Source organism: Zestomonas ipomoeae (assembly GCF_057128665.1).
Map to the genome: position 1 here is coordinate 1 of NZ_JBSKHQ010000007.1, position 55,149 is coordinate 55,149.

The window sequence follows — 55,149 nt, forward strand, 5'->3', positions numbered from 1 at the left end:
CCAGCCTCCAGTCGAGTACGAGAAGGCAACCGCCTGAAATCCCCTATTCGGGTGTCCACTAAAACTTGACCACGACAAAGAGCCGTGATGGGCCAGGGATGGCCCTTCACGGCGTGCCCCTGGAGCGGCGATGGAGTGAGGGAAGTCTCGCGCAGCGAGACCCGGATGTGGGGTGCGCTTTCTTCTTGGTTACTTCTTCTTTGCGCATTTCAAAGAAGAAGTGACTCGGCCGGGGGGCCGAAACCAGAAGCATCATCGAAACACGGTAATCAGCCAGCGCACGGATCATCAAGCCCAACAAACAAGAGACAAACTCGCCAGCCTGGTGTCAGGCTGTCTCCCGCGAAAACCAAAGAAAAGCCCCTGGGCCGGGCGGCCGAGGGGCTTCGATGACGCGGCAAGACTCAGCGCGCGTCGATCTGCTGCTGCAGGTTCACCACCTGACTCTGCAGGGTGTTGATGTTGCGCGTCATCTGCGCGCGGAAGGCGTCGAACTCGGCGGTGTTGCTGCCTTGGGCGGCACGGTTGTCCAGTTCGCTGCGCAGGACCAGCAGGTCCTGCTCCAGGCGCGCGATGGTCTGGTTCGGGTTGCCTTGCTTCTTCAGCGTCTCGATCTCGCCGCTCAGGCTCTTCACCCGACCGTCCAGCTTGTCCAGGCCAGCCTGCAGGGCTTTGTTGTCGCCGAGCCCGGCCTTCAGCTTGTCCTGCTCGCCAGCCAGGGCTTTCAGGCGGCTGTCCAGCTGGCTGTCGGCAGTCTCGCTGGCCTTGAGCTTGTCGGCCAATTGTTCGAGGCGCTTGTCCACGCCGCTTTGCTGGCCAGCGTTCGCCTGTTGTTGGCGGGCCAGCTCGGCCAGCTTGTTCTCCAATTGCTTGACCTGCAGCTTCAGCGCTTCGCTACCGGTGGTCACGGTCGATTCGGTGGCGACCACCTTGCCGCTGATGTCCTGGATGCGCCCGGCGGCTTCCTCGCTGATGCGCGCGAAGCTTTCCTGGGTCGCCACCAGTTGCTGCTCCATCAGCGAGATCTGCTGGAAGCTCCACCAGCCCAGGCCACCCAGGGCGATGGTGAGGGCGCCGATCAGCGCCCATAGCGGCCCGGTACTGGCGCTTTTTACTTCGACCGGCTTGGCACTGCGACCGTAGACCGGGCGACGCGGCGAGGGCTCGTCGGGCTCGAAAGCTTCGCGGTCGCTGAGGTCGGGCGTGAGGCTGGGCACGTGGTCCAGCTCGTCGTGGGCATCGTTACGCATGGCGGAACCTTTGGGGAAAGCACACTAGGGGCAAAGTGCCGCGCAGTATACCGATTCGCGTGCGGCGCTTCAGCGTCGCGCCAGGGCGGTGCGGGTCGCACCGACGAAGGGCAGGCAGCACCCCATCGGACCGGCTCTGGCCCGGGGAATTCGGCACTCCGTGAACTGGTACGCACTTTGCAAAATCCCTGCTGGGTGTCATGGGCGGCACCTGTGCCAGGGAGGCAGAGAACGCCGAGGCGTTCACGAGTACGGGCCGGCGCCCGGCCTCGCCGCTCCGGGGGCATACGGGACGTATGCCCCCGGAGCCCTCTTCGCCAATGGGGGAACCACCGCATGGAATTGAACAAAGCCGTATTGGACTGCATGCAAACGCTGCGTCGCCGTCTACGCGACGAGTTGGCCGTGGATATCCGCCTCAGCCAGCCGGACGCCATCGTCGCCATGCTCGGTGCCTGCCTGCGTTCGAGCGATCCGGAAACCCGCCTTCTCGGCCAGCGCCTGGCCGAATACAGCGATCGCCAGGACAGCACCGTCGCCAAGCCGCTCTACCGCGGCCACGCCCAGGCGGACATCAGCACGCCGGCGCTGGCCCATGCCAGCGGCTCGGTGCGCATGTACCGCGGCCAGCGCGTCTACGTCTGACTCACAGCCCCTGGGCCTTCCACCAGTTGCAGAATTCGTCCAGCGCAGTCCAGATGCTCACCTGCGGCTCGTAGTCCAGGTACTGCCGGGCGCGACTGATATCCAGGGAGAAGTCCTTGGCCATCACCGCCACCCCGAGGCGGAACAGCGTCGGCTCCGGACGCCCCGGCCGCACTCGGCAGAACGCCTCGTTCAACGCCGCCGCGGTGTAGGCCAGCGTATAGGGCATGTGGCGGGTCACGGGTGGCAAATCGAGCTGGCGCAGCACGTAGTTGACCACGTCCCATAACGGCACCGGCGCGCCGTTGCTGATGTTGTAGACCTTGCCCAGCGCCGGCCCGGCCGCCAGCAGACCGCTGAACAGCGCGTCGTTGAGGTTCTGCATGCTGGTGAAGTCGACCTTGTTCAGGCCGTTGCCGATGATAGACAGGCGCCCCTTGCGCTGCATGTTGATCAGCCGCGGGAAGATGCTGGTATCGCCGGCGCCGGTGACGAAGCGCGGGCGATAGGCGATCACTTCCAGGCCGAACTCCTCGGCGCCGAAGACCTTCTGTTCGGCGAGGAACTTGGTCGCCGCATAGGGGTTGCCGAAGCGCTTGGGAACCTGCTCCTCCGTCAGGCCGACATGGGCATGGCCATCGAAATAGATCGACGGCGAGGACAGGTACAGCAGGCGTCGCACCTTCTGCTTGAGGCAACCCTCGATCAGGTTCTCGGTGACCGCGACATTGGCCTGGTAGAAGTCCTCGTAGGGACCCCAGACACCCACCGCGCCCGCGCAATGCACCACGGCCTCGACGTCCCGGCACAGCCGCAGAGCCAGATCGGCATCGCCGAGATCGCCCTGAACGAACTCGGCGCCGCGTTTGACCAGGTGCTCCATCGCCTCCGCCCGGCGCCCGCTGACCCGCACCTCCAGCCCCTGCTCCAGAGCGAACCGGGCGAAGCGCCCGCCAATGAATCCGCTGGCACCGGTAACCAGAATCCTCATGCCTTGCCCCCTGTCGTGATCGTGCGCTCAGCCTAGCAGCGCCGGCGCCCCGCCGCCGTGGCGCAGCGGGCCAAACCCAGCGACCGTGCGAGCCGCTGTGCCAGCCAGGCAACTCTGCCCGCACAGTTCGACCGTCGGACCGGACATTTCTTGCAAAACACCAGCCCACCGTCCCCACCCTTGGATAGGCGACCGCCCCTGACGAGACCGCTAGAACGACTACCCTGTTAACGCCCCCTCAGAGGAAACGCGCATGGCCAAGCAGCACTGGATGATCTATGGCGCCAACGGCTACGCCGGCCACCTGCTGGCCGAAGAGGCCCGTCGACAGGGCCTCTCGCCGTTGCTCGGCGGCCGCAACCCTGGCGCGGTGCACGCCATCGGCAGCCGGCTCGGCCTGGAATGCCGCATCTTCGACCTCGACCATCGCGAGCGGACGCTCGAAGCCTTGGCCGATGTCGCGGTGGTGATCCACTGCGCCGGGCCGTTCTCCGCCACCAGTGCGCCGATGATCGAGGCCTGCCTGGCGAGCGGCACGCATTACGCCGACATCACCGGCGAGATCGGTGTGTTCGAGGCCGCCCATGCCTACCACGAACAGGCGCGTGTGGCCGGCCTGGCGATCTGCCCCGGTGTCGGCTTCGATGTCATTCCCAGCGACTGCGTGGCTGCCTGCCTGCATCAGGCCATGCCCGACGCCAGCCACCTGGCCCTTGGCTTCGACACCGCCAGCGGCCTGTCGCCGGGCACCGCCAAGACTGCCATCGAGGGCCTGCCGGCGGGTGGCCGGGTTCGCCGTAGCGGCGTGCTCACCGAAGTGCCGCTCGGCTATCGACGCCGCTCCATCGATTTCGGCCGCGGCGAGAAGAGCGCGGTGACGATTCCCTGGGGCGACGTGGCGACCGCTTACTACAGCACCGGCATCCCGAATATCGAAATCTACCTGCCGACGCCGCCAGCGGTCGCGATTCTCATGCGCCTGCTCGACCCACTGCGCGGTCTGTTCGGCGTGCCAGCGGTGCAGCGCTGGCTGAAGCGCCAGGTAGAGGCTCGGGTCAAGGGCCCCGACGAAGCCAACCGCCAGCGCCTGCGCACCTGGCTATGGGGCGAGGCCCGCAACGCCGCCGGCGAGGTCAAGGTTGCCCGCCTGGAGACGCCCAATGGCTACGACGTGACCACCCATGGCGCACTGCTGGCGGCGCAACGCCTGCTCGCCTACCAGGGCCCCGGCGGCTACTTCACGCCTTCGCAGCTGTTCGGCTCCCGCTGCGTGGAAGAGCTGCCCGGTGCCGGCCGCATTCTGATCGACTGAGCCGCGACGGGTCAGCGGGCGATCAGCATCGCGCGCGCGGCACGGGCCAGGTGACGGGTCAGCTCGCCGAGCAGCTCACCACTGTTGCGCCAATGGTGCCAGTACAGCGGCACGTCGATCGGCCGTTGCGGCAGCAGCTCCTGCAGGGCCCCACGCGCCAGCTCGTCCTGCACCTGCAGTTCCGGCACCAGGCCCCAGCCCAGGCCACCCTCGGTCAGGCGCACGAAGCCCTCCGAGGACGGGCACAGGTGATGGGGAAAGCCGCCGCCTGCGCCCAGGGCGGATAGATAACGGTGTTGCAGCGAGTCGTCGGGGCCGAACACGATCGCCGGCGCCTGCGCCAGATCCGCCGCACTCACCCCTTGGGGAAAGTGCCGGGCAATGAACGCAGGGCTGGCCACCGCGCGATAGCGCATCGCCCCCAGCGCCAGGCTGCGGGCACCGGCCAGCGGGCGCTCGGCGGCACACACGCAGGCCGCCACTTCGCCGGCGCGCATGCGCTTCAGACCGACTTCCTGGTCCTCCACCACCAGATCCAGCAGCACGCGATGGCTGGCACAGAACTCGGCCACCGCCTGCGCCCACCAGGTGGCCAGGCTGTCGGCATTCAGAGCGATGCGCAGGCGCTCGGGCAGCCCGCCCTCGTCCAGCGCCGGCACCTGGCCCTGTAGGTCGCGCTCCAGCAAGCGCACCTGCTGCACATGATTGAGCAGGCGCCGGCCGATGTCGGTCGGCGCCGGTGGCGTTACACGCATCAGCACCGGCTGGCCGACCCGTGCTTCAAGCAGCTTGATGCGCTGCGACACCGCCGACTGCGACAGCCCCAGCACCTGGGCCGCACGCTCGAACCCGGCCTGCTCCACCACGGCGGCCAGAGCCGCCAGCAACTTGTAGTCGAACAATCAGTTTTCCTTATGAGCGATCAGCATAATTCGTTTTTCTTATACAGGCATTCACCGCAGACTCGCCACATCGAACTGCCTGAAGAGACACCTCCCATGACTGGCGAAACCAACCTGCGCACCCTGCTGCGCAACCTGACTCCCGAGCTACACCCGGGCAGCTATGTGTTCTGCTGCCTCGCCGACGTGCATGATCTTAAGGGCACCGCTCCCCTGGGCAGCTTTCGCGAGCGCGAAGGACTGACGGTGATCCTCGAGCGCGAACAGGCCGAACGCCTCGGCCTGCCGTTCGATTTCGAGGCCGCCTGGATCACCCTGACCGTACATTCGGCACTGGCGGCCGTCGGCCTCACTGCCGCCTTCGCCACCGCCCTGGCGCAGGCCGGCATCAGTTGCAACGTGATCGCCGGCTACTACCACGACCACCTGTTCGTCGCCCGCGCCGATGGCCAGCGGGCCCTGGCCGTCCTGCAAGCCCTGGCGGCGGAGTGAGCACCATGTGGCAGAGCTATATCAATGGCTTGCTGGTGGCCGCCGGCCTGATCGTCGCCATCGGAGCCCAAAACGCCTTCGTCCTCGCCCAGAGCCTGCGGCGCGAACATCATCTGCCGGTCGCCGCGCTCTGCGTGCTGTGCGATGCGCTGCTGATCAGCGCAGGGGTCTTTGGCCTCGCCGCGCTGCTGGCGCAGAGTCCGCTGCTGCTCGGCATCGCCCGCTGGGGCGGCGCGGCCTTCCTGCTCTGGCTGGGCACCCAGGCGCTGCTGCGCGCCTTGCGCCCGCAAGCGCTGGAGCAGGCCGCCGGCAACGCGCCGCGCTCGCGCCGTGCGGTACTGCTGACTGCCCTGGCGGTCACCCTGCTCAACCCGCATGTGTACCTGGATACGGTCCTGCTGATCGGCTCCCTCGGCGCCCAGCAGCCGGTGCCGGGGGCCTATGCCCTGGGTGCGGCCAGCGCCTCGCTGACCTGGTTCTTCTGCCTGGCCCTCGGCGCCGCCTGGCTGGCCCCCTGGCTGGCGCGACCGGCGACCTGGCGCCTGCTCGACCTCGGCGTGGCGGCGATGATGTTCCTGGTCGCGATACAGCTGCTGCGCGGGCTGTAGGCAACCGCGCAGCGGCCCGGAACCCAGTCGCCGGGGCACTGTCCACCCTTGGCCAGAGGCCCTGGCACCGGCTTTCCCACACAGTTGCTGCGTGGTTATGCCGCAGTGCCGGTGCTATGATCCCGCCTTCGCGGCGCAGAGAGTCGAAACTCCAGCCGCATGTCCGGCCGCCCGTGAACGGCCTCGCACCAGGAGCCCTTCGGGCACGGGTACCCACCCGGCCCCGCAGCTTCTGGCACCCGTCCTGACCTGAAAGGAGATAGACCATGGCTTTCGAATTGCCGCCGCTGCCGTACGAGAAAAACGCCCTCGAGCCGCACATTTCCGCCGAGACCCTGGAATACCATCACGACAAGCACCACAACACCTACGTCGTGAACCTGAACAACCTGATCCCGGGCACCGAGTTCGAAGGCAAGAGCCTGGAAGACATCATCAAGACCTCTTCCGGTGGCATCTTCAACAACGCCGCCCAGGTCTGGAACCACACCTTCTACTGGAACTGCCTGTCGCCGAACGGCGGCGGCCAGCCGACCGGTGCCCTGGCCGACGCGATCAACGCCGCCTTCGGCTCGTTCGACAAGTTCAAGGAAGAATTCAGCAAGACCTCCATCGGCACCTTCGGCTCCGGCTGGGGCTGGCTGGTGAAGAAGGCCGACGGCTCCCTGGCCCTGGCCAGCACCATCGGCGCCGGCAACCCGATGACCAGCGGCGACACCCCGCTGCTGACCTGTGACGTCTGGGAACACGCCTACTACATCGACTACCGCAACCTGCGTCCGAAGTACGTTGAGGCGTTCTGGAACCTGGTCAACTGGGACTTCGTGGCCAAGAACTTCGCCGCCTGACGTCCAGCGCCCGCTCCACGAGAACCCGGCTTCGGCCGGGTTTTCGCATTCTATGGGTCTACCGTCCGTCTGCCCGCCCTCCCAATTGGCCGAACGAGGCTTAAGTACCCGATATAGGGACCGACACAATGCCAGTAACCTGACCAGGCAACCGGCGGCGTTTCAGAGCCGGAGCGGCACGGCCGCAGCGCGCCGCGACAGAGCGCCTGGGCAGTCCTGGGATTAGAGGATCGGCATCGCCCGGCGGCCTGGTGCAAGCCGTCCGGCATGGCCGTGCGTACTGGCCCTTTGACTGCTTCGGCGAGTTTGCCAATACTCAGTACGGTAATCTGTCGCCAGCACCGAACAAGGAACCACCACTTGAAGCTGGAACTGAAGAACAGCTTGTCGCTTAAGTTGCTCCGCGTTGTGCTGCTGTCGGCACTGGTGGTGGGGGTGGTGCTCAGCTGCGCGCAGATCGTTTTCGACGTCTACAAGACGCGCCAGGCGGTGGCCAACGATGCCCAGCGCATCCTCGGCATGTTCCGTGACCCCTCCACCCAGGCGGTCTACAGCCTGGACCGGGAAATGGGCATGCAGGTGATCGAAGGCCTGTTCCAGCACGAGTCCGTGCGCTTCGCCGCCATCGGTCATCCCAACGAACCCATGCTCGCGGAAAAATCCCGTGACCTGATGCAGATACCGACCCGCTTGCTCACCGACCTGATCCTCGGCAAGGAACAGAGCTTCACCACCCAGCTGGTCGGCCGCGGTCCCTACAGCGAATACTACGGCGACCTGACCATCACCCTGGACACTGCCCCCTACGGCGAGGACTTCATCACCAGCTCGGTGATCATCTTCGTCTCCGGGGTACTGCGCGCCCTGGCCATGGGCCTGGTGCTGTACAGCGTCTACCACATGCTGCTGACCAAGCCGCTGTCGAAGATCATCGAGCACCTGACCAACATCAATCCGGACCGCCCCAGCGAGCACAAGCTGCCGATGCTCAAGGGCAACGAGAAGAACGAACTGGGACTGTGGATCAACACCGCCAACCAGTTGCTCGCCTCCATCGAACGCAATACCCACCTGCGCCGCGAGGCGGAGAACAGCCTGCTGCGCATGGCCCAGTACGATTTCCTCACCGGCCTGCCGAACCGACAGCAACTGCAACAGCAGCTCGACCAGATCCTCGAAGACGCCGGCCGCCTGCAACGAAGGGTGGCCGTGCTCTGTGTCGGCCTGGACGATTTCAAGGGCATCAACGAACAGTTCAGCTACCAGGCCGGCGACCAGTTGCTGCTGGCCCTGGCCGATCGCCTGCGTGGCCACAGCGGCCGGCTCGGCGCCCTGGCCCGGCTCGGCGGCGACCAGTTCGCCCTGGTCCAGGCCGATATCGAGCAACCCTACGAAGCCGCCGAACTGGCGCAGAGCGTGCTGGACGACCTGGAAGAATGCTTCGAACTGGACCAGCAACAAGTCCACCTGCGCGCCACCATCGGCATCACCCTGTTCCCGGAAGACGGCGACAGCACCGAAAAGCTGCTGCAAAAAGCCGAGCAGACCATGACCCTGGCCAAGAGCCGTTCGCGCAACCGCTACCAGTTCTACATCGCCAGCGTCGACAGCGAGATGCGCCGCCGGCGCGAGCTGGAAAAGGACCTGCGCGACGCCCTCGCCCGCGGCGAGTTGCACATGGTCTACCAGCCGCAGGTGGACTACCTCGACCATCATGTCAGCGGCGTCGAGGCGCTGCTGCGCTGGCAGCATCCGCAACACGGCTTCGTGCCGCCGGACCTGTTCATCCCGCTGGCCGAGCAGAACGGCTGCATCATCGCCATCGGCGAATGGGTACTGGACCAGGCCTGCCGCCAACTGCGCGAATGGCACGACCTGGGCTTCACCGAGCTGCGCATGGCCATCAACCTGTCCACCGTACAGCTGCACCATGCCGAGTTGCCGCGGGTGGTGAACAACCTGCTGCAGGTCTATCGCCTGCCGCCGCGCAGCCTGGAGATGGAGGTCACCGAAACCGGCCTGATGGAAGACATCACCACCGCCGCCCAGCACCTGCTCAGCCTGCGTCGTTCCGGCGCGCTGATTGCCATCGACGATTTCGGCACCGGCTATTCCTCGCTCAGCTACCTCAAGAGCCTGCCGCTGGACAAGATCAAGATCGACAAGAGCTTCGTGCAGGACGTGCTGGAGGACGAGGACGACGCCACCATCGTTCGCGCCATCATCCAGCTCGGCAAGAGCCTGGGCATGCAGGTAATTGCCGAGGGGGTGGAAACCGCCGAGCAGGAGGCCTACATCATTTCCCAGGGCTGCAACGAGGGACAGGGATATCTCTACAGCAAGCCGCTGCCGGCCCGCGAACTGACCGTCTACCTGAAGCAGGCCCGCCGGCTGAACGCCGCTGCCAATCCCGCCACCCTCTAGGGCCTACAGGAAAAGCCGCCGAGCAACGGTCAGGCCAGGCAAGATTCCGCTAAGCCCGCGAGCCGGTTGACTGCTCCCACAGAACCGAGCGAGACAGCTTCGCAAACCCCGGCAAGCCTGTTTTCGACGGCACCCGGCAACACCGCAGCCCGCGCGCCCGGGCACTGCGCCTTGCAAAGCCATCATCCGACTAGCGCCGCTTGGCGTCGCGAGCCTCCGGCTGCCCGGTGCCGAGCAGCTTCACCGCGCCAAAGCCCATCAGCCCACCCAGGGCGGAAGCGGGAAAACGTGCCAGTTGCCCATTGATGCCGGCGGCCTGCAGGTCGTGTTGCTTGCGGCCGTCGAGAATCTGCTGCTGCAGCGCAACGACCTGCTCCTGCCGCTGTTGCAAATCCTGGTCCGCCTGCGCCAGCGGGTAGTTACCGGTGAGCGACAGAAGCCGGTCGAGGTCGACGGCCAGCCAGTCCTCGATTTCGCTCGCATCGTCGCGTCCGTGCTGGCCATCCAGGGCGCCGCAGACCACGCGCATGCGCTCCAACGCGGTGCGCTCGTGAGGCATGTGGCGCTGGCAGGCATCCACCAGTTCGGAAAGGGCAAGCCGGCGTCGTTCCAGCAGCTCATCCAGGCCGGTCCTGGTTGCATCCAGGCCTTGCCGCCACCTGCTCAAGCACCGATAGAGAAAGACTGCATAGCCCGCCGACAGGCACAGCAACAGACCGATGACAACGCTCGCCAGAACCATGAAGCCCCTCCCCGAAACAAGCCGTCAGTTTAACGGCTCAGGCCAGGCAATCGGCAGCTTCTGCCGCTTGCAAGGTGATAGCGGCGAGACATCAGGCCTTTACAGGTAATGCAAATCTTTCGCATTATATCCCGAATTTCCACGCCCGCCCTGCCAACCACAATCCAAAAAGGACGTCTCCATGCCCCGTATGCCTTTGGCCACTGCCAGCCTGCTGGCCCTTGCCATTTCTCTCGCCGGCTGCGGCGACGACAAAGAAAAGGCCGCCACCCAGGCCGCGCCCACCGCCAGCACCGAAGCCAGCACGCCGGCCGCCACCCCGGCGAAGATCGACGAGCAGGCTGCCAACGCGGTAGTCGAACACTACGCCGACGTCGCCCTCGCCGTGTTCAGCGACGCACTGACCACCGCCAAGGCGCTGCAGCAGGCCGTCGACGCCCTGCTCGCCAACCCCAGCGAAGAAACCCTGCAAGCCGCCCGCGCCGCCTGGCTGGCCGCCCGCGTGCCCTACATGCAGAGCGAAGTGTTCCGCTTCGGCAATCCGGTGGTCGACGACTGGGAAGGCCAGCTCAATGCCTGGCCGCTGGACGAGGGCCTGATCGACTACGTCGCCGACGGCTACCAGCACGCCCTGGGCGCCGCTGGCGCCACCGCCAACATCGTCGCCAATACCGAGATCCAGGTCGGCGAGGACAAGATCGACGTCAAGGACATCACCGGCGAGAAGCTGGCCAGCCTGAACGAACTGGGCGGCTCCGAAGCCAACGTCGCCACTGGCTACCACGCCATCGAGTTCCTGCTCTGGGGCCAGGACCTGAACGGCACCAACCCCGGCGCCGGCGAGCGCCCGGCTACTGACTTCGTGGTCGGCGAAGGCTGCACCGGTGGCCACTGCGAGCGCCGCCGCGACTACCTGAAGGCCGCCACCGCGCTGCTGGTCAGCGACCTGGAAGACATGGTTGCCCAGTGGCAACCGAACGTTGCCGACAACTACCGCGCCACGCTGCTGGCCGAACCGGCCGAGAACGGCCTGCGCAAGATGCTGTTCGGCATGGGCAGCCTGTCCCTCGGCGAACTGGCCGGCGAGCGCATGAAGGTCGCCCTGGAGGCCAACTCCACCGAGGACGAGCACGACTGCTTCAGCGACAACACCCACAACTCGCACTTCTACAACGGCAAGGGCATTCGCAACGTCTACCTGGGCGAATACAAAAAGGTCGACGGCACCATGTTGACCGGCCCGAGCCTGTCCGGCCTGGTGGCCAAGGTCGACCCCGCCGCCGACGACGCCCTGAAGGCCGATCTGGCCGCCACCGAAGCCAAGCTGCAGGCCCTGGTGGACAGCGCCGAGAAGAACGACCAGCACTTCGACCAACTGATCGCCGCCAACAATACCGAAGGCCAGAAAATCGTGCGTGACGCCATCGCCGCGCTGGTCAAGCAGACCGGTTCGATCGAGCAGGCCGCCAGCAAGCTGGGTATCAGCGAGCTGAATCCGGATACCGCCGACCACCAGTTCTGACCGATGCCGGACGGGTGCGGCGCAACGCCGCACCCGCCCCCTTCTCGCCTGCCGCTGCCCACCGCCACGGGCTTTGCGGCATCGCCTCAAATGCAAATTGCTCTTATTCAAATTCCATTAGCCTGCTAAGATTGCGCACCTGCTCGAGTTGTCCGGGTCCGCTTTCGATGTCCGCTTTGACGCGCTGCCTACTTGCCCTGCTGATGTTCAGCCTGGGTGCCTGCGACCAACCGCCGCCACCGCTCCAGGCGGAACCCGGCGAGGCGTTGTCCGGTGGCGATGCCACCGTGCGCAAGCAGGACCAGAACGCCTACTCGCTGCCCTCGGCCAACCTCTCGCCGCTGCGCCGACTGGACTTCAGCGTCGGCAACAGCTTCTTCCGCAACCCTTGGGTCATCGCGCCCGCCACCACCACCGCACGCGACGGCCTGGGCCCGCTGTTCAACGTCAACGCCTGCCAGAGCTGTCACATCAAGGACGGTCGCGGCCACCCGCCGGAGCCAGATGCCGAGAATGCCGTATCGCTGCTGGTACGCCTGTCGATTCCCGCCCGCCTGCCCGAGCAGGCGCGGCTGATCGAACGCCTCGGCGTGGTGCCCGAACCGGTCTATGGCGGCCAGCTGCAGGACATGGCGATTCCCGGCACAGCCCCCGAAGGCCGGGTGCGCATGGAATACACCCCCAAGCCGGTCACCTTCGCCGACGGCAGCGTCGTCGAGCTGCGCCAGCCAACCCTGCGCATCACCGACCTCGGCTACGGCGCCCTGCATCCCGAGACGCTGTTTTCCGCACGCATCGCCCCGCCGATGATCGGACTCGGCCTACTCGAAGCGATTCCCGAACAGGCGCTGCTGGCCAACGCCGACCCGGACGACAGCGACGGCGACGGGATCTCCGGCCGGCCGAACCGCGTCTGGGACGATGCCAGCCAGCGCAGCGTGCTCGGTCGTTTCGGCTGGAAGGCCGGCCAGCCCAGCCTCAACCAGCAGAACGCCCACGCCTTCGCCGGCGACATGGGCCTGACCTCCTCGTTGCTGGACCGCGACGATTGCAGCGATGTGCAGACCGACTGCCGCGCCGCACGCAGCGGCGGCGAGCCGGAAGTCAGCGACGAGATTCTCGCCGCGGTGCTGTTCTATAGCCGCAACCTCGGCGTACCCGCACGCCGCCAGGTGGACGACGCCCAGGTGCTGGCCGGCAAGGCGCTGTTCCAGCAGGCCGGCTGCCAGGGCTGCCACACCCCGATGTTCACCACCGCCGCAACGGCAGCCGAGCCGGAACTCAGCAACCAGGTCATCCGTCCCTATAGCGATCTGCTGCTGCATGACATGGGCGAGGGCCTGGCGGACAATCGCCCGGAATTCCTGGCCAGCGGCCGCGAGTGGCGCACGCCGCCGCTGTGGGGCATCGGCCTCACCGAGGCGGTCAACGGCCACACCCAGTTCCTCCACGACGGCCGTGCACGCAACCTGCTGGAAGCGGTCCTCTGGCACGGTGGCGAAGCCGAAGCGGCACGGCAACGGGTGCTGCATTTCGATGCCGGACAACGCGCCGCGTTGCTGGCCTTTCTGAACTCTCTCTAAGGAGCACCTTCCATGTTGCGCCCGCTGTCGACTCTTGCTGCCGCCCTCGCCCTTGCCGCCTGCACCGCCCAGGACCCGCCGGGCAAGATCAGCGCCGCGCTGGCCGACGGCGTGCTGCTGCCCGCCTACAGCGCCTGGGCCGAAGCCGACCGGCAACTGGCCAGCAGCGGCGAGGCCTTCTGCGCCGGCGACCAGGACCTGCCCGCCGCGCGGCAGGCCTTCCTCACCGCGCAGAGCGCCTGGGCCGCCCTGCAACCGATGCTCGTAGGCCCGCTGGCCGAGGGCAATCGCACCTGGCAGGTGCAGTTCTGGCCGGACAAGAAGAATCTGGTGGCTCGCCAGGTCGAGGGCCTGCTGAACAGCAAGCCGCGGTTGAAGCGGGAGGACGTGGAGCGCGCCAGCGTGGTGGTCCAGGGGCTGACCGCCTACGAATACCTGCTGTTCGACAGCGGCATCGACCTCAAGGATGCCGAGCGCAAGGCCCGCTACTGCCCGCTGCTGGTCGCCATCGGTCAGCATCAGCAAGCCCTCTCCAGCGATGTGCTCGGCCAGTGGCAGGGCGAGCACGGCATGGCCGCGCAACTGCGCAAGTTCCCCAACGAGCGCTACGCCGAGGCCGACGAGGCCGTGGCCGAATTGCTGCGCACCCAGGTCACCGGCCTGGATGGCTTGAAGAAGAAACTCGGCGCCCCACTCGGCCGGCAGAGCAAGGGCCACCCGCAGCCCTACCAGGCCGAAGGCTGGCGCAGCCAGTCGTCCCTGGCCAGCCTGGCCGCCAGCCTGGCCGGTGCCGAACGCCTGTGGCACGGCGCCGACCACGATGGCCTGCGCCAGTTGCTCGACGCCGAGCACCAGTCGCTGGCCGAGCGTATCGACGCTGCCTTCGCCGACACTCGCCAGCAACTGGCGGCACTGGACCGCCCGCTCGACGAACTGCTCGGCAACCCGGATGGCCAGCAACTGCTGAACGACCTCTACGACAGCCTCGACCGGCTGCATCGCCTGCAAGGCAGCGAGATGGCCAAGGTGCTGGGTATTTCCCTCGGTTTCAACGCCCACGACGGAGACTGAGCATGCGCCGCAGAGCCTTTCTCGGCCTCGGCGCCGCTGCCCTGGCCGCTTCCGCCCTCGGGGGCTGGAAACTCACCCAGCATGGCCCGCAGCCGCTGCTGCTGTCGGCCCGCGACGACAGTAACGGCAAGCACTATGCGGTCGGCTATCGCCTGGATGGCGAGCGGGCCTTCGCCACCCCTGTCGGCGAGCGCTGCCACGATGTGGTTCCGCATCCGAGCCTGCCGCTGGCGCTGTTCGTCGGCCGACGGCCGAGCCGCCAGAGCTACCTGATCGATACCCGTGACGGTCGCCTGCTCCAGGTGCTGGACACCCCGGCCAATCGCCACTTCTACGGCCATGCGGTGTTCCACAAGGGCGGCGACTGGCTGTACGCCACCGAGAACGATACCGACGAACCGGGACGCGGTGTGATTGGCGTCTATCGCCTGCAGGCCTCGCAGCTGGTGCGTACCGGCGAGCACTCCAGCCATGGCATCGGACCGCACCAGTTGCTGTGGATGCCCGACGGCGAAACCCTGGTGGTGGCCAATGGCGGCATTCGCACCGAGGCGGACAGCCGCGAGATGCTCAACCTGGACGCCATGGAGCCCAGCCTGGTGTTGATGAGCCGGAGCGGCGACCTGCTCAGCCAGGAGCGTCTGGCCGAGTCGATGAACAGCGTGCGCCACCTGGCGGTGGCCGCCGACGGCACCATCGTGTCCGGCCAGCAGTACCAGGGCGACCCCGCCGATGCGGTTCCGCTGCTGGCGATCAAGCGACCCGGCCAGCCCTTCCAGCCCTTCCCGCTCGGCGAGGCGCAGCGCGTGGCGATGAACCAGTACACCGCCAGCCTGGCCATCCACGACAAGTTGCGCCTGCTGGCCATGACCGCGCCGCGCGGCGGGCGCTTCTTCGTCTGGGACCTGGACAGCGGCGAGTTGCGCCTGGACACGCCGCTGGCCGATTGCGCCGGTGTCGGCGCAGTGACGGACGGCTTCGTGGTCAGCGCCGGGATCGGCCGCTGCCGGCTCTACGACTGCCGTACCCCGCATATCGTCAGCCAGGCGCTGGAACTGCCCGCGGGGCTATGGGACAACCATCTGCGCCTGGCCTGAACCGCACCGTTCATCCAAATACCTGGCCGCTCGCTCAACAGTAAAGCGCGGCGGCCGACCTATACTCGGAACGAAGCACTGCGCGGCTGGCTGCTGGCCAGCACCTCACGGGTATCTCGTGCCGCAGTGCGCACAGTGCACGACATCCTCCAACTCGAGGCAAAGACCCATGTTCCTGCAAAGCTCCTTGCGTGCTCAGATCCTTACGCTGTTGGGTGGCAGCCTGGCGCTGATCCTGCTGATTGCCCTGGCCTGCTTCAGCTTTCTCTCGGGCGGCATCCAGGCCTACCGGGGTCTGCTCGACGGCCCCGTTGCCGCCTCCCAACTGGTGGACGAAGCCAACGTCGAATTCAAGATCCAGGTCCAGGAATGGAAGAACGTGCTGCTACGCGGTTCCGATCCGGCCAGCCTGACCAAGTACTGGGGCCAGTTCGAGGAGCAGGAGCGCAAGGTCCAGGACGAACTGACGAGCCTGCTGGCATTGAAAGACCTCGCCCCGCCGCTCAGGAACCAGATCGAGCGCCTGCGCAGCGAGCACCAGACTCTGGGTGCCGCCTACCGCCGGGGCCGCGATGCGTTCGTCGCCGCCGGAGCCGACCCCAAGGCCGGCGATGCCGCGGTGAAGGGCATCGACCGCGCCGCCAGCGAGCAAATGAGCGAACTGGTCAAGACACTGCATGAGCAAAGCCAGGAGCAGGCCAAGGCCATCGGTCGCGAAGCCGACCGCACCATTCTGCTCGGCACGCTGATCATGCTGGCCTCGAGCGTGGTGGTGGGCCTGCTCAGCCTGTGGTTGATCAATCGCAATCTGATCGCGCCCATCACTCGTCTGATCGACCACATCGCCCAGCTGAGCCGCGGCAATTTCGGCGACCGGGTCGATGTCAGCCGGCGCGATGAACTGGGCCGCCTGGCGGTGGCGGCCAATACCCTGCGGGACTTCCTCGCCGATATCTTCAGCCGCCTGAAGAGCAGTACCGGCGAGCTGGACCATGCCAGCCACGAGCTGAACGCCATCGCCGCGCTGATGACCCAGGGCACCAACGAGCAATTCACCCGCACCGACCAGGTGGCCACGGCGATGCACGAGATGTCCGCCACCGCCCAGGAGGTGGCCCGCCATGCGGCCGAGGCCGCCCATGCGGCTGATGATGCCGAGGCCTCCTCGCAGCAGGGCGACTCGGTGATGCGCGCGACCATCCAGACCATCACCGGGATTCGCGGTGAGATCGCCAATACCGCCGAGGTGATCCGTCGCCTGGAAAGCGACAGCGGCCGCATCGGCAAGGTGCTGGAAGTGATCCGCGGCATCGCCGAGCAGACCAACCTGCTGGCACTCAACGCGGCCATCGAAGCGGCTCGCGCCGGCGATGCCGGGCGCGGCTTCGCGGTGGTCGCCGACGAGGTGCGCACCCTGGCCCAGCGCACCGCCGAGTCCACCGCCGAGATCCACCAGATCATCGACACCGTGCAGACCGGCGCGGTCAACGCGGTGCGCGCCATCGAGAGCGGCCAGACCCGCAGCGAGGAAGGCGTCGACCAGGTGACCCAGGCCGGCGAGATGCTGCAGCGCATCACCGGCGCGGTGGAAGCGATCCGCGACATGAATCGGCAGATCGCCACCGCCGCCGAAGAGCAGACCTCGGTGGCCGAGGACATCTCGCGCAACCTCACCGAGATCACCGCCATCGCCACCACCAACCAGGAGAACGTGCAGCGCACCCAGGCCGCCAGCCAGGACCTGCAGGTCCTCTCCAGCCAGCTCACCGACCTCACCCGCCGTCTCAGCGCCTGATCGCGCCCGCGCTCCTCTTCCGCCAACCGGCGAAGGGGAGCGCTCCCCTCCTACTCCCCCATACCCACCTGCGGCCGGTCCTTGCCGATTGCCGGCGGCAAATGCGCACGATCAGGAAACCCCGGTCGCAAAGCTCAGTCAGAACTACCAGACCCCGTATCTACGACGTCATGAACCCGGCTCTATTCGAGCCCCCGCACAGGAGTCGCGACGATGGAAGGTATTGGAAAGACCCGCTGGGCAATCGCCGAAGGCTACATCCCCCCTTCGAGCAGCAGCGACTCGCGCCAGCTCACCAGCCATGAAACCGCCTGCCTGCTGAATGCCGGTGACAAGCCGGCGAACGTGACGGTCACCCTGTTCTTCGTCGACCGCGAACCGGTTGGCCCCTACCACGTGACCGTCGCGCCGCGCCGCACGCTGCACCTGCGTTTCAACGAATTGAAGGACCCGCAGCCGGTCCCCACCGATACCGACTACGCCAGTCTGTTCGAATCCGACGTGCCCATCGTCGTGCAGCACACCCGGCTGGATTCGCGCCAGGCGGAACTGGCCCTGCTGACCACCATGGCCTACGGGCAATAGAACGCGTACCGCCATCGCTTTCCACCGGCACCGCGGCCGTTTCTCGCTTCATCCGTCGGACGATCCATGCACAAGCCACTGACAGCGCTGCTCTCGTTCACCTCCATCGCCGCCTGGTGGCCTCGGTGGGGGCTGGCGGGCGAGCAACCGCCGCTACAGTCCGCGCTGGCACCCCACGCGCCACCGGCCACGCTGATCGCCAACCTCACCTGGTGGATGATCGCGGTCTACGCGCTGGTGTTCGTCGCGGTCATGTTGCTGGGTGGCCTGGCCATTCTCCGCGGCCGTGGTGCGCAGCCGCACAGCCTCGCCGAACGGGGCAGTCGCAACTTGGTGCTGCTGGGGGGCGTGGGGCTACCGCTGCTTATCCTCACCGGTTTCGCGGTCGCCAGCATGCTGGTCGGCCAGGCTGCCTCGCGGCCCTATCCGGAGGCGGCGCTGACCGTCGAGGTGGTGGGCAAGCGCTGGTGGTGGGAGCTGCGCTACTTCGATGCCGACGAGCGCCTGCTGGCGGTCACCGCCAACGAACTGCAGGTGCCGGCCGGACAACCGGTGAAACTGCTGCTGCGCTCCAGCGATGTGATCCACAGCTTCTGGGCGCCGAATCTGGACGGCAAGACCGACATGATCCCCGGCATGACCAACGTTGCCTGGCTGAACATTCCGCAGCCTGGCGTTTATCGCGGGCAATGCGCCGAATTCTGCGGCGACCAGCACAGCCTGATGGCCTTCAAGGTGGTGGTGCAGGCGCCGGATGCGTTCCAGCGCTGGCTCGACCACCAAGCCCAGCCGGCCGTTCCGGCGGCCATGGCCAGCGCGGGCCGGCAGGTATTCCTCGACAAGGGCTGCGCCACCTGCCACAGCATCCGTGGCACCCGCGCCGACGGCAACGACGCTCCGGACCTGACCCACCTGGCCTCCCGCCAGACCCTCGCGGCAGGAACCCTGCCCAATACGCGCGGGCACCTGGCCGGCTGGATCAGCGATCCGCAGAGCAGCAAGCCCGGCGCCCTGATGCCGGCCACGGCCATGCAGCCGAAAGTATTGGAGGCGCTGCTGGATTACCTCCAGGCACTGGAATAGGAGAACGCAGCAGGATGGAGGCACTCGAACGCGACATGCTCGACCGCACCTGGCAATCGCCGACCGGGTTCATCGGTTGGTTTACCCAGGTCAACCAGCGCAAGATCGGCCTGCGCTTCATCGTCACGTCCTTCATCTTCTTCATGATCGCCGGCGTGCTGGCCCTGCTGATGCGCCTGCAGCTGATCTCCCCGGAAAACGGCCTGATCGGCCCAGAGCTGTACAACCAGCTGTTCACCATGCACGGCACCACCATGATGTTCTTCTTCGCCGTGCCGGCGATGGAGGGCTTCGGCATCTACCTGGTGCCACTGATGATCGGCACCCGCGACATGGCCTTCCCCCGCCTCAACGCCTTCGGCTACTACGTCTACCTGATCGCTGGCATCGCGCTGTATCTGACGCTGTTTCTGGGCATGGCACCGGACGATGGCTGGTTCAGCTACGTGCCGCTGGCCGGCCAGAAGTTTTCGCCGGGGCAAGGCGCCGATGTGTGGACCACCGTCATCACCTTCATCGAGGTGTCGGCCCTGGCGGCGGCGGTCGAGCTGATCGTCACCATTCTCAAGCAGCGCGCGCCGGGCATGTCGCTGAGCCGCATGCCGCTGTTCGTCTGGTCGATCCTGGTGATGTCGTTCATGATCGTCTTCGCCATGCCCTCGGTGATCGTAGCCAGCGTGCTACTGGCGCTGGATCGCACCTTCGACACGCTGTTCTTCGTCGCCGAGGCCGGTGGCCAGCCGCTGCTCTGGCAGCACCTGTTCTGGTTCTTCGGCCACCCCGAGGTGTACATCATCCTGGTGCCGGCGCTGGGCATGATTTCCTCGATCATCGTTACCTTCACCCGCCGCCCGGTGTTCGGCTACAGCGCGGTGGTGCTGTCGCTGGTGGGTATCGGCTTCATCTCCTTCGGCCTGTGGGTGCACCACATGTTCGCCACCGGCCTGCCGCAGCTGGGCCTGAGCTTCTTCACCGCGGCGAGCATGATGATCGCGGTGCCCAGCGGCATCCAGATCTTCTGCTGGATCGCCACCCTGTGGGGCGCACGGATCCGCTTCGCCACGCCGATGCTGTTCATCCTCGGCTTCTTCGCCATTTTCGTGCTCGGCGGCCTGACCGGGGTAATGGTCGCCTCGGTGCCCTTCGACCGCCAGGTGCACGACAGCTACTTCGTGGTCGCCCACTTCCATTACGTGCTGATCGGTGGCGCGGTGTTCCCGCTGTTCGGCGCGCTCTACTACTGGTATCCGAAGCTGTTCGGCCGGCTGATGTCGGAGCGCCTCGGCCGCTGGAGCTGCGCGCTGATGTTCATCGGTTTCAACCTGACCTTCTTCCCCATGCACCAGTTGGGCTTCGAGGGCATGCCCAGGCGGGTCTACACCTACCTGATGGAAATGGGCTGGGGGCCGCTGAACCTGCTGGCCACCGTGGGAGCCTTCGTTTTCGCCGCCGGCACGCTGCTGACCTTCATCAACGCCTTCCATGCACACCGACGCGGCGCCGTCGCCGGGCCCAATCCGTGGGGTGCGGACAGCCTGGAATGGGCCACCGACTCGCCGCCGGCCAACTACAACCTCCGCAACATCCCGATCGTCGACAGCCGCTGGCCGCTATGGCGCAAGGACAGTCCCGGCGAGGTGCAGACCCTCGACGACCTCGGCAAGGTGGTCGGCCTGCGCGCCGATCGCCGCGAGGTGGTTTCGACCAGCGTGCTCGATGCCCAGCCGCAAACAGTGGTGGTGCTGCCGAATCCATCGATCTGGCCGGCGCTGCTGGCAGTCGCCGTGGCCACGGGCTTCATCGGCTTCATGTTCAGTGGCTGGTTCTTCGTGTTCGGCTTCTTCTTCAGCTTCTTCATGATCGTCGGCTGGCTGTGGCCACACCGGCCCTGGCGGGAGGATTGAGATGGATAGGCAGATCATCGATGTCAGCCAGTTTTCCCGCTTCCAGGCCGGCCGCGAGGCGCCGTTGTGGTGGGGCATCCTCGGCCTGGTCCTGGTGGAGGCCACGGTGGTGGCGAGCTTCATCGCCAGCTATTTCTACCTGCGGCTGTACCAGCCGCACTGGCCGCCGCAGGGCGTCGAGCCGCCGGATTTGCTGTGGCCGACGCTGAACCTGGCCATGCTGCTGCTCAGTTGCGTGACCATGTGGTGGGCCGGGCGCAAGCTCAGCAACGACGAGCGCGGCAAGTTCGTCCTCGGCGCAGCTGCCAGCGTGGTGCTCGCCGGCCTGGTGCTGGTCTCGCGCTGGCAGCAGTTCCAAGCCCTCGAGGTGCGTTGGGACGAGAACCCCTACGGCTCGATCGTCTGGACCATTTCCGGCTTCCACTTCATCCATGTCGTCTCCGCGGTGATCGGCACCGCCGTGGTGGTGCTGCTCGGCCTGCTCGGCTTCTTCACCCAGAAGCGCCAGCTCGCGGTGGTGGTGGACACCCTCTACTGGTACTTCGTCGGGCTGGTGTGGATCCCGCTGTACCTGGTCCTGTACTGGTCGCCGCGCTTGCTGTGAGGAGCCTTGCATGACACAAGAATCCCTGCCGCAACACAAAGCGCCGTCGCTGATCTTGGCGCTCGCCTGGTTCGCGGGTCCGCTGGCCTGGGCCGGCCACCTGGGCCTGGTCTACGCGGTATCCGGCTGGGCCTGCGAACATGATGCCCGCTGGCTGTTGTACGCCATCAGCGTGGCGGCTCTGTCGTTGGCGCTAGGCGGCGTACTGGCCTGCCTGAAAAGCAACCGCCACACCATCGGCAGCGGCCCCTCGCAGCCCTTCCTCGGCCGCAGCGGGCTGGGGCTGAGCCTGCTGTTCTGCGCGGTGATTCTGATGCAGACGGTGCCCATCGTGATCGTGGGGAGCTGCCGATGAGACGCGCGATCTTACTTTGCCCGCCGTTGCTGGCCCTGGCGCCCGGAGCCTGGGCCCATGTGGTCGACGCCGATCCGCACGAGGGCCCGCAATGGTTCTCCCTCGACCCCTGGACCTGGGTGCTGTTGATCCTCAGCGCAGCGCTCTATCTGCGCGGTCGATGGGTGCTGAAACAGCGGGCCCGCGCGGCCGACGGCGCCGCTGCCCGGCGCAGCGCCTGGCTGTTCTGCGCCGGCTGGCTGTCGCTGGTGGTGGCGCTCGGCCCGCCGCTCGACCCGCTTGGCGGCTACCTGTTCTCCGCGCACATGCTGCAGCACGAACTGCTGATGCTGGTGGCGGCGCCGCTGCTGGTACTCAGCCGACCGGGAGGCATCCTGCTGTGGGGCCTGCCGGCCGGCGGTCGACAGCTGTTCGGCGGCATGCAGCGCATCGGCTGGCTGCGCAGCGGCTGGAGCTGGCTCAGCTCCGCCCACGGCGCCTGGCTGACGCACGCCCTGGTGCTGTGGGGCTGGCACCTGCCGGCATTGTTCGACGCCAGCGTGCTCAACGATGGGGTGCATGCCCTGCAGCACGCCAGTTTCTTCGTCTCGGCACTGCTGTTCTGGTGGGCGCTGCTGCAGGGCACCGGCACCCAGAATGCCGGCGGGGTCATCTACGTGTTCACCACTGCCGTGCACAGCAGCCTGCTTGGTGCCCTGCTGACCTTCTCGCCCTCGGTGTGGTATGCGCCATACCTGGAGACCACCATGCTTTTTGGCCTGAGCCCACTGGATGATCAGCGACTCGGCGGCCTGATCATGTGGATTCCCTCTGGGCTGGTGTTCCTCGCCGCCGGGCTGGTACTGACGGCGCGCGTGCTGCGGGACGAGGGCGACGCCCGCGTGCCGGCCGGCCGCAACGGAGGGCCGGGCGATGACTGACCGCTCGCGCGCCGGCTTCCTGGCGATCTGCCTGCTGCTGGGCGCCTGCCAGCCCACCCAGGCGGACAAGATGGGCCCCTATGCCGGCGACCCGGAGCGCGGGCGCCAACTGGCGGACCGCTACGGCTGCGGCAGTTGCCACCTTATCCCCCGCGTTCCCGGCGCCCGCGGCAAGGTCGGCCCGCCGCTGGAGCACATGGCGCGCCGCGGCTATATCGCCGGGCTGCTGCCCAATACCGAACAGGACATGGTGACCTGGCTGCAATCGCCGCAGGCCGTGGCGCCGGGCACCGTCATGCCGGACGTCGGCCTGTCGGCGGCGCAAGCGCGCGATATCGCCGCCTTCCTGCAGCAACTGGACTGATCGAAGAGGAGCCCTCGATGACGCGCCGCCACTGGATGATCGCCGTCGCCGTCTTGCTGGCGATCCCGCTGGGCGCGCTGGCCTTCATCTACCTGGGCCTCTACAACGTGGCCGCCACCGGCCAGCACACCGCACCGGTGTACTGGCTGACCGATACGGTGATGCGCTATTCCATCGCCCACCACGCCAGCGGCACCGTGGTGCCCGAACTGGACGACCAGGCCCGTGTCGAACGCGGTCTAGGCCTCTACGTCGCGCATTGCGAACGATGCCACGGCGGCCCTGGCGTCGCGCCCGAGCCGTTCGCCCTGGGCATGACGCCGATCCCGGCGAACCTGGTGGAAACCGCGCGTCGCTGGCCGACCCGCAACATCCACTGGGCCATCAAGCACGGCATCAAGATGACCGGCATGCCCGCCTGGAAATACCGCCTGGACGACGAGGGCATCTGGGATCTGGTGGCCTTCATCGAGCGCCTGTCCCGCCTGTCTCCGGTGCAATACCAGGCCATGCGCGCCAACGCTGCCGGATACCGCCCCCGGGCTATGGAGGCTCAACGATGAACCCGCCCATCCGCCAAGCCGCCCGCCTGCTGTCGAGCGCATTGCTCGCGGGCCTGCTGGGCGCCTGCGATGCCTCCTACCTGGAGGTTCCCGGCGTCGGCACCGGTTACGCCGATGCCGGGGAGCAGGCCTTCCACCAGCACGCCTGCACCGCCTGCCATGTCATCCCCGGCATCGTCGGCGCGGACATCCACGTCGGCCCGCCGCTGACCGGCCTGGCCGACCGCAAGTACCTGGCCGGCGTGCTGCCCAACACCCCGGAAAACCTGGTGCGCTGGCTGCGCCAGCCGCAGTCGATTGCCCCGGAATCGGCGATGCCCGACCTCGGCGTCGGCAAGCAGGCGGCGCTGGACATGGCGGCCTACCTGTCGACCCTGCACGAGGACTGACGCGGGGCGATCCGGCTCCATTGCACCGCTCGACGCAACGCACCGTTCCCGGCATGGTTAATCGCAATCTTTTGCAATTGGGCTCTTTTTGACTACTTCGTCAACTGGCACTATGGTGCCCTGCTCGCCTATTCCCGGCGCTGCCTAGCGCCTTGCCAAGGAACCGGAATATGTTGCTCCGTCGCATGCTGATCATGCTGGCAGCCGTGCTCCTCGTGATCGCCGCTCTCGCCGCCTACAAAATCAACTCCTTCATCCAGATGGGCAAAGCCTTCTCGGCACCGCCGCCGCCGATCAGCGTGGCCGCTGCGAAGGCCGAGCAGATGCCCTGGCAGAGCCGTCTGCCCGCCATCGGTACGCTGCGCGCGTTCCAGGGCGTGGACCTGACCGTCGAAGTCGGCGGCACGGTCAAGGAACTGCTGTTCCGCTCCGGCGAAAAGGTCGCGCTGAACCAGCCGCTGGTGCAGCTGGACAGCGCCGTGGAACAGGCCAGCCTGGCTACCGCCGAAGCCGAGCTGGGCCTGGCCAAGGTCGAGTTCGAACGCGGCCGCAGCCTGGTCAACCGCCAGGCGATTTCCAAGAGCGAGTTCGACCGCCTTTCGGCGCAGTTGCAAAAGGCCAACGCCAGCGTCGCGCAGCTCAAGGCGACCCTGGACAAGAAGCGCATCCTCGCGCCCTTCGCCGGTACCATCGGCATTCGCCAGGTGGACGTCGGCGACTACGTCGCCACCGGCACCACCCTCGCCACCCTGCAAGACCTGTCGCGCCTGCACGTGGACTTCTACCTGCCGGAGCAGAGCGCGCCCAAGCTGGCCATTGGCGAACGCGTGCGCATCAAGGTCGCGGCCTACCCGGACGAAGTGTTCGACGGCGAGATCGATGCCATCAACCCCAAGGTCGAAGACGCCACGCGCAACCTGCTGATCCGCGCCGCCCTGGACAATCCGGAAGGTCGGCTGCTGCCGGGCATGTTCGCCGACCTGGCAGTGCTGCTGCCGGGCGAGGCCCCCGTCGTGGTGGTGCCGGAAACCGCCATCACCTACACCCTCTACGGCAACTCGGTCTACGTGATCGAAACGAAGAAGGGCGAGGATGGCAAGGTCGAGCAGGACGACAAGGGCCAGCCGGTACTCACCGTGCAGCGTCGCTTCGTCGATACCGGCGAACGCCGCGATGGCATGGTGGTGGTGAACAAGGGCTTGAAGCCCGGCGAACAGGTGGTCACCGCCGGCCAGCTGAAGCTGGATAGCGGCGCCCGCGTGACGATCAGCGACGATCCGCTGCAGGAAGAGCACGCCCCGAACAGCCAGGCCAGCAGCCGCTGAGGCGGGCTGGCAAAGGAACGACATCATGGCTTTGACCGATCCCTTCATCCGCCGTCCGGTGCTCGCCACCGTGATCAGCCTGCTGATCGTGCTGCTCGGCCTGCAGGCCTTCAAGCAGCTGACCATCCGCCAGTATCCGCAGATGGAGAACGCGCAGATCACGGTGACCACCGCCTACCCCGGCGCCAACGCCGAGACCATCCAGGGCTATATCACCCAGCCGCTGCAGCAGAGCCTGGCCAGTGCCGAAGGCATTGACTACATGACCTCGGTGAGCCGGCAGAACGTCTCGGTGATTTCCGTCTACGCCCGCATCGGCACCGACACCAACCGCCTGTTCACCGAGCTGCTGGCCAAGGCCAACGAGGTGAAGAACCAGCTGCCGCAGGATGCCGAAGACCCGGTGCTGGCCAAGGAGGCCACCGGTACCGCGCTGATGTACCTCAGCTTCTACAGCGACGAGCTGTCCAATCCGCAGATCACCGACTACCTGTCGCGGGTCATCCAGCCCAAGCTGGCCACCCTGCCGGGCATGGCCGAGGCGGAGATTCTCGGCAACCAGGTCTTCGCCATGCGCCTGTGGCTCGACCCGGTGAAGCTGGCCGCCTACGGCCTCACCGCCGCCGACGTGACCGGCGCGGTGCGCCGCTACAACTTCCTCGCCGCCGCCGGCGAGGTGAAGGGCGAGTACGTGGTGACCAGCATCAACGCCACCACCGACCTGAAGTCCGCCGACGCCTTCGCCGCTATCCCGCTGAAGACCATCGGCGACACCCGTGTGCTGCTGCGCGATGTGGCGCGGGTGGAAATGGGCGCGGAAAACTACGACTCCATCAGCTCCTTCGATGGCATCCCGTCGGTCTACATCGGCATCCAGGGCACGCCCAGCGCCAACCCGCTGGATGTGATCAAGGAAGTCCGGGCGATCATGCCGGAGCTGGAGTCGCAGCTGCCGCCGAACCTCAAGGCTTCCATCGCCTACGACGCGACGCTGTTCATCCAGGCCTCCATCGACGAGGTACTGAAGACCCTCGGCGAGGCAGTGCTGATCGTCATCGTGGTGGTGTTCCTGTTCCTCGGCGCGTTCCGCTCGGTGCTGATCCCGGTGATCACCATTCCACTGTCGATGATCGGCGTGCTGTTCCTCATGCAGCTGATGGGCTATTCGATCAACCTGCTGACGCTGCTGGCCATGGTCCTGGCCATCGGCCTGGTGGTGGACGATGCCATCGTCGTGGTGGAAAACATCCATCGCCACATCGAAGAGGGCAAGACGCCGTTCGATGCGGCCATCGAAGGTGCCCGCGAGATCGCCGTGCCGGTGATCTCGATGACCATCACCCTGGCCGCGGTGTACGCGCCGATCGGCTTCCTCGGCGGTCTGACCGGCGCGCTGTTCAAGGAATTCGCGTTCACCCTGGCCGGCTCGGTGATCATCTCCGGCATCGTCGCCCTGACCCTGTCGCCGATGATGTGCTCCAAGCTGCTGCGCCACGAGGAGAACCCCACCGGCCTGGCCCATCGCCTGGACGTGATCTTCGACCGTCTCAAGCAGCGCTACCAGCGCGCTCTGCACGGCACCCTGAACACCCGTCCGGTGGTGATCGTCTTCGCCCTGATCGTGCTGCTGCTGATCCCGCCGCTGCTGATGTTCTCCAAGAGCGAACTGGCCCCCGACGAGGACCAGGGCATCATCTTCCTGATGGCCACTGCCCCGCAGCCGACCAACCTCAATTACCTGAACGCCTACACCGACCAGTTCGTGGAGATCTTCAAGGAGTTTCCCGAGTACTACTCCTCGTTCCAGATCAACGGCTTCAACGGCGTGCAATCGGGCATCGGCGGCTTCCTGCTGAAGCCCTGGGATCAGCGCGACCGCACCCAGATGGAAATCCTGCCCGAGGTGCAGCAACGCCTCGCCGCGATTCCCGGCCTGCAGATCTTCGGCTTCAACCTGCCATCGCTGCCCGGCGCGCCGGAGGGCCTGCCCTTCCAGTTCGTGATCAACACGCCGAACGACTACGAGTCGCTGCTGCAGGTGACCGAGCGCATCAAACAGCGCGCCCTGGACTCCGGCAAGTTCGCCTTCCTCGACATCGACCTGGCCTTCGACAAGCCGGAACTGGTGGTGGAGATCGACCGCGAGAAGGCGGCGCAGATGGACGTGTCCATGGAAGACCTTGGCGTGACCCTGGCTACCTTGCTCGGCGAAGGCGAGGTCAACCGCTTCACCATCGATGGCCGCAGCTACAAGGTGATCGCCCAGGTGGAGCGCGCCTACCGCGACAATCCGGACTGGCTCGGCAGCTACTACGTGAAGAGCGAGAGCGGCCAGATGCTGCCGCTGTCGACCCTGATCAAGGTGCACGAACGGGCGCGGCCGACCCAGCTGAACCAGTTCCAGCAGCTCAACGCGGCGGTCATCCAGGGTTTCCCGAAGGTCAGCATGGGCGAGGCCATCGATACCGTGCGGCAGATCGCCGAAGAGGAGGCGCCGCGCGGCTACGCCTTCGACTATTCGGGCGTGGCCCGCCAGTATGTGCAGGAAGGCACCGCGCTGTACGCCACCTTCGGTCTGGCGCTGGCGATCATCTTCCTGGTGCTGGCGGCGCAGTTCGAGAGCTTCCGCGATCCGCTGGTGATCCTGGTGACGGTGCCGTTGTCGATCTGTGGTGCGCTGGTGCCGCTGTTCATGGGTTTCTCCAGCATGAACATCTACACCCAGGTGGGCCTGGTGACGCTGATCGGCCTGATCAGCAAGCACGGCATCCTGGTGGTGGAATTCGCCAACCAGTTGCGCCGCGAGAAGGGCCTCAGCATTCGCGAGGCGGTGGAAGAAGCCGCGGCGATCCGCCTGCGACCGGTATTGATGACCACCGCCTCGATGGTCTTCGCGATGATCCCGCTGATCCTCGCCACCGGGGCCGGCGCGGTGAGCCGCTTCGACATCGGCCTGGTGATCGCCACCGGAATGACGGTCGGCACGCTTTTCACCCTGTTCGTGCTGCCCTGCGTCTATACGCTGCTGGCCAAGCCGGACCGCAAACCGGCGCCCGAGCCCGCGCCGGCGCACTGAGAAGCAACCTGAGCCCCGCCTTTGCGGGGCTTCTTTTTTCTACGCAGCGATCCGGGCGGTGGGGGTTTCCGTGGTGTTCCTGCGCCAGCGGGCGCAACAGGAATGTCGCTCGCCCGTTCAAATCGCCGGCAAAACAAAGCCCCGCACAGGCGGGGCCATCGATCGGTGCGTCCACGCGGTGGGTTTAGCCTCTCGGCCCCAACCCCTGGGACAAGCCGAACATCAACAACAGCAGGTCCTGGTCGGGTCGCAGCTGAGCATGCAGTTGCGCGCGCACCTTCGGCGGAGCGGGGCAATACCCCAGGGCATCGAACCCACTGACCACTCCGGACTCGGGTTCGCTCCAGGCGGCTGCGGCCAGGGAGGCCACGCCAAGGGCACCGACGAAGAAAAGACCTCGAGCGATTTCTAGTTTCATTGATGCAACCCCTTGATAGAGCTACCAAACACCGTTTGATAACCGTAGATCAGTTGTTGCCAATCCGCTTCATTCCATGACGAATGGCGTCTTAATTGCCGCAAATCATGACGAGCGGCTCTCATTTTGCTGAAACGGCGCCGGCTTTTCTCCAGGTCCAGCAGCGCCACTTCCACGTCGGCCTGCTCCCCTGCTCCGCGAACCCGCACGAAAATGTGCTTGGAGTAGATGCAGCCGTGTTGCCAGCCGCCCCGGTGCATGCGCGCCAGGGTAGCACCGATCTGTTGCAGCAGCCGTTGATGCGCCTGCTCGCCACACGCCTCGCGACCGCCTTCGGCGTACCAACGATCGATCTCCTCGAAACCGCCCAGGTCGGCGGTGATCAGCAGGGCGCGCCAGCCTTGCCGGGGATCGCGTTCGACACCACAATAAAGCACCTCCGGAACCGTGACCCCGAGCTTGCGCAGGCTCATCAGCGCATCGCGCTCACGCAGTACCGTCGGGCGTCCGAAGGGATGGAGCAGGCTGCGATAGATGTGGCCGACCTGGCGCTTGGCGTAAAGCAGGCGTCCGCCCTCTTCGCGCAAACGCTGAACCCCGCTTTGACCGCCACGTCGTACATTAGGTTCCTCAACCCAATCGCCTTGCCGTTGCCACCAATAGGCAAACCCTTCCACTGCCTGAGCTGAATACAGCATTGATTTCACGCTCCGTTCTTTCTGAGGACATACACCCGCCACATGGCATACAGCGGCAGGAAGTCGAGGCGTTCCTGGATCTCGAATCCGGCCTGTCGAAACTCGGATTCGACGGTTGCCGCCGGTAACACAAAGCGGTTCTGGTAACCATCCTGCCCAGTTTTCTGGCACCGGGCCCGCTCGGCGCGCTGACGCTTCCATGCTTTGAAGTTGCCGGTCACCCATAGCGAAACGATCAAACTGTCCCGCGTGACTCGCTGGCATTCGCGCAATAGCACCAGCCGGTGGGCGCTGCCGCCGATATGGTGGAGCAGTCGCATGCAGAAGATGCTGTCCACCGCGTTGTTCGGCAGATCGATTGCGAACGCTGACGTTTGCAAGGTTTGTACCCGCTTTACCACTTCAGCCGGCTGGGCGGCACAGGCAATGTCCAGCATGTCGGCCGAATTGTCCGCGCCGATGATCACCCGGTTGGCCTTTTCCGCCAGCAACGGCCAGAAGCGCCCGGCCCCGCAAGGCAGGTCGAGCACCAGGCCCGGCTCGCCGGCCAAGGCCAGCGCTCGCCGCGCCAGCTGCTCGTCGCGCCAATGGGATAGCTTGCGCCAGAGCCCCTCCTGGTGCTTGCGCAAATACTTGCGTGCATGGGCGGAGTCGTACTTTCGGGAAAACTCGAGATCGATGGGAGCAGGTGTCGGCATGAAAGGCATCCTCCTAGGCTGCCGAAACCTTAGCCCCGCTCCGGTGAACGTCCGGTCAAAGGACTGTGAAAAAAACGTCAATGCGACTCCGCCACGCCAACGCCGCGCAAGCGCACACTGAAACGGCAGCCGTTGGGCTGCGCCGGGCTCAACTCCACCGTCCACCCCTGCAGCTCGCAGATCCGCTGGACCAGCGATAACCCCAGCCCGAGGCCGTCACCGCGCTCGCCGGAGCCCCGCACGAAGGGCTGGAACACAGCCTCGCGCTCACCCGGCGGAATGCCGGCGCCGCTGTCCTCGACCTGAAAGCGGTCGCCCTCCAGCACCAGGCGAATATGCCCGTGCTCGGTGTAGTGCCAGGCATTGCGCAGCAGGTTGCCCAGCACCGTGCGCAGGAACGGGGCGTTGTAGCGCTGCTCGTGCGGCTGCCCCTGCCGGTAGTCCAGGTCCAGGCCCTTGCTCTCGATGGCCGGCCGCCACTGCGCCACCAGTTCGTCGGCAACTTCCGTCAGGGTCGCCTGTGGGGCCAGGGTATCCTGGCGTTGGGCCCGGGCCAGGAGCAGGAAGGTCTGCACCAGTTCGCTCATTTCTTCGCAGGCGCGCGCCATGCGCTGCACCTGGCTACGCCCGCGGGGGTCCAGATGGGGGTTTTCCAATAGCAGCTCGCAGGAGCTGGCCAGCACCATCAGCGGCGTACGCAGTTCGTGGCTGACGTCACTGGTAAACAGCCGCTCGCGCTCCAGCACCTGGCGCAGGTGCCCGAGCGTGTCGTCGAAGGCGGCGGCCAACTGGCCCACCTCGTCCTGGGCATAGTCGGGCGCCAAGGGCGGCGCCAGCGCCAGCAACTGGTCGCGATGGCGTACCTGCCCGGCCAGGCGGATCACCGGCGCCATCACTCGCCGGGCCAGCAAATAGCCGAGCACGCCGGACGACATGACGCAGAACAGAAAGCCGACCAGCACGACCGCGAACAGCGCCTGCTCGCGCTCTTCGAATTCGCTTTGGTCCTCCAGCAGCACATAGCGCCGCCCGTCCACCTCGCGCACGATGGCATAGAACGTCTGGTCGCCACGGAACACCTCATGAAAGCCCGGCTTCAGGCCGAGCAGGTCCGCAGGCAGGGCGAAATCGCCCCACCCGTCACTGAAGTAGAACAGTTGCTGCGGCTCGGGCCGATGTCGCCACTCGTCCACGCTTTCCATCTGCAGCAATCGGTCGAGGTCGCTGCCCATGCCGCTGGACATCAGCTTTTCCTCGACGGTATGGACGATCTCGACGATGCCCAGGCCGAACACGCCGGCGACCAGCGCGGTCATCAGCATGAAGGCGATGACGATGCGCCGCGACAGGCTCTGTCTATATTCCATCGCCACTCTCGGCCAACCGGTAGCCCACCCCGTGCACGGTATGCAGCAGTGCGGTGGCGAACGGCTTGTCGATCACCTGGCGCAACTGGTGGATGTGGCTGCGCAGGCTGTCGCTGTCCGGGCAATCGTCGCCCCACAGCGCCGCCTCGAGCGCTTCGCGACGCACCACGTGGGGGCTCTTCTGCATCAGTACGGCCAGCAACTTGAGGCCGATGGGGTTGAGCTTGAGCGGGCGGCCACCACGGCCGACCTCCAGGGTGTCCAGGTCATAGCTCAGGTCGCCGACCTGCAGGCTGCGTCGACCGCCGCCCAGAGCTCGGCGCAGCACCGCCTCGATGCGCGCGGCCAGCTCGGACAGGGCGAATGGCTTGATCAGGTAATCGTCGGCACCGGCGCGGAAACCCTGCAGGCGGTCGTCCAACTGGTCGCGCGCGGTGAGCATGATCACCGGCGTGTCGCGTCGGGCATCCTCGCGCAGGCGCTGGCACAGGGTATAGCCGTCCAGGCCCGGCAGCATGATGTCGAGCACGATCAGGTCGTAGTGTTCGGTGGCGGCCAGGTGCAGCCCGGACAGGCCGTCCTGGGCGCAATCGACGCTGTAGCCCTTGATGCTCAGGTAATCGAGCATGTTGGCCAGGATGTCGCGGTTGTCTTCGACCAGCAGAATGCGCATAGCAATTCCTCAGCAGCAGCCGGGAAATGATTGCACGCCACCGGCCATGGCGACTGCTTTTGACGTTTTTTTCACCTGCTGTTCACCTCGCCACGACACCCGCGTGCGCAGACTGCGGCAATCGCCGATCCGGTAAGCGCGCACTGCACCTGCCACGCTCCGTCGCTCCGCTGCCCACAGGCCACGGCTGCGCCTGACCGAACGACGCTTGCCCCGTGCCCCGCCCAGGCCTCGGGGCTTTTTTATTCGATATGCCCGCCTTGCCATTGGAGCTTAGCGATGCCCAGATCCACCACCGTTGCCGTCAGGCCCAACCTGCCCGGTCCTCTGCCGCTACCCCGCGTTCATCTGCCGCTGCGCCGCCCTCTCCTGCTGCTGCTCGTCGTTCTGCTGGCGGTAGCGATCCATGCCGGCTGGCAACACCTGTGGCCGGTGCAGGCCGGCTCCGGCTGGCAGTACCGTGTACGCAAAGACGACCTGCCCCGCATCAGCGCGCTGGCGCTGGACGCCGAGGGCCGGTTGTTCGCCAGCCAGGAATACGACCAGGGCCGGGGCAGTATCGTCGAACTGCTGCCCTCCGGGGCGGCCATTCCCCGCGTGACCGGGCTGTCCAAGCCCGACGGCATGCTCGCCTATCGCGGCGGCCTGGCGTACAGCCAGGAGCAGGGCCAGGAGGCGGTGATCTGGTGGCACGACGGCACGCGCGAAACGCTCTTCGAAGGCAACAGCGTGGAGGAGCTCGCGACGGACGGCTTCTATCTCTACGCCATCGAAGACGTGCACGGCAGCGGCAGGCTGCTGCGCTACGACCCGATCAGCCGCGACCTGTCGGTGCTGCGCAGCGGGCTGGACGAGGCCGAGGCGGTCGCCTCCTGCCCCGACGGCAGCCTGTTCTACAGCGAGAAGGCCAGCGGCACGCTCAAGCGCTACAACCCAGACGGCGCGGACACCATCCTGCTGCGCGGCCTCAATCAACCGGGCTTTCTACAGTGTGGCGAAGACGGCTTGTGGCTCAGCGAAGATGCCACCCATTTGGCGCGCCTGCTGCGCATCGACCCTCTGAGCGGCGCCAGTGAAACCGTGCTCAGCCACCTGCGTTCCGGCCAGACCCTGCTGCCGCTGGACGCCGACCACTTCCTGCTCGCCGAGCAAGGCCGCAACCGTCTGCTGGAAATCAGCCGCCGACAGGAGTCCCGTTGATGTCCCGCACTGCCGCTCCCCGTCTTCCGCACCAGCTGGCCTTTCTGCTGTTCAACGCCCTGGGTTTTCTCCTGCTGTTCGCCGGGCTGCGCGCCGCGTTGCTGGGCTACAACGCCGAGCTGATCGGCCAGACGTCCTGGCTCAGCTTCGCCGAAGCCTTCCTCAACGGCCTGCGCTTCGACAGCCGTCTGGTGGCATTCATCTGCACGCCGCTGATCCTCGCCCTGCTGAGCCCCGCGGCCAGCGCCGCACGCGGCTGGCAGCGCGCCTGGCTGACCACCGTAGCCAGCCTGACACTGCTGCTCGGCCTGGTCGAACTGACGTTCTATCGCGAATTCCACCAACGGCTGAACAGCCTGGTATTCCAGTACCTCGGCGAAGACCCGCGCACCGTGCTGAGCATGCTCTGGTACGGCTTTCCGGTAGGTCGCTACCTGCTGTTCTGGGCGCTGGCGACGGGGCTGCTCTACGCCGGCTTCGCCTGGCTCGACCGCCGATGCCGACCGACCGGCGCAGCTTCCGGCAAACCCGCACGACACCGCCCGGCGATGCATGGCCTGGCGTTCTTGCTGATGCTGCTGGTGGCCGTGCTGCTGGCTCGCGGCACCTTGCGCCAGGGCCCGCCGTTGCGCTGGGGCGATGCCTTCACCACCGACTCGGTATTTGCCAACCACCTGGGCCTGAACGGCACCCTGACCCTGATCGACGCCGCCCGTGATCGTTGGTCGCCGACCCGGCGCAATATCTGGAAAGCCACACTGCCCGCCGAACAGGCGCAGCGAACCCTGCGCGAGATGCTGCTCACCACCCACGACCAATTGGTCGACGCCGACACTGCGGCGGTCCGGCGGATCAGCACGCCGGACCCGGCCACCGCCTCGCCGATCCGCAACGTGGTGGTGATCCTGATGGAAAGCTTCGCCGGCCACTATGTCGGCGCGCTCGGCGGCCAGGGCGGGATCACCCCGGAGTTCGACAAGCTGACCCACGAGGGCCTGCTGTTCACCCGCTTCCTCTCCAACGGCACCCACACCCACCAGGGCATGTTCGCCACCATGGCCTGCTTCCCTAACCTACCGGGCTTCGAGTACCTGATGCAGCAGCCCGAGGGCAGCCACCATTTCTCCGGCCTGCCGCAACTGCTCAGCGAGCGCGGCTTCGACGACCTCTATGTGTACAACGGCGATTTCGCCTGGGACAACCAGTCCGGCTTCTTCAGCCAGCAGGGCATGCACCACTTCATCGGCCGCAACGACTACGTCGATCCGGTGTTTTCCGATCCGACCTGGGGCGTATCCGACCAGGACATGTTCGATCGCGCCGCCACCGAGCTGGCCGCCAAGGACCCGTCGAAACCCTTCTATGCCCTGCTGCAGACACTCTCCAACCACACCCCCTATGCCCTGCCGGACAACCTGCCGGTGGCCCCGGTGACCGGCTTCGGCGCCCTGGACGAACACCTGACCGCCATGCGCTATTCGGACTGGGCACTGGGCCGCTTCTTCGCCAAGGCGCGGCAGTCGCCGTATTTCAACGATACCCTGTTCGTCATCGTCGGCGACCACGGTTTCGCCAGCGACCAGCAGCTCAGCGACATGGACCTCTACCGCTTCCACGTGCCGATGCTGATGATCGCCCCCGGCCTGCGCGAACGGTTCGGCGAACGCCGCGACATCGCTGCCACCCAGGTCGACATCGTGCCGACCATCATGGGTCGCCTCGGTCTGCCGGTGGAGCACCAGTGCTGGGGCCGCGACCTGCTCGGGCTGGCAGCGGACGACCGCGGCTTCGGCGTGATCAAGCCTTCCGGCGGCGACCAGACCGTGGCCCTGGTAGCGAACGACGCCCTGCTGGTGCAACCACGGGACCAGGCGGCCAAGCTCTACCGCTACCAGCTCGGCGCCGATGCCAGGGTGACACCGGTCGACGACACCTCCCTTGCCAGGCAATTGAGCGAGCGCCTCCAGGCATTCCTGCAGGTCGCCACGCGCAGTCTGATGAACAATACCGCCGGCGCCATCGGCAACCTGCCGTGATTCCCTGAATCGCGCCCATGAAAAAGCCCCGCACCAGGCGGGGCTTTCTCGTTACAGCTCAGGGAGCCGGTCGGCTTACATCATGCCGCCCATGCCACCCATGCCGCCCATGTCCGGCATTGCCGGGGCCGGCTTGTCTTCCACGATCTCGGCGACCATGGCTTCGGTGGTGACCATCAGGCCGCCAATGGAAGCGGCTGCCTGCAGCGCGGAACGGGTCACCTTGGCCGGATCGAGAATACCCATCTCGATCATGTCGCCATACTCGTCGGTAGCAGCGTTGAAGCCGTAGTTGCCGGAGCCCTGCTTGACCTTGTCGACCACCACGCTCGGCTCGCCGCCAGCGTTGGCAACGATCTGGCGCAGCGGCGCTTCGACAGCGCGACGCAGCAGCGCGATACCGACATTCTGGTCTTCGTTGGCACCCTGCAGATCTGCAATAGCTTGCAGGGCACGCACCAGGGCGACACCGCCGCCAGGCACCACGCCTTCTTCAACGGCTGCACGGGTCGCGTGCAGGGCGTCTTCGACGCGGGCTTTCTTCTCTTTCATTTCCACTTCGGTGCCGGCACCGACTTTGATCACGGCAACACCGCCAGCCAACTTGGCCAGACGCTCTTGCAGCTTCTCTTTGTCGTAGTCGGAAGTGGTTTCTTCGACCTGCTTGCGGATCTGCGCCACGCGAGCTTCGATATCGGCCTGCTGACCGGCGCCATCGATGATGGTGGTGTTTTCCTTGTTCAGCACGACGCGCTTGGCGTTACCCAGGTGCTCCAGGGTGGCGCTTTCCAGGCTCAGGCCGACTTCTTCGGAAATCACGGTACCGCCAGTGAGGATGGCGATGTCCTGCAGCATGGCCTTGCGACGATCGCCGAAGCCCGGTGCCTTGACGGCAGCGACCTTGACGATACCGCGCATGTTGTTCACCACCAGGGTGGCCAGGGCTTCGCCCTCGACGTCTTCGGCAACGATCAGCAGCGGACGGCCGGCCTTGGCGACGGCTTCCAGCACCGGCAGCATTTCGCGGATGTTGGAGATCTTCTTGTCGACCAGCAGCAGCAGCGGGCTGTCCAGCTCGGCGACCATGGTGTCCGGCTTGTTGATGAAGTACGGCGACAGGTAGCCACGGTCGAACTGCATGCCTTCGACGACGGACAGTTCGTTTTCCAGGCCCGAGCCTTCTTCAACGGTGATCACGCCTTCCTTGCCGACTTTTTCCATGGCCTCGGCAATGATCTGACCGATGGACTCGTCGGAGTTGGCGGAGATGGTGCCGACCTGAGCGATGGCCTTGGAGTCGGCACACGGCTTGGCCAGGTTCTTCAGCTCGGCGACGATGGCGATGGTGGCCTTGTCGATACCGCGCTTCAGATCCATCGGATTCATGCCGGCGGCAACGGCCTTCAGGCCTTCGTTGACGATGGCCTGGGCCAGAACGGTGGCGGTGGTGGTGCCGTCACCGGCTTCGTCGTTGGCCTTGGAAGCCACGTCCTTCACCAGTTGGGCGCCCATGTTCTCGAAGCGATCCTTCAGCTCGATTTCCTTGGCAACGGAAACGCCGTCCTTGGTAATGGTCGGAGCGCCGAAGCTCTTTTCCAGCACCACGTTGCGGCCTTTCGGGCCGAGGGTGGCCTTGACGGCGTCGGCCAGCACGTTCACGCCGACCAGCATCTTCTTGCGAGCGGAATCGCCGAATTTGACTTCTTTAGCAGCCATGTTGATTGATCCTCAATTCTGAAAATTAACGGAGATTCGCGGGAATCAGGCTTCGATGACGGCGAGAATTTCGCTCTCGGCCATCACCAGCAGGTCTTCACCGTCCACCTTGATGGTGTTGCTGCCGGAGTAGGGGCCGAATACCACCTGGTCACCGACCTTCACGGCCAGCGGGCGCACTTCGCCGTTGTCCAGCACGCGACCGGTGCCGACGGCGACGACTTCGCCACGGTTCGGCTTCTCGGCAGCGGAACCCGGCAGCACGATGCCGCCAGCGGTCTTGGTTTCTTCTTCGCTGCGACGAATGACGACGCGGTCATGCAGAGGACGAAGCTTCATTGTCGATCTCTCCTAGTTAAGTGATTTCCAGCGTCGGTGGAGCCCACCGACGGGTTTTGAAAAGCCGGCGTTGCCGGTTGCGGCCCGCAGGGCGAGCCGCAGAAGACAGCCTGTCGAAACGACAGGGACCTTGCGGTGACCGCTACATGAGGGCACGCAAAGGCATTTCAAGGGCGAGGTGTGAAAAATTTTGCGCAGTCGGGGCTGCCAGTCACCGGTCCCGGCGCTCATATTCGCCATCGATCAGGTCAGGCTGGCGCGCGCCTGGGCGACGGCCAGCCAGGTCGGGCTCGTCGGCAAACGCACGTTGGCGCAGCGCCTGCTCCTCGGCACGCTGGCGCAACTTGCCCACCAGCAGGCGCCGGGTGAAGGGAAACAGGCAAAGCAGGCCGAAGATGTCGCTGATGAAACCCGGCAGCAGCAGCAGGCCGCCGCCGACGGCGATCAGCAAGCCTTCGAGCATTTCCTGCTCCGGTAGCTCGCCGCGGGCCAGGCGCTCGCGGGCACGCCAGGCGGTGGCCACACCGGCCACCCGCAGCAGCAGGCTGCCGAGCACGGCACTGCCAATGATCAGCAGCAGCGTGGGCAGCACGCCAATGGCACTACCGACCTGGATCAACACCGCCAATTCGATCAGCGGGAACAGCAGGAACAAGAACAAGAACGCGCGCATCTAGGTTTCCTTGGCGGAAAAACGGTTTCCGATAGTGCCTTAGGTGACGGCGACCATCGGCGAATTCAACCGCATGCAGAGAAGGACCTGTAAGAGAATGCTTCAACCGCCCGCAGAGCCCACTACCGGCCAGACCTTGGCTCGCGCCAGGCCGACCAGTGCCTGACGAACGGCACCGGCATTGCCGCAAGGCTCGGGGAAGGCAAGCCAGTGGACGGCCGAACCGATGCGCAGGTGGAACCCCTCGCTGTCGATGCCGACCAGCTCGGCCGGAACATGGCGAGGCAGGCCAGCCAGCTCGACGTAGTGGGCGATGGCGTCGGCATGATCGGCGTTCATGTGCTCGAGCATGCCCTGCTCGACCGAACCGGTTTCGCCCGGCGCGGCGAACGGGTTGGCCAGGGTGACCTCGTCGATCCAGTGAATGGCGCCGAAGCCGCCGATGTAGCGACTGCGAACCGGCTCCAGTACCCAGAAGTCGAAGTCATGGGCGCGGTGGTAATCCCGTGAGTCGGGAAAATAGCGGTAATAGCGCAGGGCTGCCGAGGCGATTTCGCCGTCGTCACGCAATTGTCGCGCTTCGGCGAGCAGAGTCAGGCGACCGACGGCCTGGATATCTTCGGCACCGCGCTCGCCCACCAGCAGCGAACACTGGGGCTGCGCGCCCAGGTTGTGGGTATGTTGGGCAATGCGGCTGATGAGAATGAGCGGCCGGCCCAGTGCATCCAGGCAGTACGGCGCCACCGAGCCGAAGGGAAAGCCGGGCATGGCTTGGGAATGGGTGGAAAGCACGCCGCGGTATTCCTTGAGCAGTAATTCTCGGGCATGCTTAGCGGCTTTCACGCTCACCTGATCACTCTTCGCAAAGATCCGTGGAAAACGGACGGGCGCCCAGGATAACGCGTTTTGGCGGCACCGGCGGGGGTAAACAGCGGTACATCTTGAGGGGATACGCACATGCAGCTCAAAGATAAAGTCATCATCATCACCGGCGGCTGCCAGGGTCTCGGGCGCGCCATGGGCGAGTACCTCGCCACCAAGGGCGCCAAGCTGGCGCTGGTCGACCTGAACCAGGAAAAGCTCGACGACGCCGTCGCCGCCTGCAAGGCCGCCGGTGGCGATGCGCGTGCCTACCTCTGCAACGTCGCCAATGAAGAACAGGTGACCGATACCGTTGCCCGGATCGCCGAGGACTTCGGCGCCATCAACGGCCTGGTCAACAACGCCGGCATCCTGCGCGACGGCCTGACCGTCAAGGTCAAGGACGGCGAGCTGTCGAAGATGAGCCTGGCGCAGTGGCAGTCGGTGATCGACGTCAACCTGACCGGCGTCTTCCTCTGCACCCGCGAAGTGGCGGCGAAGATGATCGAGCTGAAGAACGAAGGCGCGATCATCAATATTTCCTCCATCTCCCGCGCCGGCAACATCGGCCAGGCCAACTACTCCGCGGCCAAGGCCGGCGTTGCCGCCGACACCGTGGTCTGGGCCAAGGAGTTGGCGCGCTACGGCATTCGCGTCGCCGGCGTGGCGCCAGGCTTCATCGAGACCGAGATGACCGGCAGCATGAAGCCGGAAGCCCTGGAGAAGATGACCTCCGGCATTCCCCTGCGCCGCATGGGCAAGCCGTCGGAGATCGCCCACTCGGTGGCCTACATCCTGGAGAACGACTACTACACCGGTCGTATCCTGGAGCTGGACGGCGGTCTGCGCCTGTAATTCCAGCCGACACAAAAAAGCCCCGCGATGCGGGGCTTTTTCTTTGCACTGAGCTACCAGCCGACACCGAAGCCGAGCATGTAGCGGGTTTCGTCCAGGTCGCCTTCGGCGCCGCTGACGATATCCTTCTCCGCCCGCATGTTCAGCGAGGCCCAGTCGGTCACCTTGTAGCGCAGACCCGCCGCTGCATCCAGCGAGAACTCGGCAATGCCCGACAACGGCTTGCCCAATTCGCCGGTACTGAACAGTTCGAAGGTCTTGCCGCTCAGGTAGCGGTTGTAGTCCCACTTGACCGCCAGGGAATAGAAGCGGTCCTGCTCGCCATTGTCGTAAACATAGTCGGCCCGGTTGAGCAGCGACGCCAGGGAGAAAGCACCCAGCTCGTTGTCCCAGAACTGGTAACCGGGGCCGGTACCCAGGGTGCGCTGGCGCTCGACTTCCTCGATGTGATCCTGCTTGTAGTCGAAACGAGCCTGCCAGAACCACTGATCGGTAATGAAGCGGTCGAGCGCATACTCGACCTCCCAGTTGTCGGTGACTTCCACCTCGTCGCGGGTCTCGCGGTTGTATTCGGCCGCCGCGTTGTGCCGCCAGCGCCCGTGCCGGGCCTTGGTGTCGAACGAGAGGTTGTAGTCGTCGGTGTCGCTGTCGGCGCGCTTGTAGTCGAGTGTCACGTCGACGTTGCCCTTCCAGACGAAATCCTGGATCACCGGCCTGGGCGGCACGATCTGCTTGATGCTGGCCAGGTCGACGGTTACCGGCTGGCCACCGTTGGCGAGCACGACGCGCCCCTGCTCGGCCGCCAGCAGCGACTTGGCGATCTCGCCTTGGACATCGCTTTGCTTGATCAACAGGTGCTGGTCGCTCTGCAGGGTGGAAATCTTCTCCCAGCGCAGTGGGATCGAGCCGGCATAGTCGGTTTCCAGCAACAGCTTGCCGCCATCCATCAGGCGGATTTTGCCGGTCAGGCGGTCGCCGTTTTTCAGCCAGACGGTATCGGCGCAGAGGGGTGCGGAAGCCAGGGCAACAGCCAGGCAAAGAAGGGTTCTGGACAACATCGAAACGCGCTCAGAGTGAGAAAGCCGGGCATTATGCTCAAGCCCGGCAACAGAGCAAGCATTGACCGATGGAAACCCGTCGAGTTCGAGCGAAGCCAGGTAATTCCAGCCCCAGGAACGGTTTCTCCCGTCTCTGGTGCCGGTTATGCTGGCCCCTCTCCCTTGGAACGCGCGTGAGGAACGACCGGTGCGAAGCGACACCGCAAACGGGCTATCGGCGCCCTTGCCACTGGACGATACCGAGATGCGCCGCCAGGCGCTCTACCTCACGCTGGCGCAGGTTCCGTTGGGCAAAGTAATCAGCTATGGCCAACTGGCCGAACTCGCCGGACTTGGTCGCGCGGCACGCTGGGTCGGCCGTACCCTCAGCCAACTGCCTGAGGGCAGCAGCCTGCCCTGGCATCGCGTGCTGGGAGCCGGCGGGCGCCTCAGCCTGAGCGCCGGCAGCACCTCCGGCCAGGAGCAGCGGGCGCGATTGCGCAGCGAAGGGGTGACCATCCACAACGATCGGGTGGATATCCGACGGCATGGCTGGCGTCCGATGGAGCACAGCGGTTAGAGTGCGCCCTTTGCATGTCTCGGCCGATCTCCATGCCCCGTAAAACCTGGCGCGATGCAGTCGCCGCCTACCTCAGCCCAGCCACTCTGGTTCTGCTGCTGCTCGGCTTCGCCGCCGGCCTGCCTTATATGCTGGTGTTCTCCACGCTGTCGGTGTGGCTGCGCGAAGCCGGAGTGGCACGGGATACCATCGGCTACGCCAGCCTGATCGGCCTCGCTTACGCCTTCAAATGGGTCTGGGCCCCCATGCTCGACCAATGGCGCCTACCCTTGCTGGGCAAGCTCGGCCGGCGTCGTTCCTGGCTGGTGCTCTCGCAAAGCCTGGTGGCCACGGGCCTGATCGGCATGGCGCTATGCGACCCCCAGCAATACCTGCCGTGGCTGATTGCCTTGGCGGTGCTGGTAGCCTTCGCTTCCGCGACCCAAGACATCGCCGTCGATGCCTACCGCCTGGAAATCGCCGAGGACAGTCGTCAGGCTGCCCTGGCCGCCAGCTACATGACCGGCTATCGCATCGCCGCACTGCTGGCCACCGCCGGGGCGCTGTACTTCGCCGAGTGGTTCGGCTCGACTGGCGAGCTCTATAAGCATGGAGCCTGGGCCGGTACCTATTTGCTGTTCGCCCTGCTGATGCTGCCAGCCCTGGCCACCACCCTATGGATGCGCGAACCGTCGGTACCGCTGCAAACCCAAAAGGCGGCAACCCGCTACGGTTTCTACCACCAGTTGTTGTCGGTGCTGGTCCTGATCGTGCTGCTGGTTTCGGTCCCGGCCCTGTTCACCCAGCTATTCCAGAGCGACTTCTTGCAGCTCCTGCTGGGGGGCGTCAGCCTGCGCGAGCTGATCATGGAGGACCGTGCCTTCCTGCGCGCGCTGCTCTATATCGTCCTCACCTGGTTGTGCCTGTCGTCCATCGGACGGCGCGGCCTCAAGCCCGTATTGGTGCCGATCAACGATTTCGTTCTGCGCTATCGCTGGCAGGCACTGCTGCTGCTCGGCCTGGTGGCAACCTATCGCATGTCGGATACGGTGATGGGAGTGATGGCCAACGTCTTCTATATCGACCAGGGTTTCAGCAAGGAGCAGATCGCCAGTGTCAGCAAGCTGTTCGGTCTGGTCATGACCCTGCTCGGCGCCGGCATCGGCGGCCTGCTCATCGTGCGTTTCGGCATCATGCCGATCCTGCTCGCCGGCGGCATCGCTTCAGCGGCAACCAATCTGCTGTTCATGCTGCTGACCGGCATGGGCGCCAACCTGCACATGCTGGTGGTGACCATATCCTGCGACAACTTCAGCGCCGGCCTGGCCACCTCGGCGTTCGTCGCCTACCTGTCGAGCCTGACCAACCTGAAGTTCTCGGCCACCCAGTACGCCCTGCTCAGCTCGATCATGCTGTTGCTTCCGCGGCTGATCGGCGGCTACTCGGGCGTGATGGTGGAAAAGCTCGGCTACGCGCAGTTCTTCATCGCCACTGCGTTGCTGGGAATTCCCACACTGGTGCTGATCGTCTGGCAGTGGAAACGCGATCGCCAGCAACCAAACGGCTCGCCCGCCAGCGCCGGCTCGGAGCAGGCCTGACGGGCTGACGGTCAGTCGCGGAAGTTGTTGAACTGCAGCGGCATGCCGAAGTCCTTGGCACGCAGCGAGGCGATGGCTTCCTGCAGGTCGTCGCGCTTCTTCCCGGTGACCCGCACCTGCTCGCCCTGGATGGCGGCCTGCACCTTGAGCTTGCTCTCCTTGATGTGGGCGACGATCTTCTTCGCCAGCTCCTTGTCGATGCCTTCGCGCAGGGTGACCTCCTGCTTGACGGTCTTGCCGGACGGGTAGGCATCCTTGAATTCCAGGCACTGGATGTCGATCTTGCGCTTGACCAGGCTGAGCTTGAGGATTTCGACCATCTGCTCCAACTGGAAGTCGGCCTCGGCGGTCAGGTTCACGGTCAGTTCCTTGAGTTCGAAACTGCCTTTGCCACGCAGATCGTAGCGACGATCGAGTTCCTTGATGGCATTGTCCACGGCGTTGGTGACTTCGTGCTTGTCCAGTTCGGACACCACGTCGAACGAGGGCATGGGCTTCCTCCTGCTAGATGGCACGACCACTTCACGGAAGGGGCGCGCCTGGCTTGACGGTTAAAATGGGCGACTATTATATCTATTCATAAAAGCGCCAACCGCTATATGCTGGCACCTTGCGTCCTCACCAATGAGTTTCTTTTATGCCCAACCCCCATCTCAGCATTCTGGTGGTGGACGATGCCAAGTTCTCCAGCGCGATGATCGGCCGTTCCCTGACCCAGGCCGGCTACCAGAACATCCGCTACGCCAACAGCGCCAGCGAAGCCCTCAAGCTGCTTGAACAACGCCCCGCCAGCGTGCTGCTGGCCGACTGGCTGATGCCGGAAATCGACGGCCTGGAGCTGACCGCCCGAGTGCGCCAGCTGGACGAGATGGCCGATCACTACACCTACGTCATCCTGCTCACAGGCAAGGAAGGCGAGAACGTGCTGAACGAAGCCTTCGACCGTGGCGTCGACGATTTCATCAGCAAGGCATCGATGAACGAGCAACTGGTGCCGCGCGTCTATGCTGCCGACCGCCTGTGCAACACCCTGCAACGCCTGCTGCAGGAGAACCATCTGCTGACCCAGAACATCGCCAGCCTGGAACAGCGCAATCTGGTGGACCCGCTGACCGGCCTCGGCAACCCGCGCTACCTGCACATGAAGCTCGCCGACAGCCTGCGCCAGGTGGAGTCCCGTGGCGGTGCACTGTGCTACCTGCTGATCGGCCTGCAGGAGGCTGCCGATCTGCGCGCCCGTCACGGCGAAACCTTCCATAACGAACTGCTGCATGGGGTCGCCCGGCGCCTGCAACAGTTGGTGCGCCCGCTGGACGTGCTGACGCGGCTGGACGAGACCCACTTCGGCATGATCGCCCTGCTGGAAGACCTGCACGAATGTTCGCCGAGCAGCTTCAAACGCCTGCACGAGGGGCTCAACCTCAAGGCCTTCAAGACCAGCGAAGGCTTCATCAGCCTGAAAGCCGGCATCAGCCTGGTGGGCCTGGATGCCAAGGGGCTGCCGGTGAAGCCCGAAGACCTGATCAAGCACGCCGAAGGCCTGCTGCCCGAGTCTTACGCCAGCGGCCGGGTCGCCGCCATGCGCCTGCCCCTGACGCGCTGAGCCATGTGGCACGTGCTCGGTGCCGGCAGCCTCGGCGGCCTCTGGGCCGCCCGCCTGTCACGCGCCGGTCTGCCGCTGCGCCTGATCCTGCGTAGCCGCGAGCGCCTGGCAGCCTACGACCGGACCGGCGGCCTGACGCTGGTCGAGCAGGGCCAGGCCAGCTTCCATGCGATTGCCGCGCAAAGCATCGACGACGACTCACCGATCGAGCGTGTGCTGCTGGCCTGCAAGGCCTACGACGCCGAGGCAGCCGCTGCCAGCCTCGCCCCACGCTTGTCCGACGGGGCCCACGTGATCCTCCTGCAGAACGGTCTGGGCAGCCAGGAGGCGGTCGCCGCCCGGCTGCCCCGACAGCGCTGCATCCTGGCCTCCACCACCGAAGGCGCCTTTCGCGATGACAGCGCGCCCTGGCAAGTGGTGTTTGCCGGCCAGGGCCATACCTGGCTCGGCGACCCGCACGACAATACGCCGCCCGCCTGGCTGACCGACTTGCAGGCCGCCGGCATCCCGCATAGCTGGACAGAGACAATCCTCGACCGTCTCTGGCGCAAGCTGGCACTGAACTGCGCCATCAACCCACTGACCGTACTGCATGACTGCCGCAACGGTGGCCTGGCCGATCACCTCGACGAGGTCGCCGCGCTCTGCAGCGAGCTGGGCCGGTTACTCGACGTCTGCGCTCACCCGGCTGCGGCGCAGGGCTTGTATGACGAGGTCGCGCGGGTGATCCAGGCCACGGCGGCCAACTACTCGTCGATGTATCAGGATGTCGCCCACGGCCGCCGCAGCGAGATCGCCTATCTGCTCGGCTACGCCTGCGCCGCCGCCGAGCGGCAGGGCGTGCAGGCGCCACGCCTGCACGCCCTCCATCAACGCCTCAAGGCAGCCCTCAGCGCCCGCGCATTGCCCAGCCACTGAAGCCCGCGCTAACCTGCACAGCATACCAACCGCGATCCACTCGCCATGTCCCTGCGTCAGCGTCTCGAAAACCTGCCGGTCGGCCGCAAGCTGCTGGCCGCCCTGCTGGTCCTGCTCGCCACCGTGTTGCTGGTCGCCAACCTGGCCTTCATCAGCGCCGCCTACTGGATTTCCCAGCAGAGCATGGCGCCACAGGCGCTGCATACCCTCGGCCGACTGATCGCCAGCCCAACCCTGAGCCAGGAGGCGCTATCCTCCCCGGCCGCCGCCGAGGCACTGCTCAAGCGCCTGGATGATTACGCGCCGCTGCGCGCCGCGGTGATCTACGGCAGCGATGGCCGCGGCCTCGCCCAACTCCAGCGCGGCGGCAAGCTGTCGGTACCTGAGCATATCGATCAGTTGCCGAAGTGGCGCCTCACCGAATTTCGCCCGAACCAGCTGATCGAGCTGCCCTTGCCGGGTCGGTCGCCCGGTCATCTGTTGCTGGTGGCCTCCAGCGAATTGCCGGGGGCCTTCTATACCGGCACCCTGACCGCCAGCCTGGTGATCCTGACCATCAGCGTGCTGCTCTGGGCGGTGGTCGCGCGACAGACCCGCCGCCTGATCACCCGGCCGATCCGCAAGCTGGAGGAGCTGTCGCGCCAGGTCACCCGCGAGGAAAACTATTCGTTGCGCGCCGCCATCGGCAACCGCGACGAAATCGGCAGCCTGGCCGACGCCTTCAATACCATGCTGTCGCGCATCGAAGCCCGCGAACAGCAGCTCAAACGCGCCCGCGACGACGCCCAGGCGGCATTCGATCACGCGCAGAGCCTGGCCGAGGAGACCCGCCACTCCAACCGCAAGCTGGAGTTGGAGGTTCAGGTGCGCAGCAAGGTGGAAAAGAAACTCACCGGCTTCCAGAACTACCTCAACAGCATCATCGATTCCATGCCCTCGGCACTGATCGCCCTCGACGATCAGCTCTACGTTACCCAGTGGAACCAGGAGGCCAGCGCACTCTCCGGCACGCGCCTGGAAGAAGCGCTGAACCAGCCGGTGTTCCTTGCCTTTCCGCCGCTCAAGCCGTTCCTGGCACAACTGCGGCGTACCGCCGAGCAGCACAAGGTGGAAAAGATCGAGCGGGTGACCTGGCTCAAGGGCGAGGACCCTCGGCACTACGCGTTGACCTTCTACCCACTGATGGGCAGCAGCGGCCGGGGTGTGGTGATCCGTATCGACGACATCACCCAGCGCCTGTCCATGGAGGAGTTGATGGTGCAGTCGGAGAAGATGCTGTCCGTGGGCGGCCTGGCCGCCGGCATGGCCCATGAGATCAACAACCCGCTGGGAGCGATCCTGCACAACACCCAGAACATCCGCCGCCGGCTCTCCACCGACCTGGCGAAGAACCAGGAGCTGGCCGACGAGGCCGGCATTTCCCTCGAGGCGATCAACCACTACCTGCGGGGCCGCGAAGTACCGCAACTGCTCGATGGCATCCAGCAGGCCGGCGCCCGCGCGGCGAAGATCGTCAGCCACATGCTCAGCTTCAGCCGCCGCAGTACCCGCGAGCTGGCCCTGTGCAACCTGAACAACCTGATCGACCAGGCCCTGGAGATCGCCGGCAACGATTTCGACCTCAGCGAAGGCTTCGACTTCAAGGCGCTGACCATCAGCCGCGAGTTCGACCCGCGCCTGGAGCGGGTACCCTGCACCGGCAACGAGCTGGAGCAGGTGCTGCTGAACCTGCTGAAGAACGCCGCCCAGGCCATCCATCAACGCGACGACGACCAGGAGGCCGGGCACATCATCCTGCGCACCCGGCTCAACCCGCCCTGGGCGGAAATCCAGGTGGAAGACAACGGCGCCGGTATTTCCGAGGCGGTGCGCAAGCGCATCTTCGAGCCCTTCTTCACCACCAAGGAAATCGGCGCCGGCACCGGACTTGGCTTGTCGGTGTCCTACTTCATCATCACCAACAACCACAAAGGGCAGATGGAAGTGCAGTCCAAGCCTGGCCAGGGCACCTGCTTCACCCTGCGCCTGCCACTGGCCGCTGCACCCGACGGCTCGGGTCTCTGAGGAACAACGCACCATGGGCTATCGCTTGTCGAAGATCTACACCCGCACCGGAGACAGCGGCCACACCGGCCTGGCCGATGGCAGCCGCGTGCCCAAGGACCACCCGCGGGTGGAAGCCATGGGCGAGGTCGATACGCTGAACAGCCACCTCGGCCTGCTGCTGGCCGAACTCGCCGAGCAGCAGGCGCGCTGGCACGGTCTCGGTGAAGTGGCCGAGGTGCTCGCGCCCTGCCAGCATCGCCTGTTCGACCTCGGCGGCGAGCTGGCCATGCCGACCTACGAGGCGCTGCAGCCCGCGGAGATCGAGCGCCTGGAGAAGGCCATCGACCGCTGGAACGAAGAACTCGGCCCGCTGGAGAACTTCATCCTGCCCGGCGGCTCGCGTCTGGTCGCCCTGACCCACCTGTGTCGCAGCCTGGCCCGCACCGCCGAGCGCCGCTGCCAGCAACTGAACGCCCTGGAGCCGGTGCGCGACGTCGCCCTCGCCTACCTGAACCGCCTTTCCGACCTGCTGTTCGTCGCCGCGCGGCTGATCGCCCGCCGCCAGCAGATCGCCGAGGTGCTGTGGCAGGCCGCCGGCGCACCGCGGCAATGACATCCGCCGTGCCGATACCGGCACGGCCACCCCGCGTCACCTTCAAGGAGAGAAACATGCAACTGGTGGGAATGCTGGATTCGCCCTACGTACGCCGCGTCGCGGTGTCCCTGCAAATGCTCGGGCTGCCCTTCGAACACAACCCGCTATCGGTGTTCAGCACCTTCGGGCAGTTCCAGGCGATCAATCCGGTGGTCAAGGTGCCGACGCTGATCTGCGAAGACGGCAGCGTGCTGATGGACTCCACGCTGATCCTCGACTACGTCGAGCACCTGGCCGGCAGGTCGCTGATGCCGAGCGGAATCGACGCACGTCGCCAGGCGCTGCGGGTGGTCGGCCTGGCACTGGCGGCCTGTGAGAAGAGCGTGCAGATCGTCTACGAGCACCTGCTGCGCCCGGCGCAGAAGCTCCATCAACCGTGGCTGGACCGGATCACCGGCCAGGTGTTGGCCGCCTACCAGGCTCTGGAGAACGAACTGGCGCGCCAGCCGCTCGCACTCGAAGGACAACCCGGGATCAGTACTGCGGTGGCCTGGCAGTTCAGCCAGCAGATGATTCCCGACGTGGTGCGCGCGACAGACTTTCCTCACCTGAGCGCATTCTCCGCCGAGGCCGAACGCCACCCGGCATTCGCCGCCGCCCCCCACGGCAGCGGCACCTGCCAGTCCCACGCCTGAAGCCAGGGAGCACCCCCATGTCGGAACACCATGCCGAAGTCCTCTGGCTGCGCGGCGAGCAGGACTTCCTCGACAATCGCTACAGCCGCCGGCATTCGCTGCGCTTCGACGGCGGGCTCGAGGTGCCGGGCTCTTCCTCGCCCCACGTGGTCCCGCTGCCCATGTCCGATGCCAGCGCAGTCGATCCCGAGGAAGCTTTCGTCGCCTCGCTCTCCAGTTGCCACATGCTCTGGTTTCTCGGTATCGCCGCCAAGCGTCGCTTCCGCGTCGACCGCTATTTCGATGCAGCCGTCGGGACGATGGAAAGGAACGCCGAGGGCAAGTGGTCAATCTCGACGGTGACCCTGCGCCCGCAGGTCGGTTTTTCCGGCGACCGCCTGCCGACGCGCGAGCAGATCGACGCCATGCATCATGAAGCCCACGAGCAGTGCTTCATCGCCAACTCGGTGAAAACGCAGGTGCGCTGCGAGCCGGTCGACGCCTGCCCATAGCCAGTGCCGCAAAACGAAAAACCCGCCAAGGCGGGTTTTTCGCTGTGACAGCCATCGGCTCACGGCAGGTGATGGGCATCCAGGGCATAGAATTCGGCACGCCCGCCTTCGGTTTCCGGCCCCTCGTTGTCGATCGAATACATGCCGGCCTTGAAGTACATGCGCTTGCCTTGCCACAGCGGGTCGATCCGCCCGTTGTAGACCAGACCGTCGATGCGCGCGGTGATGTCGCCGCCGTTGGTAATGTCGATCGCGTAGGTAAAGGGCTGGTTCAGCGGCATGCTCTTGTAGGTCAGCACCGCCGGGCTCTTCAGGTCCAATGGCTGGTTGCGCAGCTCCAGGGTCACGTAGCCGACGCCTTTGATACTGCGATAGACGATTTTGGCGAACGGCGCGGAATTGTCCTTCGAGTGGATCTGGCCGAGGATGACCTTGCCGCTGGAAGGCACCTGGGTCACCGCCAGCCTGGCGCTCAAATGGTGCGAGCCGGCGGTGTAATACCAGTTGTTTTGCGTGCCATTGGCGAAGGTTTCCCGCAGCTCGCTGCGCGGATAGACGCTCCCCCCCGTGGAGGTGCCCGTAGCCGGCGCCCAGAAGAACAGGGTCGAGCCGACCTGCTGGAAATACGGGCTGCTGTAGCCCGAATTCACGGATGCCGTGGAAATGGTGAGGGCGGGTTCTTCGACGGGAACCGTCAGATTCCAGGTGCTGAGATCAATCATCATTACTACCTACTGCTTGGGCAGCAGACAGCCCGTCCTTGGAGGCTGGCGCTGCTGTTCTAAGTGGTGAATGGCAGATGGGCACAGTGGCCACCAAGACCGTAACGGTTTTGACGCCATTTTCTTGACCGCGCAGGGATAGACGGTCATACCGCCGGTCGATGACCAATGTGCGAACGCGCAGGCCCGCTGCGCGACAGCGCAGGGCACCGCCTGGTTCGGAAAGAAGAACGAAGAAGAACGCCTACGAATCAGCGCTGGCGGGCAACCGTCCGGCGCAGCGGCTCCAGCAAGGCACCCAGGCCGTTGTGATCGATCTCGTACATCAGCGCCAGCAACCGCCCGATCTCTCCGGGCGGGAAGCCTTCCCGAGCGAACCAGCCCAGGTAGTTGCCAGGCAGGTCGGCAATCAGCCGCCCTTTGTACTTGCCGTAGGGCATGCTACGGCTGACCAGCAACTGCAGATCTTCGGGTTTCATGCCTGCGGCCACAGCCCGCGGATGCCGGCGACCCCCTGGGCGCCGACCTGCCAAGCCCGCTCCAGGTCCTTGCGGCCGAGCCCGCCGAGCAGGTAGGCGGGCTGGTTGAAGCCCTGCAGCCATTCGGCTGCGCGCTGCCAGCCCAAGGGGTCGGCCTGCGGATGGGTCTGGGTCGGCAGGATCGGCGACAGGGTAACGAAGTCGACCCCCATCTCGCCCGCCAACGCCAGTTCCTCGGCACCGTGACAGGACGCTGCCAGCCAGCGCTCGGCGGGCAGCGGCCGGCCGGCGGCCGCCAGCTCGCGCAACTGCCGGGCGGTCAGGTGCCAGCCGGCGGCGGGCAGGTCGCCCAGCCACTCCAACGGCCCCTTGATCATCAGCTGGGCCCGGCCGGCGCACAGGCCTTGGGCATCGGCGGCCAGGAGCCGGTACTCGGCATCGAACATCTCCGGCGCGCGCAATTGCACCAGACGGATGCCGTCATCCAGCGCCCGTTGCAATCCCTGCAGCAGTGCCCTGCCACTCAGGTTGTCCGGGGTGATCAGGTAGGTCTGGGGCAAGCGCGCCGCGGCAACGATGGGCCGGTTGGCAGCGGGAAACCGGTAGTCGCCCAGCTGCCGCGGCGAAACCCAGGCCAGCGGCTGGCCCTCGGCGCCATGGGGCTCGCCGCTGAACCGGTTCACTTCCCAGACATCCAGCAGCACCTGCTTGTCCGGATAGTCATGGCGCACCTGGATCAGCGGCCGAGCCGCCTCGACGCGGATGCCCAGCTCCTCCTCCAGCTCCCGGGCCAACGCGCGTTCGACCGTCTCGTCATCCTCCACCTTGCCGCCGGGAAACTCCCAGAGGCCGCCCTGATGCTTGTCCTCGGGACGTCTGGCGATCAGCACCCGGCCATCGGCACCGCGAATCACCGCGGCCGCGACATGCACCCGCGTCATCAAAGCGTCTCCGTTTCCTGCAGGGCCGCCTGGTACCAACGCTGGAAGGCCGGCCACTGGTAGATGGTCTCGACGTAGGCCGCCGCGGTTGCCGGCAACTCGACGGCGTAGCTGCGCAAGCGGGTCGCCACCGGCGCGTAGAACGCATCGGCGACGCTGGCATGGCCGAACAGGAACGGGCCGTCCTGGCCGAAGCGTGAGCGGCAATCGGCCCAGAGTGCGCAGATCCGGTCGATATCGGCAGCCACCTCGGCCGGCATGGTCGATAGCGCCTGGCTCCGCTTGAGGTCCATCGGCATATGGCTACGCAAGGCGGCGAAACCGCTGTGCATCTCCGCGCATATCGAACGGGCTACCGCGCGCGCATACTGCCCGCGCGGCCAGAGATGGGACTCGGCGAAGCGCTCGGCAAGGTATTCGGCGATGGCCAGGGAGTCCCAGATCGGACCTTCCTCGCTCTGCAGCACCGGCACCTTGCCGGTCGGCGACTGGGCCAGCAGGCGCGCGCGGCTGCCCGTCTGGAACAGCGGGATACGCAGCTCGTCGTAGGGCTCCTCGGTCAACGCCAGCGCCAAAGCGGCGCGCAGCGACCAGGAGGAATAGTTCTTGTTGCCGATCACCAGTTGCAGCGCCATGGACGCCTCCCCTTCCGTTGTGGATAAGCCATAAGTCAAGGCGACATATGAAAGGCGCAGCCGGCAAAAAGCAAATTCCACGTGCTCATTGCCGGATGCCTGGCGGGAATAGCGAGCGGGCCGGGGGGCGGCCCGGAGGCTCAGGTGCGGTATTCGGCGTTGATCTTCACGTACTCGTGGGAAAGATCGGTAGTCCAGATGGTTTCGCTGCAGGTGCCGCGTCCCAGCTCAATGCGGATGCCGATTTCCTCGCGGGCCATGACCGCCGCACCCTGTTCCTCGGTGTAGTTCGGCGAACGGCCACCCTGGCTGGCGATGCAGACATCGCCGAGGTAGACGTCGATCTTCGACACATCGAGCTGCGGCACGCCGGCCCGTCCGACGGCGGCGAGGATGCGTCCCCAGTTGGGGTCGGAGGCGAACAGCGCGGTCTTGATCAGCGGCGAGTGCGCCACCGCATAGCCGACATCCAGGCACTCCTGATGATTCGCCCCGCCGTTGACCTGCACGGTGACGAACTTGGTGGCGCCTTCGCCGTCGCGCACAATGGCCTGGGCCACCTCCATGCATACCTCGAACACCGCGGCCTTGAGCTTGGCGAACAACTCGCCGCCGGACTGGGTGATTTCCGGCAGGGCGGCCTTGCCGGTCGCGATCAGCATGCAGCAGTCGTTGGTCGAGGTGTCGCCGTCGATGGTGATGCGGTTGAACGACTTGTTCGCCGCGTCGCGCAGCAGGTCCTGCAGCACGCCCTGGGCGACCTTGGCGTCGGTGGCGATGTAGCCCAACATGGTCGCCATGTTCGGCTTGATCATGCCGGCGCCCTTGGAGATGCCGGTGACCGTGACGGTCACGCCGTCGTGCGCGAACTGGCGGCTGGCGCCCTTGGGCAGGGTGTCGGTGGTCATGATGCCGGTCGCCGCCTCGGCCCAGTGATCCTCCGCCAGGTCGGCCAGCGCCGCCGGCAGGGCCGCCTCGATCTTTTCCACCGGCAACGGCTCGCCGATCACCCCGGTGGAGAACGGCAGCACCGCGTTGGCCGGCACCCCCGCCAGCTCGCCGAGCTTGGCACAGGTGCGTGCGGCGTTGGTCAGTCCCGGCTCGCCGGTACCGGCATTGGCATTGCCGGTGTTGGTCAGCAGATAGCGCACCGGACCGAGCACGCGCTGCTTGGCCAGGATCACCGGCGCGGCGCAGAAGGCGTTCAGCGTGAACACCCCGGCCACGGTGGAGCCCTCGGCACAGCGCATCACCACCACATCCTTGCGCCCTGGACGCTTGATGCCGGCGGACGCGATGCCGAGTTCGAAACCGGGAACCGGGTGCAGGGTCGGCAGAGGGCCAAGACCAACAGCCATGTATGCGCTCCTTAAGAATTGTCAGCGGAACAATGGGCGCCGCACCGGCCGGCGCGGCGAAAAGTCGATTCAAAAACGCCGCGAGCGGCAGGAGCCGGTCGCGGCGCTTTACTCAGCCTAACCGGGCCTAACCGATTTGCCCGTGGCAGTGCTTGTACTTCTTGCCGGAACCGCAAGGACAGGCTTCGTTGCGACCGATCTTCTGCTCGCCGCGCACCGGCATGGCCACCGCCACGCCCTCGTCCTGAGGCACCTCTTCGGGTTGGTTCATGCCCGGCGCTTCAGCATGTTGGAACTGCATGCGACGGGCGAGTTCCTCGGCCTCGCGGCGTAGACGCGCCTCTTCCTCGGCGGGATCCTCGCGGCGCACCTGCACGTGGGAGAGCACGCGCATGGTGTCGCGCTTGATCGACTCCAGCAGATCCTGGAACAGGGTGAAGGACTCGCGTTTGTACTCCTGCTTGGGGTTCTTCTGCGCATAGCCGCGCAGGTGAATGCCGTGGCGCAGATGGTCCATGGTGGACAGGTGGTCCTTCCACAGGTCGTCCAGCACACGCAGCAGGATCTGCTTCTCGAAGGTACGCAGCGCCTCGGCGCCGGCCATATCTTCCTTCTCGTTGTAGGCATCCAGCAGGGCCTGCAGGATGCGCTCGCGCAGGGTTTCCTCGTACAGCTTGTCGTCTTCGTCGAGCCATTGCTGGATCGGCAGACGCACGCCGAAGTCGCTGGCCAGGGCATCTTCCAGACCGGCGACGTCCCACTGCTCGGGCAGCGACTGCGGAGCGATGTGCTGGTCGATGACGTTGGTCAGCACTTCCTTGCGGAACTCGGCGATGGTTTCGCCGACGTCGCCAGCAGCCAGCAGGCTATTGCGCATGTGATAGATCACCTTGCGCTGCTCGTTGGCCACGTCGTCGAACTCAAGGAGCTGCTTGCGCATGTCGAAGTTGCGCCCTTCCACCTTGCGCTGGGCCTTCTCGATGGCGTTGGTGACCATGCGGTGCTCGATGGCCTCGCCGGACTGCATGCCCAGGGCCTTCATGAAGTTCTTCACCCGGTCGGAGGCGAAGATGCGCATCAGGCTGTCTTCCAGCGACAGGTAGAAGCGGCTGGAGCCCGGGTCGCCCTGGCGACCGGCACGGCCCCGCAACTGGTTGTCGATACGACGCGACTCGTGCCGCTCGGAGGCGATCACATGCAGGCCACCCGCTTCGATGACGCGCTGGTGGCGCTTCTGCCATTCGGCCTTGATCTGGGCGATCTGCTCGTCGGTGGGAGCCTCCAGCGCGGCAACCTCCACTTCCCAGTTGCCGCCCAGCAGGATGTCGGTACCGCGGCCAGCCATATTGGTGGCAATGGTCACCGCACCGGGGCGACCGGCCTGGGCAATGATCTCGGCTTCCTTCTCGTGGTACTTGGCGTTGAGCACCTTGTGCTCGATGCCCTCTTTCTCCAGCAGCCGCGAAACGTACTCGGAGCTTTCGATCG

General features: G+C 65.8%; 53 protein-coding genes and 1 pseudogene (1 of these 54 only partly in view). 33 read left to right on the forward strand and 21 right to left on the reverse strand.

Annotated features, from left to right (window positions below; all coding sequences use genetic code 11):
• Nucleotides 1-404 precede the first annotated feature (404 nt).
• Nucleotides 405-1,250, reverse strand: a complete 846-nt coding sequence (locus ACWKV7_RS09960; protein WP_483857507.1) for an ATPase — start codon at nucleotides 1,248-1,250, stop codon at nucleotides 405-407.
• Nucleotides 1,251-1,586: 336 nt separating this feature from the next.
• Between ACWKV7_RS09960 and ACWKV7_RS09965 the strand changes: the two genes are divergently transcribed.
• On the forward strand, nucleotides 1,587-1,895 hold the full coding sequence (locus tag ACWKV7_RS09965; protein WP_483857508.1) for a hypothetical protein: 309 nt from the start codon (nucleotides 1,587-1,589) through the stop codon (nucleotides 1,893-1,895).
• Between the two features lies 1 nt (nucleotide 1,896).
• Here the strand turns inward: ACWKV7_RS09965 and ACWKV7_RS09970 are convergent, their stop codons facing one another.
• The gene (locus ACWKV7_RS09970; RefSeq protein WP_483857509.1) at nucleotides 1,897-2,886 is read right to left on the reverse strand and encodes an NAD-dependent epimerase/dehydratase family protein; all 990 of its coding nucleotides are present in this window, start codon (nucleotides 2,884-2,886) and stop codon (nucleotides 1,897-1,899) included.
• Between the two features lie 253 nt (nucleotides 2,887-3,139).
• Between ACWKV7_RS09970 and ACWKV7_RS09975 the strand changes: the two genes are divergently transcribed.
• On the forward strand, nucleotides 3,140-4,198 hold the full coding sequence (locus ACWKV7_RS09975) for a saccharopine dehydrogenase family protein (protein WP_483857510.1): 1,059 nt from the start codon (nucleotides 3,140-3,142) through the stop codon (nucleotides 4,196-4,198).
• A gap of 11 nt (nucleotides 4,199-4,209) precedes the next feature.
• Here the strand turns inward: ACWKV7_RS09975 and ACWKV7_RS09980 are convergent, their stop codons facing one another.
• Nucleotides 4,210-5,100: a LysR family transcriptional regulator ArgP gene (locus tag ACWKV7_RS09980; RefSeq protein WP_483857511.1), complete on the reverse strand. Its 891-nt coding sequence runs from the start codon at nucleotides 5,098-5,100 to the stop codon at nucleotides 4,210-4,212.
• A 96-nt stretch (nucleotides 5,101-5,196) separates the two neighbouring features.
• Here ACWKV7_RS09980 and ACWKV7_RS09985 point away from each other — a divergent pair, with 96 nt between their 5' ends.
• From ACWKV7_RS09985 to ACWKV7_RS10000, 4 genes are all read left to right on the forward strand, one after another.
• The gene (locus ACWKV7_RS09985; protein ID WP_483857512.1) at nucleotides 5,197-5,592 is read left to right on the forward strand and encodes an ACT domain-containing protein; all 396 of its coding nucleotides are present in this window, start codon (nucleotides 5,197-5,199) and stop codon (nucleotides 5,590-5,592) included.
• A 5-nt stretch (nucleotides 5,593-5,597) separates the two neighbouring features.
• Complete coding sequence (locus ACWKV7_RS09990) at nucleotides 5,598-6,200, forward strand: LysE/ArgO family amino acid transporter (RefSeq protein ID WP_483857513.1); 603 nt, start codon at nucleotides 5,598-5,600, stop codon at nucleotides 6,198-6,200.
• 266 nt (nucleotides 6,201-6,466) lie between these two features.
• Complete coding sequence (gene sodB, locus ACWKV7_RS09995) at nucleotides 6,467-7,048, forward strand: superoxide dismutase [Fe] (RefSeq protein WP_483857514.1); 582 nt, start codon at nucleotides 6,467-6,469, stop codon at nucleotides 7,046-7,048.
• Nucleotides 7,049-7,408: 360 nt separating this feature from the next.
• Nucleotides 7,409-9,472, forward strand: coding sequence for a putative bifunctional diguanylate cyclase/phosphodiesterase (locus tag ACWKV7_RS10000; RefSeq protein ID WP_483857515.1), 2,064 nt, complete (start codon nucleotides 7,409-7,411; stop codon nucleotides 9,470-9,472).
• Nucleotides 9,473-9,662: 190 nt separating this feature from the next.
• Here ACWKV7_RS10000 and ACWKV7_RS10005 read toward each other — a convergent pair whose 3' ends face one another.
• The gene (locus ACWKV7_RS10005; protein ID WP_483857516.1) at nucleotides 9,663-10,214 is read right to left on the reverse strand and encodes a LemA family protein; all 552 of its coding nucleotides are present in this window, start codon (nucleotides 10,212-10,214) and stop codon (nucleotides 9,663-9,665) included.
• Between the two features lie 181 nt (nucleotides 10,215-10,395).
• Here ACWKV7_RS10005 and ACWKV7_RS10010 point away from each other — a divergent pair, with 181 nt between their 5' ends.
• The 16 genes from ACWKV7_RS10010 to ACWKV7_RS10085 all read left to right on the forward strand — a co-directional run bounded on the left by ACWKV7_RS10010 (nucleotide 10,396) and on the right by ACWKV7_RS10085 (nucleotide 28,450).
• Entirely contained in the window at nucleotides 10,396-11,736 is a 1,341-nt protein-coding gene (locus tag ACWKV7_RS10010; protein WP_483857517.1) for an imelysin family protein, read from the forward strand.
• Between the two features lie 167 nt (nucleotides 11,737-11,903).
• Nucleotides 11,904-13,319: a di-heme oxidoreductase family protein gene (locus ACWKV7_RS10015; protein ID WP_483857518.1), complete on the forward strand. Its 1,416-nt coding sequence runs from the start codon at nucleotides 11,904-11,906 to the stop codon at nucleotides 13,317-13,319.
• A 12-nt stretch (nucleotides 13,320-13,331) separates the two neighbouring features.
• The gene (locus tag ACWKV7_RS10020) at nucleotides 13,332-14,390 is read left to right on the forward strand and encodes an imelysin family protein (protein ID WP_483857519.1); all 1,059 of its coding nucleotides are present in this window, start codon (nucleotides 13,332-13,334) and stop codon (nucleotides 14,388-14,390) included.
• 2 nt (nucleotides 14,391-14,392) lie between these two features.
• Entirely contained in the window at nucleotides 14,393-15,487 is a 1,095-nt protein-coding gene (locus ACWKV7_RS10025; protein WP_483857520.1) for a DUF1513 domain-containing protein, read from the forward strand.
• Nucleotides 15,488-15,656: 169 nt separating this feature from the next.
• A complete protein-coding gene (locus ACWKV7_RS10030) occupies nucleotides 15,657-17,282 on the forward strand; it encodes a methyl-accepting chemotaxis protein (RefSeq protein ID WP_487249206.1) in 1,626 nt (541 codons plus the stop codon).
• Between the two features lie 213 nt (nucleotides 17,283-17,495).
• Nucleotides 17,496-17,867 (forward strand): sensory rhodopsin transducer, encoded by a 372-nt coding sequence (locus tag ACWKV7_RS10035; protein WP_483857521.1) that lies wholly within the window; start codon nucleotides 17,496-17,498, stop codon nucleotides 17,865-17,867.
• Nucleotides 17,868-17,933: 66 nt separating this feature from the next.
• A complete protein-coding gene (coxB, locus tag ACWKV7_RS10040; RefSeq protein ID WP_483857522.1) occupies nucleotides 17,934-18,950 on the forward strand; it encodes a cytochrome c oxidase subunit II in 1,017 nt (338 codons plus the stop codon).
• Nucleotides 18,951-18,964: 14 nt separating this feature from the next.
• Nucleotides 18,965-20,854 (forward strand): cytochrome c oxidase subunit I, encoded by a 1,890-nt coding sequence (gene ctaD, locus ACWKV7_RS10045; RefSeq protein ID WP_483857523.1) that lies wholly within the window; start codon nucleotides 18,965-18,967, stop codon nucleotides 20,852-20,854.
• Between the two features lies 1 nt (nucleotide 20,855).
• Nucleotides 20,856-21,458 carry a cytochrome c oxidase subunit 3 gene (locus ACWKV7_RS10050; RefSeq protein WP_483857524.1) on the forward strand — a complete coding sequence of 201 codons (603 nt, stop codon included), beginning with the start codon at nucleotides 20,856-20,858 and terminating at the stop codon, nucleotides 21,456-21,458.
• 10 nt (nucleotides 21,459-21,468) lie between these two features.
• The gene (locus ACWKV7_RS10055; protein WP_483857525.1) at nucleotides 21,469-21,813 is read left to right on the forward strand and encodes a hypothetical protein; all 345 of its coding nucleotides are present in this window, start codon (nucleotides 21,469-21,471) and stop codon (nucleotides 21,811-21,813) included.
• A complete protein-coding gene (locus tag ACWKV7_RS10060; protein WP_483857526.1) occupies nucleotides 21,810-22,733 on the forward strand; it encodes a cytochrome c oxidase assembly protein in 924 nt (307 codons plus the stop codon). Before ACWKV7_RS10055 ends, ACWKV7_RS10060 begins: the two co-directional genes overlap by 4 nt.
• Nucleotides 22,726-23,097, forward strand: coding sequence for a c-type cytochrome (locus tag ACWKV7_RS10065; protein ID WP_483857527.1), 372 nt, complete (start codon nucleotides 22,726-22,728; stop codon nucleotides 23,095-23,097). Before ACWKV7_RS10060 ends, ACWKV7_RS10065 begins: the two co-directional genes overlap by 8 nt.
• A gap of 17 nt (nucleotides 23,098-23,114) precedes the next feature.
• A complete protein-coding gene (locus ACWKV7_RS10070) occupies nucleotides 23,115-23,660 on the forward strand; it encodes a c-type cytochrome (protein WP_483857528.1) in 546 nt (181 codons plus the stop codon).
• Complete coding sequence (locus ACWKV7_RS10075; RefSeq protein WP_483857529.1) at nucleotides 23,657-24,049, forward strand: c-type cytochrome; 393 nt, start codon at nucleotides 23,657-23,659, stop codon at nucleotides 24,047-24,049. Before ACWKV7_RS10070 ends, ACWKV7_RS10075 begins: the two co-directional genes overlap by 4 nt.
• Nucleotides 24,050-24,219: 170 nt before the next feature.
• Nucleotides 24,220-25,374 carry an efflux RND transporter periplasmic adaptor subunit gene (locus ACWKV7_RS10080; protein ID WP_483857530.1) on the forward strand — a complete coding sequence of 385 codons (1,155 nt, stop codon included), beginning with the start codon at nucleotides 24,220-24,222 and terminating at the stop codon, nucleotides 25,372-25,374.
• 25 nt (nucleotides 25,375-25,399) lie between these two features.
• On the forward strand, nucleotides 25,400-28,450 hold the full coding sequence (locus tag ACWKV7_RS10085; RefSeq protein WP_483857531.1) for a multidrug efflux RND transporter permease subunit: 3,051 nt from the start codon (nucleotides 25,400-25,402) through the stop codon (nucleotides 28,448-28,450).
• Nucleotides 28,451-28,634: 184 nt separating this feature from the next.
• Here ACWKV7_RS10085 and ACWKV7_RS10090 read toward each other — a convergent pair whose 3' ends face one another.
• From ACWKV7_RS10090 to ACWKV7_RS10110, 5 genes are all read right to left on the reverse strand, one after another.
• Nucleotides 28,635-28,868, reverse strand: coding sequence for a hypothetical protein (locus tag ACWKV7_RS10090; RefSeq protein ID WP_483857532.1), 234 nt, complete (start codon nucleotides 28,866-28,868; stop codon nucleotides 28,635-28,637).
• Nucleotides 28,865-29,566: a lipopolysaccharide kinase InaA family protein gene (locus ACWKV7_RS10095; protein WP_483857666.1), complete on the reverse strand. Its 702-nt coding sequence runs from the start codon at nucleotides 29,564-29,566 to the stop codon at nucleotides 28,865-28,867. Before ACWKV7_RS10095 ends, ACWKV7_RS10090 begins: the two co-directional genes overlap by 4 nt.
• A gap of 5 nt (nucleotides 29,567-29,571) precedes the next feature.
• Nucleotides 29,572-30,264 (reverse strand): class I SAM-dependent methyltransferase, encoded by a 693-nt coding sequence (locus tag ACWKV7_RS10100; protein ID WP_483857667.1) that lies wholly within the window; start codon nucleotides 30,262-30,264, stop codon nucleotides 29,572-29,574.
• Nucleotides 30,265-30,341: 77 nt separating this feature from the next.
• Nucleotides 30,342-31,631, reverse strand: coding sequence for a sensor histidine kinase (locus ACWKV7_RS10105; protein ID WP_483857533.1), 1,290 nt, complete (start codon nucleotides 31,629-31,631; stop codon nucleotides 30,342-30,344).
• Nucleotides 31,621-32,304, reverse strand: a complete 684-nt coding sequence (locus ACWKV7_RS10110) for a response regulator transcription factor (RefSeq protein WP_483857534.1) — start codon at nucleotides 32,302-32,304, stop codon at nucleotides 31,621-31,623. Before ACWKV7_RS10110 ends, ACWKV7_RS10105 begins: the two co-directional genes overlap by 11 nt.
• Before the next feature lie 279 nt (nucleotides 32,305-32,583).
• Here ACWKV7_RS10110 and ACWKV7_RS10115 point away from each other — a divergent pair, with 279 nt between their 5' ends.
• The gene (locus ACWKV7_RS10115) at nucleotides 32,584-33,504 is read left to right on the forward strand and encodes an NHL repeat-containing protein (RefSeq protein WP_483857535.1); all 921 of its coding nucleotides are present in this window, start codon (nucleotides 32,584-32,586) and stop codon (nucleotides 33,502-33,504) included.
• The gene (locus ACWKV7_RS10120) at nucleotides 33,504-35,540 is read left to right on the forward strand and encodes an LTA synthase family protein (RefSeq protein WP_483857536.1); all 2,037 of its coding nucleotides are present in this window, start codon (nucleotides 33,504-33,506) and stop codon (nucleotides 35,538-35,540) included. Before ACWKV7_RS10115 ends, ACWKV7_RS10120 begins: the two co-directional genes overlap by 1 nt.
• 75 nt (nucleotides 35,541-35,615) lie before the next feature.
• On the opposite strand, the gene groL is transcribed toward ACWKV7_RS10120, so the two are convergent.
• The 4 genes from groL to ACWKV7_RS10140 all read right to left on the reverse strand — a co-directional run bounded on the left by groL (nucleotide 35,616) and on the right by ACWKV7_RS10140 (nucleotide 39,117).
• Complete coding sequence (groL, locus tag ACWKV7_RS10125; RefSeq protein WP_483857537.1) at nucleotides 35,616-37,256, reverse strand: chaperonin GroEL; 1,641 nt, start codon at nucleotides 37,254-37,256, stop codon at nucleotides 35,616-35,618.
• Between the two features lie 45 nt (nucleotides 37,257-37,301).
• The gene (locus ACWKV7_RS10130; protein WP_483857538.1) at nucleotides 37,302-37,595 is read right to left on the reverse strand and encodes a co-chaperone GroES; all 294 of its coding nucleotides are present in this window, start codon (nucleotides 37,593-37,595) and stop codon (nucleotides 37,302-37,304) included.
• A 211-nt stretch (nucleotides 37,596-37,806) separates the two neighbouring features.
• A complete protein-coding gene (locus ACWKV7_RS10135; RefSeq protein ID WP_483857539.1) occupies nucleotides 37,807-38,268 on the reverse strand; it encodes an FxsA family protein in 462 nt (153 codons plus the stop codon).
• A 102-nt stretch (nucleotides 38,269-38,370) separates the two neighbouring features.
• A complete protein-coding gene (locus tag ACWKV7_RS10140) occupies nucleotides 38,371-39,117 on the reverse strand; it encodes a HugZ family pyridoxamine 5'-phosphate oxidase (protein WP_483857540.1) in 747 nt (248 codons plus the stop codon).
• A 108-nt stretch (nucleotides 39,118-39,225) separates the two neighbouring features.
• On the opposite strand from ACWKV7_RS10140, the gene ACWKV7_RS10145 reads away from it, so the two are divergent.
• A complete protein-coding gene (locus ACWKV7_RS10145; RefSeq protein WP_483857541.1) occupies nucleotides 39,226-39,984 on the forward strand; it encodes an SDR family oxidoreductase in 759 nt (252 codons plus the stop codon).
• Between the two features lie 53 nt (nucleotides 39,985-40,037).
• Here ACWKV7_RS10145 and ACWKV7_RS10150 read toward each other — a convergent pair whose 3' ends face one another.
• Entirely contained in the window at nucleotides 40,038-41,042 is a 1,005-nt protein-coding gene (locus ACWKV7_RS10150; protein WP_483857542.1) for a DUF481 domain-containing protein, read from the reverse strand.
• A gap of 244 nt (nucleotides 41,043-41,286) precedes the next feature.
• On the opposite strand from ACWKV7_RS10150, the gene ACWKV7_RS10155 reads away from it, so the two are divergent.
• Both ACWKV7_RS10155 and ACWKV7_RS10160 read left to right on the forward strand, forming a co-directional pair.
• Nucleotides 41,287-41,601, forward strand: a complete 315-nt coding sequence (locus tag ACWKV7_RS10155; protein ID WP_483857668.1) for an MGMT family protein — start codon at nucleotides 41,287-41,289, stop codon at nucleotides 41,599-41,601.
• A gap of 32 nt (nucleotides 41,602-41,633) precedes the next feature.
• Nucleotides 41,634-43,178, forward strand: coding sequence for an AmpG family muropeptide MFS transporter (locus tag ACWKV7_RS10160; protein WP_483857543.1), 1,545 nt, complete (start codon nucleotides 41,634-41,636; stop codon nucleotides 43,176-43,178).
• Nucleotides 43,179-43,189: 11 nt separating this feature from the next.
• On the opposite strand, the gene ACWKV7_RS10165 is transcribed toward ACWKV7_RS10160, so the two are convergent.
• The gene (locus ACWKV7_RS10165; protein ID WP_483857544.1) at nucleotides 43,190-43,669 is read right to left on the reverse strand and encodes a YajQ family cyclic di-GMP-binding protein; all 480 of its coding nucleotides are present in this window, start codon (nucleotides 43,667-43,669) and stop codon (nucleotides 43,190-43,192) included.
• Nucleotides 43,670-43,812: 143 nt separating this feature from the next.
• Here ACWKV7_RS10165 and ACWKV7_RS10170 point away from each other — a divergent pair.
• The 6 genes and pseudogenes from ACWKV7_RS10170 to ACWKV7_RS10195 form a co-directional block, all read left to right on the forward strand.
• A pseudogene (locus tag ACWKV7_RS10170) lies at nucleotides 43,813-44,781 on the forward strand (GGDEF domain-containing response regulator); the annotation flags it as partial.
• A gap of 3 nt (nucleotides 44,782-44,784) precedes the next feature.
• Nucleotides 44,785-45,699, forward strand: coding sequence for a putative 2-dehydropantoate 2-reductase (locus ACWKV7_RS10175; protein ID WP_483857545.1), 915 nt, complete (start codon nucleotides 44,785-44,787; stop codon nucleotides 45,697-45,699).
• 45 nt (nucleotides 45,700-45,744) lie between these two features.
• Complete coding sequence (locus tag ACWKV7_RS10180; RefSeq protein ID WP_483857546.1) at nucleotides 45,745-47,763, forward strand: sensor histidine kinase; 2,019 nt, start codon at nucleotides 45,745-45,747, stop codon at nucleotides 47,761-47,763.
• 13 nt (nucleotides 47,764-47,776) lie between these two features.
• Entirely contained in the window at nucleotides 47,777-48,358 is a 582-nt protein-coding gene (locus ACWKV7_RS10185) for a cob(I)yrinic acid a,c-diamide adenosyltransferase (protein ID WP_483857547.1), read from the forward strand.
• A gap of 56 nt (nucleotides 48,359-48,414) precedes the next feature.
• Entirely contained in the window at nucleotides 48,415-49,035 is a 621-nt protein-coding gene (locus tag ACWKV7_RS10190) for a glutathione S-transferase (RefSeq protein WP_483857548.1), read from the forward strand.
• A gap of 17 nt (nucleotides 49,036-49,052) precedes the next feature.
• Nucleotides 49,053-49,526, forward strand: coding sequence for an OsmC family protein (locus tag ACWKV7_RS10195; RefSeq protein ID WP_483857549.1), 474 nt, complete (start codon nucleotides 49,053-49,055; stop codon nucleotides 49,524-49,526).
• Between the two features lie 59 nt (nucleotides 49,527-49,585).
• Here ACWKV7_RS10195 and ACWKV7_RS10200 read toward each other — a convergent pair whose 3' ends face one another.
• The 6 genes from ACWKV7_RS10200 to secA all read right to left on the reverse strand — a co-directional run.
• Complete coding sequence (locus tag ACWKV7_RS10200) at nucleotides 49,586-50,251, reverse strand: polysaccharide lyase family 7 protein (RefSeq protein ID WP_483857550.1); 666 nt, start codon at nucleotides 50,249-50,251, stop codon at nucleotides 49,586-49,588.
• A 248-nt stretch (nucleotides 50,252-50,499) separates the two neighbouring features.
• Nucleotides 50,500-50,727: a DUF3820 family protein gene (locus ACWKV7_RS10205; RefSeq protein WP_483857551.1), complete on the reverse strand. Its 228-nt coding sequence runs from the start codon at nucleotides 50,725-50,727 to the stop codon at nucleotides 50,500-50,502.
• Nucleotides 50,724-51,668 (reverse strand): Nudix family hydrolase, encoded by a 945-nt coding sequence (locus ACWKV7_RS10210; protein WP_483857552.1) that lies wholly within the window; start codon nucleotides 51,666-51,668, stop codon nucleotides 50,724-50,726. Before ACWKV7_RS10210 ends, ACWKV7_RS10205 begins: the two co-directional genes overlap by 4 nt.
• Nucleotides 51,668-52,303 (reverse strand): glutathione S-transferase family protein, encoded by a 636-nt coding sequence (locus ACWKV7_RS10215; protein ID WP_483857553.1) that lies wholly within the window; start codon nucleotides 52,301-52,303, stop codon nucleotides 51,668-51,670. Before ACWKV7_RS10215 ends, ACWKV7_RS10210 begins: the two co-directional genes overlap by 1 nt.
• 140 nt (nucleotides 52,304-52,443) lie before the next feature.
• Nucleotides 52,444-53,661 (reverse strand): bifunctional glutamate N-acetyltransferase/amino-acid acetyltransferase ArgJ, encoded by a 1,218-nt coding sequence (gene argJ, locus ACWKV7_RS10220; RefSeq protein WP_483857554.1) that lies wholly within the window; start codon nucleotides 53,659-53,661, stop codon nucleotides 52,444-52,446.
• Between the two features lie 127 nt (nucleotides 53,662-53,788).
• Nucleotides 53,789-55,149: the end of a preprotein translocase subunit SecA gene (secA, locus tag ACWKV7_RS10225; protein WP_483857555.1), read on the reverse strand. It continues 1,372 nt past the right edge of the window; 1,361 of the gene's 2,733 nt are visible here — the last part of the coding sequence; its start codon lies beyond the right edge, outside the window — the gene reads right to left on this strand; it ends in the stop codon at nucleotides 53,789-53,791.

What these genes read in the sequence shown, in the direction of transcription:
- ACWKV7_RS10050 (WP_483857524.1), top strand. Translation starts at nt 20,856, where the DNA reads ATGGATAGGCAGATCATCGATGTCAGCCAGTTTTCCCGCTTCCAGGCC.
- ACWKV7_RS10010 (WP_483857517.1), top strand. Translation starts at nt 10,396, where the DNA reads ATGCCCCGTATGCCTTTGGCCACTGCCAGCCTGCTGGCCCTTGCCATT.
- ACWKV7_RS09960 (WP_483857507.1), bottom strand. Translation starts at nt 1,250, where the DNA reads ATGCGTAACGATGCCCACGACGAGCTGGACCACGTGCCCAGCCTCACG.
- ACWKV7_RS10105 (WP_483857533.1), bottom strand. Translation starts at nt 31,631, where the DNA reads ATGGAATATAGACAGAGCCTGTCGCGGCGCATCGTCATCGCCTTCATG.
- ACWKV7_RS10115 (WP_483857535.1), top strand. Translation starts at nt 32,584, where the DNA reads ATGCCCAGATCCACCACCGTTGCCGTCAGGCCCAACCTGCCCGGTCCT.
- ACWKV7_RS10020 (WP_483857519.1), top strand. Translation starts at nt 13,332, where the DNA reads ATGTTGCGCCCGCTGTCGACTCTTGCTGCCGCCCTCGCCCTTGCCGCC.
- ACWKV7_RS10030 (WP_487249206.1), top strand. Translation starts at nt 15,657, where the DNA reads ATGTTCCTGCAAAGCTCCTTGCGTGCTCAGATCCTTACGCTGTTGGGT.
- ACWKV7_RS10120 (WP_483857536.1), top strand. Translation starts at nt 33,504, where the DNA reads ATGTCCCGCACTGCCGCTCCCCGTCTTCCGCACCAGCTGGCCTTTCTG.
- ACWKV7_RS09985 (WP_483857512.1), top strand. Translation starts at nt 5,197, where the DNA reads ATGACTGGCGAAACCAACCTGCGCACCCTGCTGCGCAACCTGACTCCC.
- argJ (WP_483857554.1), bottom strand. Translation starts at nt 53,661, where the DNA reads ATGGCTGTTGGTCTTGGCCCTCTGCCGACCCTGCACCCGGTTCCCGGT.
- ACWKV7_RS10180 (WP_483857546.1), top strand. Translation starts at nt 45,745, where the DNA reads ATGTCCCTGCGTCAGCGTCTCGAAAACCTGCCGGTCGGCCGCAAGCTG.
- ACWKV7_RS10025 (WP_483857520.1), top strand. Translation starts at nt 14,393, where the DNA reads ATGCGCCGCAGAGCCTTTCTCGGCCTCGGCGCCGCTGCCCTGGCCGCT.
- ACWKV7_RS10015 (WP_483857518.1), top strand. Translation starts at nt 11,904, where the DNA reads ATGTCCGCTTTGACGCGCTGCCTACTTGCCCTGCTGATGTTCAGCCTG.
- ACWKV7_RS10080 (WP_483857530.1), top strand. Translation starts at nt 24,220, where the DNA reads ATGTTGCTCCGTCGCATGCTGATCATGCTGGCAGCCGTGCTCCTCGTG.
- ACWKV7_RS10075 (WP_483857529.1), top strand. Translation starts at nt 23,657, where the DNA reads ATGAACCCGCCCATCCGCCAAGCCGCCCGCCTGCTGTCGAGCGCATTG.
- ACWKV7_RS10210 (WP_483857552.1), bottom strand. Translation starts at nt 51,668, where the DNA reads ATGACGCGGGTGCATGTCGCGGCCGCGGTGATTCGCGGTGCCGATGGC.
- ACWKV7_RS09975 (WP_483857510.1), top strand. Translation starts at nt 3,140, where the DNA reads ATGGCCAAGCAGCACTGGATGATCTATGGCGCCAACGGCTACGCCGGC.
- ACWKV7_RS10065 (WP_483857527.1), top strand. Translation starts at nt 22,726, where the DNA reads ATGACTGACCGCTCGCGCGCCGGCTTCCTGGCGATCTGCCTGCTGCTG.
- ACWKV7_RS10155 (WP_483857668.1), top strand. Translation starts at nt 41,287, where the DNA reads ATGCGCCGCCAGGCGCTCTACCTCACGCTGGCGCAGGTTCCGTTGGGC.
- ACWKV7_RS10195 (WP_483857549.1), top strand. Translation starts at nt 49,053, where the DNA reads ATGTCGGAACACCATGCCGAAGTCCTCTGGCTGCGCGGCGAGCAGGAC.
- ACWKV7_RS10190 (WP_483857548.1), top strand. Translation starts at nt 48,415, where the DNA reads ATGCAACTGGTGGGAATGCTGGATTCGCCCTACGTACGCCGCGTCGCG.
- ACWKV7_RS10085 (WP_483857531.1), top strand. Translation starts at nt 25,400, where the DNA reads ATGGCTTTGACCGATCCCTTCATCCGCCGTCCGGTGCTCGCCACCGTG.
- ACWKV7_RS10005 (WP_483857516.1), bottom strand. Translation starts at nt 10,214, where the DNA reads ATGGTTCTGGCGAGCGTTGTCATCGGTCTGTTGCTGTGCCTGTCGGCG.
- ACWKV7_RS10070 (WP_483857528.1), top strand. Translation starts at nt 23,115, where the DNA reads ATGACGCGCCGCCACTGGATGATCGCCGTCGCCGTCTTGCTGGCGATC.
- ACWKV7_RS10035 (WP_483857521.1), top strand. Translation starts at nt 17,496, where the DNA reads ATGGAAGGTATTGGAAAGACCCGCTGGGCAATCGCCGAAGGCTACATC.
- ACWKV7_RS10185 (WP_483857547.1), top strand. Translation starts at nt 47,777, where the DNA reads ATGGGCTATCGCTTGTCGAAGATCTACACCCGCACCGGAGACAGCGGC.
- ACWKV7_RS10150 (WP_483857542.1), bottom strand. Translation starts at nt 41,042, where the DNA reads ATGTTGTCCAGAACCCTTCTTTGCCTGGCTGTTGCCCTGGCTTCCGCA.
- ctaD (WP_483857523.1), top strand. Translation starts at nt 18,965, where the DNA reads ATGGAGGCACTCGAACGCGACATGCTCGACCGCACCTGGCAATCGCCG.
- ACWKV7_RS10165 (WP_483857544.1), bottom strand. Translation starts at nt 43,669, where the DNA reads ATGCCCTCGTTCGACGTGGTGTCCGAACTGGACAAGCACGAAGTCACC.
- ACWKV7_RS10090 (WP_483857532.1), bottom strand. Translation starts at nt 28,868, where the DNA reads ATGAAACTAGAAATCGCTCGAGGTCTTTTCTTCGTCGGTGCCCTTGGC.
- ACWKV7_RS10145 (WP_483857541.1), top strand. Translation starts at nt 39,226, where the DNA reads ATGCAGCTCAAAGATAAAGTCATCATCATCACCGGCGGCTGCCAGGGT.
- sodB (WP_483857514.1), top strand. Translation starts at nt 6,467, where the DNA reads ATGGCTTTCGAATTGCCGCCGCTGCCGTACGAGAAAAACGCCCTCGAG.
- ACWKV7_RS10100 (WP_483857667.1), bottom strand. Translation starts at nt 30,264, where the DNA reads ATGCCGACACCTGCTCCCATCGATCTCGAGTTTTCCCGAAAGTACGAC.
- ACWKV7_RS09970 (WP_483857509.1), bottom strand. Translation starts at nt 2,886, where the DNA reads ATGAGGATTCTGGTTACCGGTGCCAGCGGATTCATTGGCGGGCGCTTC.
- ACWKV7_RS09965 (WP_483857508.1), top strand. Translation starts at nt 1,587, where the DNA reads ATGGAATTGAACAAAGCCGTATTGGACTGCATGCAAACGCTGCGTCGC.
- ACWKV7_RS10200 (WP_483857550.1), bottom strand. Translation starts at nt 50,251, where the DNA reads ATGATGATTGATCTCAGCACCTGGAATCTGACGGTTCCCGTCGAAGAA.
- ACWKV7_RS10160 (WP_483857543.1), top strand. Translation starts at nt 41,634, where the DNA reads ATGCCCCGTAAAACCTGGCGCGATGCAGTCGCCGCCTACCTCAGCCCA.
- ACWKV7_RS10135 (WP_483857539.1), bottom strand. Translation starts at nt 38,268, where the DNA reads ATGCGCGCGTTCTTGTTCTTGTTCCTGCTGTTCCCGCTGATCGAATTG.
- ACWKV7_RS10110 (WP_483857534.1), bottom strand. Translation starts at nt 32,304, where the DNA reads ATGCGCATTCTGCTGGTCGAAGACAACCGCGACATCCTGGCCAACATG.
- ACWKV7_RS09990 (WP_483857513.1), top strand. Translation starts at nt 5,598, where the DNA reads ATGTGGCAGAGCTATATCAATGGCTTGCTGGTGGCCGCCGGCCTGATC.
- ACWKV7_RS10130 (WP_483857538.1), bottom strand. Translation starts at nt 37,595, where the DNA reads ATGAAGCTTCGTCCTCTGCATGACCGCGTCGTCATTCGTCGCAGCGAA.
- ACWKV7_RS10060 (WP_483857526.1), top strand. Translation starts at nt 21,810, where the DNA reads ATGAGACGCGCGATCTTACTTTGCCCGCCGTTGCTGGCCCTGGCGCCC.
- ACWKV7_RS10055 (WP_483857525.1), top strand. Translation starts at nt 21,469, where the DNA reads ATGACACAAGAATCCCTGCCGCAACACAAAGCGCCGTCGCTGATCTTG.
- ACWKV7_RS10215 (WP_483857553.1), bottom strand. Translation starts at nt 52,303, where the DNA reads ATGGCGCTGCAACTGGTGATCGGCAACAAGAACTATTCCTCCTGGTCG.
- groL (WP_483857537.1), bottom strand. Translation starts at nt 37,256, where the DNA reads ATGGCTGCTAAAGAAGTCAAATTCGGCGATTCCGCTCGCAAGAAGATG.
- ACWKV7_RS10205 (WP_483857551.1), bottom strand. Translation starts at nt 50,727, where the DNA reads ATGAAACCCGAAGATCTGCAGTTGCTGGTCAGCCGTAGCATGCCCTAC.
- ACWKV7_RS10095 (WP_483857666.1), bottom strand. Translation starts at nt 29,566, where the DNA reads ATGCTGTATTCAGCTCAGGCAGTGGAAGGGTTTGCCTATTGGTGGCAA.
- ACWKV7_RS10175 (WP_483857545.1), top strand. Translation starts at nt 44,785, where the DNA reads ATGTGGCACGTGCTCGGTGCCGGCAGCCTCGGCGGCCTCTGGGCCGCC.
- coxB (WP_483857522.1), top strand. Translation starts at nt 17,934, where the DNA reads ATGCACAAGCCACTGACAGCGCTGCTCTCGTTCACCTCCATCGCCGCC.